The 46,706-nt window shown below is 70.5% G+C and carries 40 protein-coding genes, 1 tRNA gene and 1 riboswitch; of the genes, 26 read left to right on the top strand and 15 right to left on the bottom strand.

The genetic code is table 11. The features are described from left to right. The first annotated feature begins 109 nt into the window (after positions 1–109). The 14 genes from BIV24_RS24785 to BIV24_RS24725 all read left to right on the top strand — a co-directional run bounded on the left by BIV24_RS24785 (position 110) and on the right by BIV24_RS24725 (position 15,544). Positions 110–1,633, top strand: a complete 1,524-nt coding sequence (locus BIV24_RS24785) for a serine/threonine-protein kinase (protein WP_071368651.1) — start codon at positions 110–112, stop codon at positions 1,631–1,633. A gap of 185 nt (positions 1,634–1,818) precedes the next feature. Continuing rightward, the gene (locus BIV24_RS24780; RefSeq protein ID WP_071368650.1) at positions 1,819–2,646 is read left to right on the top strand and encodes a glycoside hydrolase domain-containing protein; all 828 of its coding nucleotides are present in this window, start codon (positions 1,819–1,821) and stop codon (positions 2,644–2,646) included. A 139-nt stretch (positions 2,647–2,785) separates the two neighbouring features. After that, on the top strand, positions 2,786–3,439 hold the full coding sequence (locus BIV24_RS24775; RefSeq protein WP_071368649.1) for a SurA N-terminal domain-containing protein: 654 nt from the start codon (positions 2,786–2,788) through the stop codon (positions 3,437–3,439). A 115-nt stretch (positions 3,440–3,554) separates the two neighbouring features. Next, a complete protein-coding gene (locus BIV24_RS24770) occupies positions 3,555–4,553 on the top strand; it encodes a nucleoside triphosphate pyrophosphohydrolase (RefSeq protein WP_071368654.1) in 999 nt (332 codons plus the stop codon). A 46-nt stretch (positions 4,554–4,599) separates the two neighbouring features. After that, positions 4,600–4,722, top strand: a complete 123-nt coding sequence (locus tag BIV24_RS36135) for a hypothetical protein (protein ID WP_281247769.1) — start codon at positions 4,600–4,602, stop codon at positions 4,720–4,722. After that, positions 4,719–6,008 carry a cytochrome P450 family protein gene (locus tag BIV24_RS24765; protein WP_071368648.1) on the top strand — a complete coding sequence of 430 codons (1,290 nt, stop codon included), beginning with the start codon at positions 4,719–4,721 and terminating at the stop codon, positions 6,006–6,008. The genes BIV24_RS36135 and BIV24_RS24765 overlap by 4 nt, the downstream gene beginning before the upstream one ends. 190 nt (positions 6,009–6,198) lie before the next feature. Further along, the gene (locus BIV24_RS24760; protein WP_071368647.1) at positions 6,199–7,194 is read left to right on the top strand and encodes a LysM peptidoglycan-binding domain-containing protein; all 996 of its coding nucleotides are present in this window, start codon (positions 6,199–6,201) and stop codon (positions 7,192–7,194) included. Positions 7,195–7,392: 198 nt separating this feature from the next. Further along, a riboswitch (cyclic di-AMP (ydaO/yuaA leader) is annotated at positions 7,393–7,559 on the top strand. A gap of 4 nt (positions 7,560–7,563) precedes the next feature. Next, the gene (locus tag BIV24_RS24755; RefSeq protein WP_071368646.1) at positions 7,564–8,298 is read left to right on the top strand and encodes a LysM peptidoglycan-binding domain-containing protein; all 735 of its coding nucleotides are present in this window, start codon (positions 7,564–7,566) and stop codon (positions 8,296–8,298) included. A 299-nt stretch (positions 8,299–8,597) separates the two neighbouring features. Beyond that, entirely contained in the window at positions 8,598–9,878 is a 1,281-nt protein-coding gene (eno, locus tag BIV24_RS24750; RefSeq protein WP_079168502.1) for a phosphopyruvate hydratase, read from the top strand. A 100-nt stretch (positions 9,879–9,978) separates the two neighbouring features. After that, positions 9,979–10,464, top strand: coding sequence for an FtsB family cell division protein (locus BIV24_RS24745; protein ID WP_071368644.1), 486 nt, complete (start codon positions 9,979–9,981; stop codon positions 10,462–10,464). A 67-nt stretch (positions 10,465–10,531) separates the two neighbouring features. Next, complete coding sequence (locus tag BIV24_RS24740; RefSeq protein WP_071368643.1) at positions 10,532–11,131, top strand: DUF501 domain-containing protein; 600 nt, start codon at positions 10,532–10,534, stop codon at positions 11,129–11,131. After that, positions 11,128–12,069, top strand: coding sequence for a Ppx/GppA phosphatase family protein (locus BIV24_RS24735; protein WP_071368642.1), 942 nt, complete (start codon positions 11,128–11,130; stop codon positions 12,067–12,069). The genes BIV24_RS24740 and BIV24_RS24735 overlap by 4 nt, the downstream gene beginning before the upstream one ends. A gap of 556 nt (positions 12,070–12,625) precedes the next feature. Further along, positions 12,626–14,008 carry an NAD(P)/FAD-dependent oxidoreductase gene (locus BIV24_RS24730; protein ID WP_079168499.1) on the top strand — a complete coding sequence of 461 codons (1,383 nt, stop codon included), beginning with the start codon at positions 12,626–12,628 and terminating at the stop codon, positions 14,006–14,008. Positions 14,009–14,248: 240 nt separating this feature from the next. Then, positions 14,249–15,544: a class I SAM-dependent methyltransferase gene (locus tag BIV24_RS24725; protein WP_071368640.1), complete on the top strand. Its 1,296-nt coding sequence runs from the start codon at positions 14,249–14,251 to the stop codon at positions 15,542–15,544. An 83-nt stretch (positions 15,545–15,627) separates the two neighbouring features. On the opposite strand, the gene BIV24_RS24720 is transcribed toward BIV24_RS24725, so the two are convergent. Then, positions 15,628–18,156, bottom strand: coding sequence for an ABC transporter permease (locus tag BIV24_RS24720; protein WP_071368639.1), 2,529 nt, complete (start codon positions 18,154–18,156; stop codon positions 15,628–15,630). Between the two features lie 169 nt (positions 18,157–18,325). Then, the gene (locus BIV24_RS24715; RefSeq protein ID WP_071368638.1) at positions 18,326–19,096 is read right to left on the bottom strand and encodes an ABC transporter ATP-binding protein; all 771 of its coding nucleotides are present in this window, start codon (positions 19,094–19,096) and stop codon (positions 18,326–18,328) included. 412 nt (positions 19,097–19,508) lie between these two features. Between BIV24_RS24715 and BIV24_RS24710 the strand changes: the two genes are divergently transcribed. Further along, positions 19,509–19,591, top strand: a tRNA-Leu gene (locus BIV24_RS24710). Positions 19,592–19,671: 80 nt separating this feature from the next. Here BIV24_RS24710 and BIV24_RS24705 read toward each other — a convergent pair. After that, positions 19,672–22,134: a SpoIIE family protein phosphatase gene (locus BIV24_RS24705; RefSeq protein ID WP_071368637.1), complete on the bottom strand. Its 2,463-nt coding sequence runs from the start codon at positions 22,132–22,134 to the stop codon at positions 19,672–19,674. Positions 22,135–22,672: 538 nt separating this feature from the next. Here BIV24_RS24705 and BIV24_RS24700 point away from each other — a divergent pair. After that, a complete protein-coding gene (locus BIV24_RS24700; RefSeq protein ID WP_071368636.1) occupies positions 22,673–23,560 on the top strand; it encodes a Bax inhibitor-1/YccA family protein in 888 nt (295 codons plus the stop codon). Positions 23,561–23,668: 108 nt separating this feature from the next. On the opposite strand, the gene BIV24_RS24695 is transcribed toward BIV24_RS24700, so the two are convergent. Then, entirely contained in the window at positions 23,669–23,896 is a 228-nt protein-coding gene (locus BIV24_RS24695) for a DUF4287 domain-containing protein (RefSeq protein WP_071368635.1), read from the bottom strand. A 100-nt stretch (positions 23,897–23,996) separates the two neighbouring features. On the opposite strand from BIV24_RS24695, the gene BIV24_RS24690 reads away from it, so the two are divergent. Next, entirely contained in the window at positions 23,997–24,308 is a 312-nt protein-coding gene (locus BIV24_RS24690) for a hypothetical protein (protein ID WP_071368634.1), read from the top strand. Positions 24,309–24,372: 64 nt separating this feature from the next. Here BIV24_RS24690 and BIV24_RS24685 read toward each other — a convergent pair whose 3' ends face one another. The 3 genes from BIV24_RS24685 to BIV24_RS24675 form a co-directional block, all read right to left on the bottom strand. Continuing rightward, positions 24,373–25,191 (bottom strand): hypothetical protein, encoded by an 819-nt coding sequence (locus tag BIV24_RS24685; RefSeq protein ID WP_071368633.1) that lies wholly within the window; start codon positions 25,189–25,191, stop codon positions 24,373–24,375. A 258-nt stretch (positions 25,192–25,449) separates the two neighbouring features. Beyond that, positions 25,450–26,670, bottom strand: coding sequence for an acetyl-CoA C-acetyltransferase (locus tag BIV24_RS24680; RefSeq protein WP_071368632.1), 1,221 nt, complete (start codon positions 26,668–26,670; stop codon positions 25,450–25,452). Between the two features lie 193 nt (positions 26,671–26,863). Beyond that, positions 26,864–27,934 carry an SGNH/GDSL hydrolase family protein gene (locus BIV24_RS24675; RefSeq protein WP_177198810.1) on the bottom strand — a complete coding sequence of 357 codons (1,071 nt, stop codon included), beginning with the start codon at positions 27,932–27,934 and terminating at the stop codon, positions 26,864–26,866. Between the two features lie 179 nt (positions 27,935–28,113). On the opposite strand from BIV24_RS24675, the gene BIV24_RS24670 reads away from it, so the two are divergent. Beyond that, on the top strand, positions 28,114–29,505 hold the full coding sequence (locus BIV24_RS24670) for a cystathionine beta-synthase (protein ID WP_071368631.1): 1,392 nt from the start codon (positions 28,114–28,116) through the stop codon (positions 29,503–29,505). 369 nt (positions 29,506–29,874) lie between these two features. Here the strand turns inward: BIV24_RS24670 and BIV24_RS24665 are convergent, their stop codons facing one another. Then, positions 29,875–30,300 carry a hypothetical protein gene (locus BIV24_RS24665; RefSeq protein ID WP_071368630.1) on the bottom strand — a complete coding sequence of 142 codons (426 nt, stop codon included), beginning with the start codon at positions 30,298–30,300 and terminating at the stop codon, positions 29,875–29,877. A 237-nt stretch (positions 30,301–30,537) separates the two neighbouring features. Between BIV24_RS24665 and BIV24_RS24660 the strand changes: the two genes are divergently transcribed. Continuing rightward, positions 30,538–31,380 carry a MurR/RpiR family transcriptional regulator gene (locus BIV24_RS24660; protein ID WP_071368629.1) on the top strand — a complete coding sequence of 281 codons (843 nt, stop codon included), beginning with the start codon at positions 30,538–30,540 and terminating at the stop codon, positions 31,378–31,380. Positions 31,381–31,582: 202 nt separating this feature from the next. Here BIV24_RS24660 and BIV24_RS24655 read toward each other — a convergent pair whose 3' ends face one another. From BIV24_RS24655 to BIV24_RS24635, 5 genes are all read right to left on the bottom strand, one after another. Beyond that, positions 31,583–31,957: a roadblock/LC7 domain-containing protein gene (locus tag BIV24_RS24655; protein WP_071368628.1), complete on the bottom strand. Its 375-nt coding sequence runs from the start codon at positions 31,955–31,957 to the stop codon at positions 31,583–31,585. A gap of 16 nt (positions 31,958–31,973) precedes the next feature. Next, positions 31,974–32,492, bottom strand: a complete 519-nt coding sequence (locus BIV24_RS24650; protein ID WP_071368627.1) for a roadblock/LC7 domain-containing protein — start codon at positions 32,490–32,492, stop codon at positions 31,974–31,976. A gap of 40 nt (positions 32,493–32,532) precedes the next feature. Then, complete coding sequence (locus BIV24_RS24645) at positions 32,533–33,363, bottom strand: hypothetical protein (protein WP_079168501.1); 831 nt, start codon at positions 33,361–33,363, stop codon at positions 32,533–32,535. 11 nt (positions 33,364–33,374) lie between these two features. Next, positions 33,375–33,773, bottom strand: a complete 399-nt coding sequence (locus BIV24_RS24640; protein ID WP_071368625.1) for a hypothetical protein — start codon at positions 33,771–33,773, stop codon at positions 33,375–33,377. A 210-nt stretch (positions 33,774–33,983) separates the two neighbouring features. Then, complete coding sequence (locus BIV24_RS24635) at positions 33,984–35,363, bottom strand: type III PLP-dependent enzyme domain-containing protein (protein ID WP_071368624.1); 1,380 nt, start codon at positions 35,361–35,363, stop codon at positions 33,984–33,986. Between the two features lie 185 nt (positions 35,364–35,548). Between BIV24_RS24635 and hutU the strand changes: the two genes are divergently transcribed. Genes hutU through hutI form a run of 4 tightly spaced genes read left to right on the top strand, consistent with a single transcriptional unit; the run spans position 35,549 to position 40,963 of the window. Beyond that, entirely contained in the window at positions 35,549–37,213 is a 1,665-nt protein-coding gene (gene hutU / locus BIV24_RS24630) for a urocanate hydratase (RefSeq protein ID WP_071368623.1), read from the top strand. Next, on the top strand, positions 37,210–38,427 hold the full coding sequence (locus tag BIV24_RS24625) for an allantoate amidohydrolase (RefSeq protein ID WP_071368622.1): 1,218 nt from the start codon (positions 37,210–37,212) through the stop codon (positions 38,425–38,427). The genes hutU and BIV24_RS24625 overlap by 4 nt, the downstream gene beginning before the upstream one ends. Further along, positions 38,424–39,758: a formimidoylglutamate deiminase gene (locus tag BIV24_RS24620; RefSeq protein ID WP_071368621.1), complete on the top strand. Its 1,335-nt coding sequence runs from the start codon at positions 38,424–38,426 to the stop codon at positions 39,756–39,758. The genes BIV24_RS24625 and BIV24_RS24620 overlap by 4 nt, the downstream gene beginning before the upstream one ends. A 35-nt stretch (positions 39,759–39,793) precedes the next feature. Next, positions 39,794–40,963 (top strand): imidazolonepropionase, encoded by a 1,170-nt coding sequence (gene hutI, locus BIV24_RS24615; protein ID WP_071368620.1) that lies wholly within the window; start codon positions 39,794–39,796, stop codon positions 40,961–40,963. An 83-nt stretch (positions 40,964–41,046) separates the two neighbouring features. Here hutI and BIV24_RS24610 read toward each other — a convergent pair whose 3' ends face one another. Then, complete coding sequence (locus tag BIV24_RS24610; protein WP_071368652.1) at positions 41,047–41,952, bottom strand: RNA polymerase sigma factor SigF; 906 nt, start codon at positions 41,950–41,952, stop codon at positions 41,047–41,049. Between the two features lie 247 nt (positions 41,953–42,199). Here BIV24_RS24610 and BIV24_RS24605 point away from each other — a divergent pair, with 247 nt between their 5' ends. Both BIV24_RS24605 and BIV24_RS24600 read left to right on the top strand, forming a co-directional pair. Continuing rightward, positions 42,200–42,568 (top strand): STAS domain-containing protein, encoded by a 369-nt coding sequence (locus tag BIV24_RS24605; protein ID WP_071368619.1) that lies wholly within the window; start codon positions 42,200–42,202, stop codon positions 42,566–42,568. A 253-nt stretch (positions 42,569–42,821) separates the two neighbouring features. Next, positions 42,822–43,364, top strand: a complete 543-nt coding sequence (locus tag BIV24_RS24600) for an ATP-binding protein (RefSeq protein WP_071368618.1) — start codon at positions 42,822–42,824, stop codon at positions 43,362–43,364. Positions 43,365–43,629: 265 nt separating this feature from the next. Here the strand turns inward: BIV24_RS24600 and BIV24_RS24595 are convergent, their stop codons facing one another. Beyond that, positions 43,630–45,135 carry an oligopeptide:H+ symporter gene (locus BIV24_RS24595; protein ID WP_071368617.1) on the bottom strand — a complete coding sequence of 502 codons (1,506 nt, stop codon included), beginning with the start codon at positions 45,133–45,135 and terminating at the stop codon, positions 43,630–43,632. A gap of 536 nt (positions 45,136–45,671) precedes the next feature. Here BIV24_RS24595 and BIV24_RS24590 point away from each other — a divergent pair. After that, positions 45,672–46,349, top strand: coding sequence for a response regulator transcription factor (locus BIV24_RS24590; protein ID WP_071368616.1), 678 nt, complete (start codon positions 45,672–45,674; stop codon positions 46,347–46,349). Positions 46,350–46,706 lie beyond the last annotated feature (357 nt).

Here is a 46,706-nt window from a genome sequence, read left to right as displayed (position 1 = left end):
AGCCCCAGCCCCAGCCCCAGCCCCAGCGTCCCGCTCCCGCGCGCATCGACCAGGTGCGGGCCGAACTCGACGAGCTCAGCGACTATCTGCGCAAGCACGAGGGCGGCAGGTGAGCATGGCGACCGGACGCGTCGTCGCGGGCCGCTACGAACTGTCCACGCTCATCGGCCAGGGCGGCATGGGACAGGTCTGGACGGGGTACGACCAGCGCCTGGACCGGCGGGTGGCCGTCAAGCTGCTGCGCCCGGACAAGGTGGCCGGCGAGGAGGCCGACGAGCTGCGCCGCCGTTTCGTGCGTGAGTGTCGGGTGACCGCGCGGGTCGATCACCCCGGTCTTGTCACCGTGCACGACGCGGGCAGTCAGGGCGAGGAGCTGTACCTCGTCATGCAGTACGTCGACGGGGCCGACCTCGCCGACCACCTCGCCGAGCACGATCCCTATCCCTGGCAGTGGGCGGTGGCCGTCGCCGCGCAGCTGTGCGCCGTGCTGTCCGCCGTGCACGCCGTGCCGATCGTGCACCGGGACCTCAAGCCCCGGAACGTGATGGTCAAGCAGGACGGCACGGTCACCGTCCTCGACCTCGGCGTGGCCTCGGTGATGGACACGGACACGACCCGCCTCACCCACACCGGCTCCCCTATCGGCTCGCCCGCCTATATGGCGCCCGAGCAGGCGATGGGCGGCGCGGTCGGCCCCTACACCGACCTGTATGCGCTCGGTGTGCTCCTGCACGAACTTCTCAGCGGGCAGGTGCCGTTCATCGCAACCACCGCCCTCGGTGTGCTGCACCGCCACCTCTACGACCCGCCTGTCCCGGTGCGCCGGCTGCGCCCCGAGGTGCCCGAGGCGCTCGAGACGCTCGTTCTGCGCCTGCTCGCCAAGGACCCGCAGCACCGCCCGGCCTCGGCCCAGGAGACGTACGAGCAGCTGCTCCCGCTCCTCCCGGAGCGCGGCATGCCCACGGGCGCCCCCCTCGACCCCACGCGCCCCTTCCTTCGCCCGCACGCCCCGTGGCCGCACCGGGCCCGCATCCCGGCGCCCCGGCCGCAGCCGGCCACGGCGGTCGAGAGACCCGATGTCGCCGGCGCCGTCGACGAGGTCAAGCGGTTGCTCGGAGAGGGCCGTGTCACCCAGGCGGTGGACATCCTCGGCGCGATCGTCCCGGCCGCCGCCGCCCAGCACGGCGAGCACTCGCCGGTCGTCCGCTCCCTGCGCAAGCAGTACGCGGCCACCCTCATGGACGACGGGCAGTACCGCCGGGCGCTGCCCGAACTGCGCCGACTCGCCGACGAACGCGCCACCGAGTCGGGCCAGGCCGACCCGCAGGCGCTGCGTTTCCGCTACGACGCCGCCCAGTGTCTGGAACAGCTCGGGGAACCGGCGGCGGCACTCGCGGAGTACCGGGCCCTGCTGCCGTACTACGAGAACCAGTACGTGGCGGGGGACCCGGAAACCGCCCTGGAGGTTCGCCGCCGCATCGGCCATCTGCTGCTCGCCCAGGGCGACCTGGCGGCCGCCCAGGACACCCTGGTGCGACTCCTGCACGACGTGGAACGCCTGCGCGGACCCGGTCATCCGCTGACCGCGGACATCCGCCGGACCCTGCAATGGCTGGGGCAGGTACATGCCTGAGGCGCAGGCCAACGGCCAGGGCAGGCGCATGCCCGACAGCGCGGACGGGCAACCGGGTTTGCGGTGACTTGAGGAAAATTTGTGCGATCCCAGGAGGTCTGTTTTCCGACCCCAGAGACGCCGTCCCATAGGTTGCCTGCGCTTGTGTCAAAAACAGAGATCGCACGATCAGGGGTGGGCCGTTCATGTCGAGCCATCGGCTGTCCAAGAAGCGCAGATACATCGTCTGGGGCGTGACCGGTGTCGCCGTCGTCGCGGGCGCCGGGATCGCGGCGCAGACGTCGATGGCGGCCACCACCTGGCCCGCCCAGAAGACGTTCACCGGCCGTGCCTTCGACACCTGTACCGCGCCCTCGCTCGCCGCGATGAAGGCCTGGAACACCGGTTACTACGGGGCGGCCGCCGTCTATGTCGGCGGGAAGAACCGCGGCTGCAACCAGCCCAACCTCACCGCGTCCTGGGTGAAGTCGGTCAGCTCGATCGGCTGGAAGCTCATCCCGATCTACGTGGGCGCCCAGCCGCCCTGCCAGACCAGCTCCAACCCGGAGAAGCTCACCGCCTCCACCGCCGCCTCCCTCGGCACGAGCGACGCGACGGACGCGGTGGCCAAGGCGTCGGCGCTCGGCATGAAGGCCGGCAGCCCGATCTACCTGGACATGGAGCCGTACGACATCACCAACAAGTCGTGCAACACCGCCGTGCTGACGTACGTCCGCGCCTTCGACAAGCAACTGCGCGCCAAGACGTACCGCGCCGGCTACTACGGCTTCAGCAGCTCCAGCGCCAAGGCCATCGCCACCGCGAGCGACAAGACCGACCTGCCGGGCAACCTCTGGTACGCGCTGTGGGACCAGAAGGACACCACGACCACGGACTGGCCGTGGGGCGCAACCCAGTTCACCGGCCACAGCCGTGGCCATCAGTACATGGTGAACAGCAAGGAGACGCGCGGCGGTTACACGATCACCGTGGACCGCGACACGTGGGACGCGCCCGTCGCCATCACCGGCTGACACGGCTTGCCGAAGTCCGGCGGTGCCCCAAGTCCCCGTGAATCGTTGGTCGAATGGGTTGGCCAGAGCCTGGCCACTGCCTACCATCGATCACCGCAAGACTTTGTGCACCGTCGCACAAGCTCCCAGGGAGGCCACCTTGCACCGCCGTCGCACCGCGATCGCCCTAAGTGCCGCTCTGGTCGCGGCCCCTCTCCTCACCGCCTGCGGCGGCACGGCGCATCCAGGCGCCGCGGCCGTCGTCGGGAAAGAGCGGATCACGGTCTCGCAACTGGAGGGCCGGGTGAACGAGGTACGCACCGCCCAGCGCGCCGCGGCCAGGGACGACACCCAGTACCAGCAGGCAGTCGCACGAACCGGCAGCCTCACCCGTGACACCCTGCACAGCCTCGTCCTCGACCGGGTCCTGGACCGCGCCGCCAAGAACGCGGGCGTGAGCGTCACCCGCAGGGACGTCCAGGACCTGCGGACGAACCTGGAGGGGCAGGCGGGCGGCGCGAAGGCGCTGGAGGGCGCCTGGCTGGAGCAGTACGGGGTGGCCCCCGGGCGCGTCGACGACAACCTCCGCACGAACATCGAGGCGCAGAAGCTGACCGTCGCGCTCGGCGTCGACATGAACACGACCGACGGCAAGGCCGCCTTCTGGGCGGCGATGGCCCAGGCGTCGAAGGAACTCCACGTCGACCTGAACCCGCGCTACGGCACCTGGGACGTGCGGAACAGCAGCCGGGTGGATGCGAAGACGCCCTGGGTCAAGGAGGTCACGGAGGCGACGACGCAGCGGCCCGCCTAGCTCGCGGCGGGGCGCCGGGCCCGATCGCGGCGGCCTGTGGACGGCCGAAGCCCGGCCGCCCCACCGGCCTGTGGACAACTACAGGGCGGTCGGTGGCGTGCGTTACGTTCGAGGGGTGAACGCAACCAGCTTCGAAGGTGCCCAGGGTCCTCAGGCGGCCGCCGCCCCCGGCCGGATCGTCCTGCTCACCACCAGCCACCGGGTCGCCCCTGGACTGCTGTCCTGGCCCGCCTGGCAGGCGCTGCGCGAGGCCGACCGGGTGCTGTGCGCGGACGGGGCGCATCCGCAGCTGCCGTATCTGCGCGAGGCGGGCATAGCGGTCGAGGAGACCGCGCCGACGGCGAAGGAGCTGGTCGACGCCTGCGCGGGCGGGCGCACGGTGGTCGTGGTGGCGTCCGGCGAGGGCGAGCCGCACCTCACCGACGGTCTGGCCCGCCTCGCAGGCTCCGGTCGGGTGAGCATGCCGGAGCTGGAGCTGCTGCCCGCCTCCTACGACCTGCCCGGAGCCCGCCTCCTCGACCTCGTGCAAGTCATGGACCGCATCCGCGCCGAGTGCCCCTGGTCGTCCCGGCAGACCCACAAGGGCCTGGCCAAGTACGGCATCGAGGAGGCGTACGAGCTGGTCGAGGCGATCGAGGAAGGCGACCGCGAGGAGCTGCGCGAGGAACTGGGCGACGTCCTGCTCCAGGTCGTCTTCCACGCCCGGATAGCCGAGGAGGACCCGGACGCACCCTTCTCCATCGACGACGTGGCCGGCGGCATCGTCGCCAAACTGATCCACCGCCACCCGCATGTCTTCGGCGACGAGACCGCGACGACACCGGAGGAGGTCAAGGAGCACTGGCTGCGCACGAAGGCGGTCGAGAAGCAGCGCACCTCGGTGACGGAAGGCGTCCCGCTGGGCCAGCCCGGCCTCGCCCTGGCGGCGAAGCTGTCGTCCCGTGTCCGCACGGCCGGCCTCGACGTCCCGCTTCCGAAGGGCGAGGGCGTCGGCTACGAACTACTGGCGGTGGCCGCACGCGCGGAAGCGGACGGAGTGGACCCGGAGGCGGCCCTGCGGGTGGCGGCGCGGGCGTACCGGGACGCGATCCGAGGGGTGGAGAGCGGCGGCTGAGCGCCCGTGCCCTTGGTGTCCGGTGGAGAGCGGCGGCTGAGCGCCCGTGCCCTTGGTGTCCGGTGACCAGGAGGCCGGACGCGCGCTCGCAGCGGCGGCAGTGGCGCTGAAGGCCCAGGCGGAGCGGGGCGCGGACCACCCCGCCCCGCCGGATACCGTCGAGGAGTGACCGACCAGCACCAGCCCGCCTCGCCCACCCCCGCTCCCGAACTCTTCACCTGGGAGTTCGCCGCCGACCCCTACCCCGCCTACGCCTGGCTCCGTGAGCACGCCCCCGTGCACTGGACGCGACTCCCCAGCGGTGTGGAGGCCTGGCTGGTCACCCGTTACGCCGACGCCAAGCAGGCCCTCGCCGACCAGCGGCTGAGCAAGAACCCGGCACATCACGACGAGCCCGCGCACGCCAGGGGCAAGACCGGCATCCCCGGCGAGCGCAAGGCCGAGCTGATGACGCACCTGCTCAACATCGACCCGCCGGACCACACCCGGCTGCGTCGGCTGGTCAGCAAGGCGTTCACACCCCGCCGGGTCGCCGAGTTCGCGCCCCGCGTGCAGGAGCTGGCCGACCATCTCATCGACCGGTTCGCGGACAAAGGCTCCGCCGACCTCATCCACGACTTCGCCTTCCCGCTCCCCATCTACGCCATCTGCGACCTGCTCGGCGTCCCCCGCGAGGACCAGGACGACTTCCGGGACTGGGCCGGAATGATGATCCGGCACGGAGGGGGGCCGAGGGGCGGGGTCGCGCGGTCCGTCAAGAAGATACGGGGGTACCTCTCCGAACTCATCCACCGCAAGCGCGCCGCCCTGTCCGACACGCCCGGCCCGGGCGAGGACCTCATCTCCGGCCTCATCCGCGCCTCCGACCACGGCGAGCACCTCACCGAGAACGAGGCCGCCGCCATGGCCTTCATCCTGCTCTTCGCCGGGTTCGAGACCACCGTCAACCTCATCGGCAACGGGACGTACGCCCTCCTCACCCACCCCGAGCAGCGCGCCCGGCTGCAGCAGGCCCTCGGCGCCGGTGAACGCGGCCTCCTCGAGACCGGCGTCGAGGAACTCCTGCGCTACGACGGCCCGGTCGAGCTGGCCACCTGGCGGTTCGCCACACAGCCGCTCACCATCGGCGGACAGGACATCGCACCCGGCGACCCGGTCCTCGTCGTCCTCGCGGCCGCGGACCGGGATCCGGAGCGGTTCGCCGACCCCGACGCCCTCGACCTCTCCCGCCGGGACAACCAGCACCTCGGATACGGGCACGGCATCCATTACTGCCTCGGCGCCCCGCTCGCCCGCCTGGAGGGGCAGACCGCGCTCGCCACGCTCCTCACCCGCCTCCCGGACCTGCGACTCGCAGGAGATCCCGCCGATGTGCGCTGGCGTGGCGGGCTCATCATGCGGGGACTGCGCACGCTCCCCGTGGAGTTCACACCGACTTCGGCACAAGATTGCTGAAGACCCCCGCCATGCGGCGAACACGTCGACGGACAGCGGAAGATGACACCCCGTCAGTGCTGTGATCTTCGCGTGATCTGTGCTGCATTGACTTGTGACGGGCAGGCGACTACCGATACGTTCGCGCACCAACGCGGTGGCGCGCTGCAGCCACCCCGTTGGTCACTGCTGTCGTGTGAAAGGTAACCGCATGCTCCCCGGGAACGGCCGTCACCGTCGCCCCCGTCAGGCCCCGGCACTCCTCGTCGCGGCAGGAGTGACCGGATCGGCGATCGCGATCCCCCTCCTCGGCGCCACCGGCGCGAGCGCGGCGGGCTCCAACGCCTGGGACCACGTCGCGGAATGCGAGAGCGGTGGCACCTGGAGTGCCGACACCGGCAACGGCCGCTACGGCGGCCTCCAGTTGACGCAGGCCGACTGGGACAGGTACGGCGGCCTCGACTACGCGTCCCGTGCCGACCAGGCCAGCCGCTCGCAGCAGATCGCCGTCGCCGAGAGGATCCTCGCCGACCGGGGCGTCTCCGCATGGTCCGGCTGCACTCACCACACCGGCCTGCGCAAGAACTCCGGCTCGATCCATGTCGACACGGGCGTCCCCCGCGACTCCTCCCGGTCCGCCTCCGGCTCTCACTCGAAGGTCGACCCCGGCCTGTCCGACTCGTCCGGATCATCCAAGTCGGCCATGTCATCACCCTCTTCATCACCTTCGCCCTCTTCCTCTCCCTCGTCCCCTTCCTCGAAGCCGACCGTCGGCTCGACCGAGGGTGATGCCGATGCGCAGGACGCGCGGGAGTCCGGGAAGTCGTCCAAGGGTGCGAAGAAGGGCGACAACTCGGACAGGTTGCGGCGAAGTGCCGCCCCTTCGGGCGCGGACGAGAGCCGGGCCTCCGGCGGCGGTCGCCATCGTGGCGGCAGTGCCGACGAGGGCGGCGCGGAGGGGCGTACGGGCGGCTCGGCCGGCCGGCATGCCTCGCGTAACTCCCACGCCGCGCACGGCGTCGCCGACGGCTCGTACACCGTCCGGAGCGGAGACAGTCTGTCGGCCATCGCCGACTCGCTTGACGTGAACGGCGGATGGGCTGCGCTGTACGACGCGAACAAGAAGACGGTGGGCGACGACCCCGACCTCATCCTCCCCGGTCAGAGCCTTGCGCTGAAGGACGGTCGGGCAGGGAAGAAGCACTGAACTGCCCCTCTTCTGACGATAGTTCACGCCCCACTTCGAGTTGAATGTCCGTTGTAATAAAGGTGAGATATAGGTCTCATAAGCCTTGATCGTCTTTGAAATCCGGCGGAGCGACTGCTTACGGTCGTGATCGCTCGCCACAGCGGGCCCCAGCGGTCGCAACGCCGAATCCTGCCAGCGGCCGCCCGGGAACAGTCGTCGCGTCAAGCGCCGTAGGCAGGAGCGGGGGACCCAAGGTAAGTGCCGCGCCCGGGAGTTGACCGGGGCGGCTTGGGGTGGAGCCGCGCGCCCGGTGGGCGCGCGGCCGGGCAACTCAACCGGCCCGAACCCGACAGCTCACCTCGCAGGCGTCGGTGAGGGGATCGAACCATGCTGTCTTCCGGCAAGGGCAAGCACCGTCGTCCGTCCAAGGCCGTCCGCGCCATCACGCTCGCCGGTGTCACCGGCGCCGCCGTCGCCGCCCCGCTGGTGGCGGCCGGCAGCGCCTCCGCCGCCACCGCCACCGAGTGGGACGCCGTCGCCCAGTGCGAGTCCGGCGGCAACTGGTCCATCAACACCGGAAACGGCTTCTACGGCGGCCTGCAGTTCACCAGCTCCACTTGGGCCGCGTACGGCGGTACCGCCTACGCCCCGCGCGCCGACCTGGCCACCAAGGCGCAGCAGATAGCCGTCGCCGAGAAGGTCCTCGCGGGCCAGGGCAAGGGCGCCTGGCCGGTCTGCGGCAAGGGCCTGTCCAGCACCCCCTACAACGGCGGCGCGGCCCCCTCCGCCGGCAACAGCGCCTCCAGCGGCTCCGCGAAGAGCAGCACGACCGCCTCCAGCGGCTCCGCGAAGAGCAGCACCACCGCCTCCCGCCCGGCCGAGCAGCAGGCGGCCTCCCGTTCGGCGGAGCGCCCGGCAGCGCAGAAGACCGTCACCACCCCGACCGGCGAGAAGGTCAAGAAGGGCGACGGCGAGTACAAGGTCGTCAAGGGTGACACCCTCAGCTCCATCGCGGCGGAGCACCACGTCCGGGGCGGCTGGCACGAGTTGTTCAAGCTGAACAAGGGCATCGTCGAGAACGCCGACCTCATCTACCCGGGCCAGCAGCTCCACCTGAAGTGACAGGCGTCCGGTAGCCGGGCCGCAACTGCCTTCCCCCCACGGTCTCCCGCAGAGAGGCCGCGCAGAGACCGCCCCGTCCCCATGGGCCCCCCGCTCCGGTCGTGTTCCCCCGCACGCACCGGAGCGGGGCTTTCTGTCTTCACCCCGAGCGACATCTCCCTTTTGTTTCGCGCGGGACCGATATATACGGACACCCTGTCCGCGGGGCGGTCGGTCGGCCTGCCGGGTCCCGCAGACGGTTAGGCTCTAGTCGCAAGGTGCCCCGCACTCTCAGCGTCACATCCCAGAAGGAGATGCTCGTGCCGTCCATCGACGTCGTCGTAGCCCGGGAAATCCTGGACTCCCGAGGCAACCCCACGGTCGAGGTCGAGGTCGGCCTCGACGACGGCAGCACCGGTCGTGCCGCCGTCCCGTCCGGCGCCTCCACCGGTGCCTTCGAGGCCATCGAGCTCCGCGACGGTGACCCGGGCCGCTACCAGGGCAAGGGTGTCGAGAAGGCCGTCCTCGCCGTCATCGAGCAGATCGGCCCGGAGCTGGTCGGGTACGACGCCACCGAGCAGCGCCTGATCGACCAGGCGATGTTCGACCTGGACGCCACCGACAACAAGGGCTCCCTCGGCGCCAACGCCATCCTCGGCGTCTCCCTCGCCGTCGCCCACGCCGCCTCCGAGGCCAGTGACCTCCCGCTCTTCCGCTACCTGGGCGGCCCGAACGCGCACCTGCTGCCGGTGCCGATGATGAACATCCTGAACGGCGGCTCGCACGCCGACTCCAACGTGGACATCCAGGAGTTCATGATCGCCCCGATCGGTGCGGAGTCCTTCTCCGAGGCCCTGCGCTGGGGCGCCGAGGTCTACCACACCCTCAAGAAGGTGCTGAAGAACAAGGGTCTGTCCACCGGCCTCGGCGACGAGGGCGGCTTCGCCCCGAACCTCGGCTCCAACCGCGAGGCCCTCGACCTCATCCTCGAGGCGATCAAGGAGGCCGGCTACGCCCCCGGCGAGCAGATCGCCCTCGCGCTCGACGTTGCCGCGTCCGAGTTCTACAAGGACGGCTCCTACGTCTTCGAGGGCAAGGCGCGCACGGCCACCGAGATGACCGACTACTACGCCGAGCTCGTCGAGGCGTACCCGCTGGTCTCCATCGAGGACCCGCTGTTCGAGGACGACTGGGAGGGCTGGAAGACCATCACCGCCAAGCTCGGCGACAAGGTCCAGCTCGTCGGCGACGACCTGTTCGTCACCAACCCGGAGCGCCTGGCCAAGGGCATCGAGGAGGGCGCCGCCAACGCGCTGCTGGTGAAGGTGAACCAGATCGGCTCGCTGACCGAGACCTTCGACGCCGTCGAGCTGGCCCAGCGCAACGGCTACAAGTGCATGATGTCCCACCGCTCCGGCGAGACCGAGGACGTCACCATCGCCGACCTGGCCGTCGCCACCAACTGCGGCCAGATCAAGACCGGCGCCCCGGCCCGTTCCGAGCGCGTCGCCAAGTACAACCAGCTGCTGCGCATCGAGGAGATCCTCGACGACGCCGCGGTGTACGCCGGCCGCAGCGCCTTCCCGCGGTTCAAGGGCTGACCATCCAGGGTCATGCCTTAGCCAGTCATCCGTACGTCCCCGTATCCGGTCCCGTACCGTGTGCGGGGACGTACGCACGTAGGAAGGGGAGGCGGGAGACATGGCGGTGAAGGACCGCGACCGGTTCTCCACAACGACCAGGCTGCGGCTGCTCGGCGAGCAGACGGCGGCCCGGGTCTACCGCTCCCAGACCAAACGGCAGGCCCGCCGCTCCCGGCTCACCGGCCGGGCCGCCCTCCTCGCGCTCGTCCTGTGCTCGCTGATCGTGGCGCTCGCGTACCCGATAAGGCAGTACTTCTCCCAGCGCACCCAGATCGCCGACATGGAGCGGCAGCAGGAGCAGGCCCGTCAGCGGGTCGAGCAACTGCGTGACCTCAAGGCGCGCTGGCAGGACGACGCGTACGCCAAGCAGCAGATCCGGCAGCGGCTGCACTATGTGATTCCGGGGGAGACCGGTTACATCGTGGTCGACCCGGACGCGGCCAAGCGGTCGCACACGGACCTGACGACGGCCGCGCGCCCGTGGTACACCGGCTTCTGGGACGGGATCGACAAGGCCGACAAGCCCGGCAGGTCCGACCACTGAACCGGTGAGCGGCGCCGAACCGGCGAGCCGCGCCGAACCGACACGAAAGACAGCCTGAAAGACAGCCATGGAAACGCCCCCGCCGCCCACCCCTCGCACCGACCCCACGGACGCGGACACCGAGGCCATCAAGCAGCAGCTCGGCCGCACGCCGCGCGGGCTGTGCGCGATCGCGCACCGGTGCCCCTGCGGGCAGCCGGACGTCGTGGAGACGGCGCCACGGCTCCCCGACGGTACGCCGTTCCCGACGACGTACTACCTGACGTGCCCGCGCGTCGCCTCCGCCATCGGCACACTGGAGGCCAACGGCGTCATGAAGGAGATGACGGAGCGCCTCGGCACCGACCCCGAGCTGGCCGCCGCCTACCGCGCCGCGCACGAGGACTACATCGCCCGCCGTGACGCCATCGAGGTCCTGGAGGGTTTCCCGAGCGCGGGCGGCATGCCCGACCGGGTCAAGTGCCTGCACGTGCTCGTGGCGCACTCGCTGGCCGCCGGCCCGGGCGTCAACCCGCTCGGCGACGAGGCGATCGCGATGCTGCCGGAGTGGTGGCGCAAGGGATCGTGCGTGACGGCCGCGGAGCCGCAGTCCGGTGACGAGGCGCAGACGCCGGACCCCGGCTCCTTCGCGATCGGGTCCATCGACTCCGAGGAGGCAGGCGCGTGACGCGCGTCGCCGCCGTCGACTGCGGTACGAACTCCATCCGGCTTCTGGTCGCGGACACCGAGCCGGCCACGGGCGAACTGACCGAACTGGACCGGAGGATGACCATCGTCCGGCTCGGCCAGGGCGTGGACCGGACCGGTCGACTCGCCCCGGAGGCGCTGGAGCGTACGTTCGCCGCCTGCCGCGAGTACGCGGGGATCATCAAGCAGCACGGCGCCGAGCGCGTCCGTTTCGTCGCCACCTCCGCGTCCCGGGACGCCGAGAACCGCGACGACTTCGTCCGCGGGGTCCTGGACATCCTCGGCGTCGAACCCGAGGTCATCTCCGGCGACCAGGAGGCGGAGTTCTCCTTCACGGGCGCGACCAGGGAACTGGCGGGCCGCACCGACCTCGCCAGGCCCTATCTGGTCGTGGACATCGGTGGCGGGTCCACGGAGTTCGTCGTCGGTGACGGCCACGTGCGCGGTGCACGGTCCGTCGACGTCGGCTGCGTCCGCATGACCGAGCGTCATCTCGTGCGCGACGGAGTCGTCACCGATCCGCCCACCGAGGAGCAGATCGCGGCCATACGGTCCGACATCGAGGCCGCACTGGACCTGGTGGAGCGGGAGGTGCCGCTGCGCGAGGCGCGGACGCTGGTCGGGCTCGCGGGCTCGGTCACCACGGTCTCGGCGATCGCCCAGAACCTCCCGGAGTACGACTCGACGGCGATCCATCACTCCCGGATCTCCCACGACCGCGTCCGGGAGATCACCGACCGGCTGCTGAGGTCCACGCACGCCGAGCGAGCGGCGATCCCCGCCATGCACCCGGGCCGTGTGGACGTCATCGGCGCGGGCGCCCTCGTCCTGCTCGCCATCATGGAGCGGATCGGAGCGGCCGAGGTCGTGGTGAGCGAGCACGACATCCTCGACGGCATCGCCTGGTCCCTCGCATAGGTCCTGTCATCGAACTCCCGCCGTCCGTCCGCAGAACAGGCGGGAGTCCGGCGACAGGACCCGGCGTCCGGCTCACCCCGTCGGACTGTGCGGGAGCCTGACGTGCGCTCAGGTGAGCCCCCGTCGGGCGTTTGCTACCCGTCAGTAGCTTCTATTAGGACAGGTCGGGTAGCGTATGAGCGAGCTCACGGAGTCTTCCGGAGCACTTCACAGGCGCACCGCCGGAAAGCTTCGTGAAATTCTTCACAAGGAAATCGCCCCTGTCGGGCGACGTTTGGGGCCTGTGGGGTCACCCAGGGGGCTCGAGGTGCCTTCGGGGGTGCTCGCGCAAGTGTTCCTGTGATGTCCCGCGGGTCGCAAAACGGGCCCGGTGTGGATCTTCGGGGCGACTGGAGGTGCAGCTCACGCGGCCTTGACAGCGGTCCGCGTCGCACGGCGGTTCCGAAACGGCACCATGACCTTCGTCACGTGAGTGGCGCAGTGTAGCAGACCCCTTGTGCAAGCTTGTGAAGGGGCGCACGAGCGACCCCTTAGGGGCAGGTGGATACTCGATGGCATGAGCACCACGGAGCGTCCCAGGATCCTCGTAGTAGGCGGTGGGTACGTAGGCCTGTACGCAGCTCGACGCATTCTCAAGAAGATGCGCTACGGAGAGGCGACCGTCACGGTCGTCGACCCGCGCTCGTACATGACCTACCAGCCCTTCCTGCCCGAAGCCGCCGCCGGCAGCATCTCCCCCCGGCACGTCGTCGTCCCGCTGCGACGCGTGCTCCCGAAGGCGGAGGTCCTCACCGGCCGGGTCACCACCATCGACCAGGACCGCAAGGTCGCCACGATCGCCCCGCTGGTCGGCGAGGCGTACGAGCTGCCTTTCGACTACCTCGTCATCGCGATGGGCGCGGTCTCCCGTACCTTCCCGATCCCCGGCCTCGCCGAGCAGGGCATCGGCATGAAGGGCATCGAGGAGGCCATCGGCCTGCGCAACCATGTCCTTGAGCAGCTCGACAAGGCCGACTCCACGACCGACGAGGAGATCCGCCGCAAGGCGCTCACCTTCGTCTTCATCGGCGGTGGCTTCGCCGGTGCGGAGACCATCGGTGAGGTCGAGGACATGGCCCGGGACGCGGCCAAGTACTACAAGAACGTGTCCCGTGAGGACATGCGCTTCGTCCTCGTCGACGCCGCCGACAAGATCCTCCCCGAGGTCGGTCCCAAGCTCGGCCAGTACGGCAAGTCGCATCTCGAGGGCCGAGGCGTCGAGGTCTACCTGTCCACCTCCATGGAGTCCTGCGTCGACGGCCACGTGGTGCTCAAGAACGGTCTCGAGGTCGACTCCAACACGATCGTGTGGACCGCGGGCGTCAAGCCGAACCCGGTGCTGTCCCGCTTCGGCCTGCCGCTCGGCCCGCGCGGTCACGTGGACACCGCGCCCACCCTCCAGGTGAAGGGCACGGACTACATCTGGGCCGCGGGCGACAACGCCCAGGTTCCCGACCTCGTCGGCCGCAAGGCGGGCAACGAGAACGCCTGGTGCCCGCCGAACGCGCAGCACGCGCTGCGTCAGGCCAAGGTGCTCGGTGACAACGTGGTGGCCGGCATGCGGGGCTTCCCGCAGAAGGAGTACAGCCACGCCAACAAGGGCGCGGTGGCGGGCCTCGGCCTCCACAAGGGCGTCGCGATGATCGTCGTCGGCAAGTCGAAGATCAAGCTGCGCGGTCGTCTGGCCTGGTACATGCACCGCGGCTACCACGGTCTGGCGATGCCGACGTGGAACCGGAAGATCCGGATCTTCGCCGACTGGACGCTGAGCATGTTCCTCAAGCGCGAGGTCGTCTCGCTCGGCGCCATCGAGTCTCCGCGCGAGGAGTTCTACGAGGCCGCGAAGCCGGCACCGGTCCCCGCCGCGAGCAAGACCGAGGAGAAGGCCAAGGCCTCCTGACCTCCCGGCACTGATCCGGTCGAAGGGCCTCCCGCCATCCGTGGTGCGGGAGGCCCTTCGGCACGACGACGGGAACCGGCCCCTACCCGCGGTCGACGAGCGGGTGTGGTGGGGCGGAGCCCCCGTGGCGCACACCAGCATTTTGCCCAGCCGTAACGCCAACGGGGGACTGTGGTACGGCCCCGCAGGTGTTTACGTGGTGTTGGACATTCCGGGATTCCTGTCACGGAGGTGTACGCCATGGCTGACGCCGCGCTGCGGCTGAAAACCCTCGTCGAGCAGTTGTTGCAAGCCCCGCTCCCGGTGCGAGTCCGCGCCTGGGACGGCTCGGAGGCCGGCCCGCCCGGTGCTCCCGTCCTGGTCGTACACAACCGCCGGGCGCTGCGCCGGCTGCTGTGGAAACCGGGCGAGTTGGGCCTCGCCCGCGCCTGGGTCGCCGGAGACCTGGGCGTCGACGGAGATCTCTACACGGTCCTCGACCTCCTCGCCGGCCTCATCTGGGAGCGTGGCGACGACGCCCGCACTCTCGCCCAGGCCCTGCGCGACCCGGACGTCCGCGCCGCCGTCCGCGGCCTGGCCAAACTGGCCGGCCCCTTCCCGCCGCCCCCGCCCCCGCGCGAGGAGGTCCGACAGGGGCTCCGCGGCCACCTCCACACCCGGCACAGTGACAAACGCGCCGTCAGCCACCACTACGACGTCGGGAACGACTTCTACGAGATCGTCCTGGGCCCGTCCATGGTGTACTCGTGCGCCTACTGGGACTCCCCGGAGGGCACCCTGGAGGACGCCCAGCGCGACAAGCTCGAACTCGTCTGCCGCAAGCTCGGCCTGAAGCCCGGACAGCGGCTGCTCGATGTCGGCTGCGGCTGGGGCTCCATGGCCCTGCACGCCGCCCGCGAGCACGACGTGAGCGTCGTGGGCATCACTCTCTCCGAGGAGCAGGCCACCTGCGCCCGCAAGCGGGTCGCCGACGAGGGGCTCGCCGATCGCGTCGAGATCCGGGTGCAGGACTACCGCGACGTGGCTGACGGGCCGTACGACGCCATCTCCTCCATCGGCATGGCCGAGCACGTCGGCGCCGAGCGGTACCTGGAGTACGCCCGCGACCTGTACTCCCTGCTGCGGCCCGGCGGGCGGCTGCTCAACCACCAGATCGCGCGCAGGCCCCAGCGGGACGAGTCCTCCTACGCGGTCGACGCGTTCATCGACGCCTACGTCTTCCCCGGCGGGGAACTCGCCCCCCTCGGCACCACGGTGACCCAGCTGGAGCGAGCCGGGTTCGAGGTCCGCGACGTCGAGTCGCTGCGCGAGCACTACGCCCTCACGCTGCGCCGCTGGGTCGCCAACCTGGAGGCCGGCTGGGCGCGGGCGCAGCACCTCACCGGCGTCGGCCGGGCCCGTGTCTGGCGCCTCTACATGGCCGCATCGGCCCTCGCCTTCGAAAGCAACCGCATCGGCGTCAACCAGGTCCTCGCGGTACGGACGCCGGACTCGGGCGCGTCCGGGATGCCGTCGCGGTCCCGCATCTGGAACTGACCCCGTTCGTGGAGATGATCCGCGTACGGCAAAGGGCCCCGTCCGGTGGAAAGTGACCGGACGGGGCCCCGACGCGACTGCTGCTACTGCGACTTGATCGCCGCCAGCATGTTCATCCGGGCCGCGCGCCGGGCCGGCCACAGGGCGGCCAGTATGCCGACCGCCGCCGCCATGAGCAGGAAGAGGGCCATCCGCCCCCACGGCAGGACCAGCTGGTACGTCGCCAGCTTCGTCCCGAGGAGTTCACCGGCCGCCCAGCCGAAGAACACGCCCAGACCGATGCCGAGGACGCCGCCGAAGAGCGAGATCACCAGGGACTCCAGGCGGACCATCCGCTTGATGCCCCGGCGGTCCAGGCCGATCGCGCGGAGCATCCCGATCTCCTGAGAGCGCTCGAAGACCGACATGGCGAGCGTGTTGATGACGCCGAGGACCGCGACGATCACCGCCATGGCCAGCAGACCGTAGAGCATGTTCAGCATCATCGTGAAGACCTGCCCGACGCTGTTGGAGATGTCCTTCTTGTCCTGGACCTGGATGGCCGGGTTGTCGCCGAGCGCCTTCTCCAGCGTGTTCTTGACCGAGGAGGTGGCGCCGCCGGACGTCTTGACCATGACCTGCATGTCGGACGGGTCGCTCTGGTGTGCGGAGAGCGTCGCGTTGTCCAGCATGATGCCGCGCATCATCTCGGTGCTGTCGTAGATCCCGGCGACCGTCAGTTGCTGCTTGCGGCCTTCCTCGAAGGAGGCCGTGAACCGCGAACCCACGCTCCAGTGGTGGGACTTGGCGGTGTCCTCGTCGACGACGACCCGCGTGCCGCCGATCGCGAACGAGCCGTCCTTGACCGTGAAGTCGGTCAGGCTGCCGATCGTGGCCCCATTGACACCGGTGAGGTACTCGGTCTCGCCGTCGATACGGGAGGGCGCGGAGCGCAGCGCGCTGGTCGCGGTGACGCCATCGGTCGACCGCAGCGTCTTCTCCACGTCGGGGGAGAGCATATTGCCGTTCGCCATGGACACCACGTAGTCCGCCTGGATGGCGGAGGACGCCATCTTGTCGATCGCGGCCTGCAGGCTGCCCGCCATCACCGTCAGACCGGTGATCAGGGTCAGACCGATCATCAGGGCCGAGGCGGTGGCCGCGGTGCGGCGCGGGTTGCGCACCGAGTTCTGCCGGGCGAGCTTCCCGGAGATCCCGAAGACCCGCAGGAGGGGCGCGGCGGCGGCGATCAGCGGGCGCGACAGCAGCGGGGTGAGGACGAAGACGCCGATGACCAGGAGCATCGCGCCGAGACCCATCGGGGCCTGGCCGTCCGTGCTGTCCAGCGTGGTGGCGTACAGGACGGTGGCGATGCCGGCACCGGCGAACAGGGAGCCGATCGTGTTCCGTACGACGAGGGACTTGGCGGTCGCCTTGGCGTGGATGCTGCTCATAGCGGCGACCGGCGGGATCTTCGCGGCGCGGCGGCCCGGCAGCCAGGCGGCCAGCATCGTGATCACAATGCCGACGACGAGGGCGGAGGCGACCGTGCCCGGGCTGATGACGAGCGGCCCGTCCGGGACGCTTCCGCCGAAGGAGCTCATCACCGACCGCAGCCCGGCGCCGATGCCGATCCCGGCCACCAGACCGGTGACGGCCGCGACCGCGCCGACCACGAACGCCTCGATGAGCACGGACCGGGTGACCTGGCGGCGGGAGGCGCCGACCGCGCGCAACAGGGCCAGTTCCTTGGTGCGCTGGGCCACCAGCATGGTGAAGGTGTTGGCGATGATGAACGTGCCGACGAACAGCGCGATGCCCGCGAAGACCAGCAGGGCGGTGCGCATGCTGCTGGTCGCGTCGGAGATCTGCTGCGCCTGGTCGTCGGCGAGCTGCTTGCCGGTGATGGTGGAGGCGACATCCTTTGGCAGGATCTCGTCGAGCGCGTTCCGCAGCGCGATCTGGCTGGTGCCGGAGGCGGCCTTCACATCGATCTCGTCGTACGCGCCCGTCTTGTGGAACAGCCGCTGGGCGGTGGCCGTGTCGAACAGGGCGAGGCTGCCGCCCGCGGCGACATTGCCGTCGTCGGTGGTGAAGATGCCTGTGATCTCGGGGGTGAGGACGGGCCCGTCGATGGAGATCCGCACGGTGTCGCCGACCTTGTACCCGGCGCGCTCGGCGGTCTTGGAGTCGATGAGGACCTGGTTGGCCCCCTGGGGCGCATGGCCGCTGACCAGCGGGTACCGGGAGTCCTTGGTTCCCCAGTAGTTCCCGCCCTGGGTCCGGAAGCCGCCGCCGATGAGCTTGCCGTCCTTGTCGGCGATGGCGGTGAAGTCGCCGACCACACCGACGGCGCTGTCGGCGCCCCGCACCGCGGCGGCCTTGTCGAGCAGGGACTGCGTCAGCTCGGGATTCTTGCCGAGCGTGTCGCCGGTGCTCTTGCGGCCCTCCGGCCGGATTGCCACGTCGACATGGTCGAAGCCCTTGGCGGAGCTCTTCTGGTAGGCGTCCGAGATGGTGTTGGTGAACACCAGGGTGCCCGACACGAAGGCCACGCCGAGCATTACGGCGAGCACGGTCATGAGCAGCCTGGCCTTGTGCGCGAGCACGGTGCGCAGGGCGGTACGGAACATTTCCTCTGTCCAGGGGGCTGGGATGGTGCGACGGATGGGTCGAAGGCGCGCGGGGGTGCCCGGCCTCCGGACCCTGCACCCGTCCGGAACGCCCCCGTCCTCAACTGCCGGACGGGCTGGTCGTTCCTCGGGCCGGGCCGGAGCGCCGGGGCGGTGCGGGCCGCTGGGCTCAGCTGGTGCGGCCCTTCGCGTCGAACCGCTTCATCCGGTCCAGCACCGCGTCAGCGGACGGCTCGTACACCTCGTCCACGATCCTGCCGTCCGCCAGGAAGATCACCCGGTCCGCGTACGCCGCCGCCACCGGGTCGTGGGTGACCATCACCACCGTCTGCCCCAACTCCCGTACGGAGTTGCGCAGAAAGCCCAGCACCTCCGCGCCCGAGCGCGAGTCCAGGTTGCCGGTGGGCTCATCGCCGAAGATGATCTCCGGCTTGGACGCCAGGGCCCGCGCCACCGCGACGCGCTGCTGCTGGCCGCCGGACAGCTGCGAGGGCCGGTGCCCGAGCCGCCCCGACAGGCCGAGCATCTCAATCACGGTGTCCAGCCACGTCTTGTCCGGCTTGCGGCCGGCGATGTCCATCGGCAGCGTGATGTTCTCCAGCGCGGTCAGCGTCGGCAGCAGGTTGAACGCCTGGAAGATGAAGCCGATCTTGTCCCGGCGCAACTTGGTGAGCTGCTTGTCCTTCAGGGAGCCGAGTTCGACGTCGCCGATGCGGACGGAGCCGGAGGAGAAGGAGTCGAGTCCGGCGACGCAGTGCATCAGCGTCGACTTGCCGGAGCCCGAGGGCCCCATGATCGCCGTGAACTGGGCCTGCTGGAAGTCGACGCTGACCCCGTCCAGGGCCACCACCTGGGTCTCGCCCTGGCCGTAGATCTTCGACAGATCCGTGGCGCGGGCGGCCACCGCGGTGGTCCGGTCGGCGAGGGGGGTGCTGGTCACGGGACGGTGCTCCTGTCGGGACGACGGTCAAGGGGACGTGTTCCATCATCGCTGCCGATCGGTACCGCGAAGTCACCCGCTGTTCCGGTTCCGGGGGCAGCCTCGAGGCGGACCATGCCCCGCAGTTGTCATACCTGGGGATGACACCGTCCGGGGGTCGCCCCGAGCGGAGAGCGCCCCCGCACGTCGTGCCGGACCGCTCCCGCCGCCCTCATCCCGCACGGTGAAATTCCGTCATTCCGCATACACGGTCCGTGGTGGCCAGAAAGGCTACTGGCAGGTGCGGATGGCCCGTACAGCGTGCTGATGCTCCCTCAGACATCAATAAAATAAGACAACATCGCATCGCCCGCCCGCTGTTCGGGGGAGGCGCCCCGATAGGCTCGGAGCCGAGATGCGGAGCCCAAGGCCTGCCCGGATGGTGGAATGCAGACACGGCGAGCTTAAACCTCGCTGCCCCTCGGGGGCGTACCGGTTCGAGTCCGGTTCCGGGCACCTCCGACCCGTACGGCGCCTGACCCGTCAGAACGAGGGGAAGGTGCCGTACCGCTTTCGGGGTGTGGGAGCCCGCCAGGTCACGGGATCTCCTGCTCAGTCCAGATGATCTTTCCCTTGGCCGTGTGGCGCGTGCCCCAGCGATGGGCGAGCTGAGCCACGAGGAAGAGGCCACGGCCGCCCTCGTCCGTGCTCCGGGCATGCCGCAGCCGGGGAGCCGTACTGCTGGCGTCCGCGACCTCGCAGGTCAGGCGGGAGTTGCGGAGCAGCCGCAGCCGCACGGGCCCCGAGGCGTAGCGGATCGCGTTGGTGACCAGCTCGCTGGCGATGAGTTCCGTCGTCATGGCCAGCTCCTCAAGACCCCAGGCCTGCAGCTGGCGGGTCACCAGGTCGCGGGCGTCACTGACGGCGGCCGGATCGACGGGCACATCCCACGAGGCGACATGGTCTGCGCTCAAGGCGTGCGTACGCGCCAGCAGAAGCGCGACGTCGTCGGGCTGCGGCACGGGGACGAGGTGCCCCACGGCGGACGCGCACAGTGCTTCGAGGCTGGGGGCGGACTGGGACAGCGCCTCGCCGAGACGGGTCAGGCCCAGCTCCATGTCGCGGTCGGTCCCCTCGACGAGGCCGTCGGTGTAGAGGCCGAACAGGCTGTCCTCGGCCAACTCGATCTCGGCGGCTTCGAACGCCAACCCGCCCAGCCCGAGCGGAGGCCCGGCGGGAAGCTCCGGGTAGTACGCGTGCCCGTCGGGCGTGACCACGACGGGGGGCGGATGCCCGGCCCGGGCCATCGCGCAGATCCGCGTCACCGGATCGTAGACGGCGTACAGGCAGGTCGCTCCGAGTACGGTCGTGCTGGTCCGGCCGGCCGTCTCGTCGTCGTCCTCCTCCTCGCTCAGCCGGAGCACCAGGTCGTCGAGGTGGGCGAGCAGTTCATCGGGCGGCAGGTCCATGTCGGCGAGGGTCTGCACCGCGGTGCGCAGCCGGCCCATGGTCGCGGCCGCGGTGATGCCGTGGCCGACCACGTCGCCGACGACGAGGCCCACCCGGGCGCCGGACAGGGGGATCACGTCGAACCAGTCGCCGCCGACCCCGCCGGCCGCGTTGGCCGGCAGATAGTACGAGACCACCTCCAGCGCCGTTCCGCCCGTCAGGGCGTGGGGCAGCAGACTGTGCTGAAGCGTGACCGCCGCCGTGTGCTCGCGGCTGTAACGGCGGGCGTTGTCCACGCACAGCGCCGCGCGCGCCACCAGTTCCCGGGCCAGCAGGACGTCGTCCGGATGAAAGGAGACCGGGTTTTGCGACCGGAGGAACGTGGCGAGGCCCAGGACGGTTTTCCGTGCCCGCATCGGCACGGAGATGAGGGAGTGGAGTCCGAACTCGCGGATACGCGCGTTCCTGTCGGCCTGATCGTCGGGCCACAGGGGGTTGGCCGGATCGATGATCGGTATGAAGACCGGTTCGCCATCGACGAGCAGGTTCACATGGCGGAGCGGGGCGGCGAAGTCCACCTCGTCCCCGATCCGCTTGACCGCCTCCGGGCAGCCCTCCCGCACCGAGCTCATGCCGGCCCGGCGCATCACCGGCCTGGCGGCCGCCGGCCCGGCATCGGGCAGCCATGCCCCGTGGCCCTCGGTGCTGAGGACGGTCTCCAGGAGATCGACGACGACGAGGTCCGCGAAGCGGGGAACGGCGAATTCGGCGAGTTCCTGAGCCGTCCGCATCACGTCCAGGGTCCTGCCCAAACTGGTCCCGGCCTCATTGACCAGCGACAGGAGGCGGCGGGCGTTCCACCGCTCGGTGACATCCAGGACCATGTAGCAGATGCCGGTGACGGAACGGTCGGCGTCCACCAGGGGGAAGAACGATCCGGAGTAGGCGCGCGGGCGATACGGATCGGCCCAGCTCCACCCCATGTACTCATGGTCGATGACCGGTATCCCGGTCACCAGCACCTTGCGCATCAGATCCTCGAGGGCGGTTGCCTCCAGGCCCGGCAGGATGTCGGTCATACGCTGACCCAGCCGCTGCTCACGGGGCACACCGCCGATGCGTTCCAGGGTGTCGTTCAGCCAGACGTAGCGCAGCTGGACGTCCATGACCGCCATACCGACCGGCGAGCGGGTGAGGAAGCCGTCGAGCACGGACTGGCCCACTGTCCACTGCTGCTTGCGCTCCCGTGCCGAGATCAGGAAGCAGTCGTCCGCGCCGATGCGAAAGGACGCGGACACCCGCAGGTCGACCTCGATACGGTCGTCGTCGCGGCGCCGAAGGAGGACCAGGCCGCTCCACCCCATCCCCCCGCGGCAACGCTCCGCGACACCGGCGACACGCACCGGATCCCCCGGCATCGCCAGCAGCCGTCCGGCGGAGCGGCCGACCACCTCCTCGGCGGAGTAGCCGAGAAGCGCTTCCGCGGCACGAGTCCAGCCGAGCACGACTCCGTCGGCGCGGACCACCGCCGTGGCGTCACTGGACGCGTCGAAGAGATCGCGTGGCCCTGCGGACAAGGGCACGTCGGATCCGTTTCGCCCGGGAGACATCGATCTCATCCTCTCCACGGTCAATGGTCCTGCTTGCCCGTCTGATGTGCACAGCCCACGCCGGGGGAGAGGCCGGCGCCCGGCGCCGGGGCCCGGTCGGTGCCGTTACGGCAGGGCGATGCGCGGTGGCGCCATCCGGCTTCGGAGTCTTATGTGCCGATGCCCGGCCCCGGGCAGGGGGGCGAGGTGGTGGAGTCGGTGAACTTCCCGGTGACGTCGCAGGGGGCGGACCGGAAGGCCCGGCCGCCGATACGGACCTGACCGGTTTTCACCGCCGGGGCCGGCCAGCGGGCTTCCCGCGGGAGTGACGTTGCTGTGGGCCGTCGGAGTGACGTGGACCACTGGTCCGTGAACGGACGGTCTCGACTGGGTTCCGAATTGGTCATGGATAGGAGGGTTTCGCGCCGGGAATCGCTCGCGAGCGTAGCGTGTTGCGCACAAGGACGAGGGAAAGATCCTTCCCAAGCAGTAGGGTCAATCCTTTGCCTACCTATTACTCTTGAGCCAAGGCCGCGCACGGTGGCCATGGAGGAGTGAAATGAGGAGCAGCAACCCGGTCTTCTCGCGACGGGGGTTCAGCCGCGACAACGGCTACGCGGGCTTCAACACCGCGCCGCAGGCCGGGGGAGCCGCTGCCGGTACGCAGGGCAACCCGTACGCGCAAGGCAACCCGTACGCGCAGAACCCCTACGCACAGAACCCCTACGCCCAGCAGACGCAGTACGGCGCTCCGCCGCAGGCCCCGGCCACCACCGGCCGGATGACGATGGACGACGTCGTCATGCGCTCGGCCATGACGCTCGGCACGGTCGCCGTCGGCGCGATCGTCGCCTGGGCGCTGCTGCCGGTCTCGAGCGGCAGCCTCGGCCTCGCGGGCGGCGCCGGAATCATCGCGTTCGTCCTGGCGATGGTGCAGTCCTTCAAGCGCACCCCCTCGCCCGCGCTGATCCTCGGGTACGCCGCCTTCGAAGGCGTCTTCCTGGGTGTCATCAGCGAGATGTACAACGCGCGGTGGTCCGGGGCACCCTTCCAGGCCGTGCTCGGCACCATGGCGGTCTCCGGTGCGACCCTGCTCGTCTACAAGGCGGGCTGGATCCGTGTCACCGCGCGGTACGCCCGGATCGGCATGACCATCGCCATCGCCTTCTGCGCGGTGATGCTGGTCAACCTGCTGCTGGTCGTCTTCGGCGCCGCCCCCGACGGCGGGCTGCGCAGCATGGGCCCGCTGGGCGCGATCGTCGGCATCATCGCGATCCTGCTCGGCGCGTTCTTCCTGACCCTCGACTTCAAGCAGATCGAGGACGGCATCGCCTACGGCGCCCCGCGCGAGGAGGCCTGGCTGGCCGCGTTCGGCCTGACCATGACCCTCGTGTGGATCTACGTCGAGATGCTGCGGCTGGTCGCCATCTTCAGCAGTAACGACTGACGCTCCGTGGAGGCCGTGCGCCCTCGGGCTCACGGCCTCCCGCATGGTGAAGGGCCCGCGAACCGCAGTTCGCGGGCCCTTCACCATGCGGTGAGGAGAGGTGCGCGCTCAGCCCAGCTTGCGCGCGGCCCTCCTCAGGGTGTGCTCGTGGATGATCGCCTTGGCGTGGCCGTACGCGAGATTGTGCTCGTGCCGGAGCCAACTGACCTTCTCTTCGAAGCAGAGGGCGGGGCCTTCGTCGACGGTGCGCAGCCAGTCGGACACTTCACGGCCGGTGCAGTGGGGGATGCGGGCGAGCAGATTGCGATGGGTCTCCTCGGAGAAGACTTGGGACATCGGCGCCTCCGGACGCTCTCGTGATGCCGGTCCTTCAGGCCACCGTGCCTGAGCGTCCGTCTGTTGGCAACAGTCCCGCCGGGGCGCGTAGTCTCGCGGGGTGCTTGATACGACGCCTTTGACCCGGGCCGTTGATCACTTCGCCGACCGGTTGCGGGCCGCTCCGCAGAGCAGGCTGCAGCGGTGCGCGGCGGCCGAGGCGCTGGGGCTGGCCAGGGAGCTGGCGCGGCGTGCCCAACTCCTCGAGGACCCCTCGGCCGAGCCTCGCGAGATGCCGGATGCGGGGATGTTCGCGGTTGCCGACCAGATCACGGTCGCCGCGCACGACCTGGCACTCGTCCTGCGCGACGAGAAAGAACTTGCCGAGGCCGTGGCACTCGCGGAGGAAGCGCTGAAACGCGCCGGGATCTGATCGGGGCACCCGGCACGGTGAAGTGGCCGGGGCGCCGCGTTGTGAGGGGCGGTCCGGCCGTCGCCTACAGCGACGCGACGACGCGGTCCGCGAGGACGAAGATGCTCTCGTCGCCGCACGCGAACGTGAGGGTGTACGCGCCCGAGACGCCCGAGCCGCCGAGCAGGACCGGGGTACGGCCGGTGCTCAGGGCCGCGGCCAGGCGCTCCGCGGTCTCGCGGTGGCCCGGGGTCATGCACAGCGTCGTGCCGTCCGCGAAGACATAGATGTCGAGGGTGCCCATCGGGCCCGGGCGGACGTCCGCGAGTTCGGTGCGGGCGGCGGCCAGTTCCTCCAGGCAGGCGACCGTACGCTCGTGGTCGTTCACGACGGGTGACGGGGACGGTACGAAGTCGGGATGCGAGGGGTGGCGGCGGCGGGCCGCGGCCAGTTCGGGGGAGTCTCCCCCAAGGGCTCCGTCCAGGGAGGTACCCCCGGCGAACTCGCTGTCGTCGGCGGTGGGCTCGGCCACCGGCTCCAGGCTGTCGTGCTCCAGGCCCGCGAAGTCCGGCTGGCGGGGCAGGAACAACTCGGTGTCGGGCAGGCCGAACAGGAGGGGGGCGTCGGTGATGTCATGGGCCTCCTGGGCGGCCCAGAAGGCGCGCGCCTCGGCCAGTTCGCGCTCCCGCTCCTCGGCGAGCGCCTCGGACAGGGCGGCGCGTATCTCCTCCGCGTGGGCGGCGAAGCGGGCGGCGGGCACCAGCCCGCGCGCGTGCGCGGCGCGATCGGCGGCGAGTTCACTGCGCAGGTCCATGACCTGTCGGCGCAGCGCCCGCACGGAGCACAGGACGGCGACGCCCACGCCCGCCGTGGCGGCCGTGGTGAGCAGCAGAGCAATCGGCATGGCGCTCACTGAACGTACTCCCGGTTCACAGACGACCCCGACTTCCTACCTCAGCTTGAAGGCCGGTCGCACCGACTGTCAGTGCGTAACGTCACGAAACGGACAGTGTCTTGGTCGCGAGGCATATCCGTGAAGGGGCTCTGACCTGCTTCGATCCTCTTCGGGAGGAGATAGATCACATCCTGAAGGAGATTGGATCACGAGACGGCCCGGAGCCCTGAATGCTCCGGGCCGGTACGCGCAGAGGACGGGCGCCCGTCAGCTGAGGCGCTCGATGACCATCGCCATGCCCTGGCCGCCGCCGACGCACATGGTCTCCAGACCGAACTGCTTGTCGTGCCACTGGAGCGAGTTGATCAGCGTGGTGGTGATACGGGCGCCGGTCATGCCGAAGGGGTGGCCGACGGCGATGGCGCCGCCGTTCACGTTCAGCTTCTCCAACGGGATGTTCAGGTCGCGGTAGGAGGGGATCACCTGGGCGGCGAACGCCTCGTTGATCTCGACGAGGTCGATGTCCTCGATGGTGAGGCCGGCCCGCTTCAGGGCCTGCTTGCTCGCCTCGACGGGACCGTAGCCCATGATCTCGGGGGAGAGCCCGGAGACACCGGTGGAGACGATCCGGGCGAGCGGCGTGAGCCCCAGCTCGCGGGCCTTGGTGTCGCTCATGATGACCAGGGCGGCGGCGCCGTCGTTGAGGGGGCAGCAGTTGCCGGCGGTGACACGGCCGTCGGGGCGGAAAACGGGCTTGAGGCCGGAGACGCCCTCCAGGGTGACGCCGGCGCGCGGGCCGTCGTCCTTGCTGACGACCGTTCCGTCCGGGAGGGTCACCGGGGTGATCTCGCGCTCCCAGAAGCCCTTGGCGATGGCCTGCTCGGCGAGGTTCTGCGAACGGACGCCGAACTCGTCCATCTCCTCGCGGGTGACGCCCTTCAGCCGGGCGAGGTTCTCGGCGGTCTGGCCCATCGCGATGTACGCGTCGGGGAGCAGGCCGTCCTCGCGCGGGTCGTGCCAGTCGGCACCCTCGGATCCGGCGACGGCGGCGGTACGGGCCTCGGCGGCGGCGAAGAGGGGGTTGTGGGTGTCCGGGAGGCCGTCGGAGGTGCCCTTGATGCTGCGGCTGACCGTTTCGACGCCGACGGAGATGAAGACGTCGCCCTCGCCGGCCTTGATGGCGTGCAGCGCCATGCGGGAGGTCTGCAGGGAGGAGGAGCAGTAACGGGTGATGGTGCACCCCGGGAGGTGGTCCATTCCCATCTGCACGGCGACGATCCGGCCGAGGTTGTGACCCTGCTCGCCGCCGGGCAGGCCGCAGCCGAGCATCAGGTCGTCGATGTCCCTCGGGTCCAGCGCGGGGATCTTGTCGAGGGCCGCCTGGATGATCGTGGCGGTGAGGTCGTCGGGGCGGAGGTCCTTCAGGGAGCCCTTGAAGGCGCGACCGATGGGGGAGCGGGCGGTCGAGACGATGACGGCTTCGGGCATCACGGCTCCATTGCACGAGGGAGGCAGGGCTGCGAGCGAAGTTACCCGTACGTACGGTGGAGGTCACGGCCGTGGCGGTGTGACTCGGGCCGCACTTTCCTAAGCGCTTGCTTGCCCTTTCGGTATCGCTGGTGATGGGGAACGCCGGCGGGGCGGGACCCTGCTTCCCGGCGGGTACCGCTCTGCTCGGTGGTCACACCGCCTGCTCCGGGGCTGGGGCCGGTGCGGCGTCCGGGGTCGGGAGGCGACGGCGGCGCCTGCGCTTGAGCAGGGCCCACGGGCCCCGCGGGCCCGTGGGCATGGCGGCCGTGACCTCCGTGCCCGCCTCCGAGGCCGCCTCGGCCGCGGCACGGGCCACCGGGAGGAAGCCCTCGCGGCGGGAGACGTCCGGGCGCTCCTCTTCCGCCGGCCACAGTCCCAGGGTCGCGCAGACCGTCGGCAGGACCGCCATCGCCGCCGTGGCGTAGCCCTCGGCCGAGGGGTGGTAGTTGTCGGGGCCGAACAGTTCACGTGGGTTCGCCTCGAACTCCGGGCCGAGCAGATCGCCCAGCGACACCGTGCGGCCGCCCTGCTCGACGACACCGATCGTCTGGGCCGCGGCCAGTTGCCGTGAGGCCCGTCGGGCCAGCCAGCGCAGCGGCTGCTGGACCGGTTCGATCGTGCCCAGGTCGGGGCAGGTGCCCACCACCACCTCCGCGCCCGCCGTGCGCAGCCGGCGGACCGCCGCCGACAGATGGCGCACCGAGCGCGTCGGCGGCATGCGGTGTGTCACGTCGTTCGCGCCGATCATGATGACGCAGACGTCGGGGAGCCGGTCGTGGTCCTTCAGCGCCAGTGTCACCTGGCGGTCCAGATCGTCGGACTGGGCTCCGGGGAGAGCCACGTTGCGCAGTTCCACCGGGCGCTCCGCCACCGCGGCCAGACCCGACGCCAGCAGTGCGCCGGGCGTCTGGCGGGAGCGGTGCACGCCCTGCCCGGAGGCCGTGGAGTCGCCGAGCATCGTCAGTCGCAGGTGCGGTTCGGCCAGGGAGGCGTACTCTTCCCCGCTTCCGGCCCCGCTCGGGCGGGGGATGCTCCAGCCGTACACACCGTCGGCGCTCGGCGGGTGAGGGCTGTGGCCGTTGCCCACGAGGCGCTTGGCCATCTGCACCTCCGCCAGCAGCAGTCCTATGGTGGCCGCGCCCACCAGACCGATCCCGCCACCGCCGTACGCCGCGCCCGCCGCGATGCGCCGGGCCACCCTCGCTCTGGACATGCTCGACATGCGTCGCCGCCACCTCCTCGTAGCCGTACATCCAGTGCTTGCCCCGTACACCCTGTCGCCCAATCTCGACAGGATGTGAACACCCAGGACGGCCCGCGGATACGGACCGCCCGGCCACGGGAGCGCTTACGCTGGCGGGACCATCACGACCACGTCCTTTGCAGCGACCGGAGACAACGGTGCATTTCCACGACTCGATGATCAGCCTCGTCGGCAACACCCCGCTGGTGAAGCTCAACAGCGTGACCGCCGGCATTCAGGCGACCGTCCTCGCCAAGGTCGAGTACTTCAACCCCGGCGGTTCCGTGAAGGACCGCATCGCCCTGCGCATGATCGAGGCGGCCGAGAAGAGCGGCGAGCTCAAGCCGGGGGGCACGATCGTCGAGCCGACCAGCGGGAACACCGGGGTGGGGCTGGCGATCGTGGCTCAGCAGAAGGGCTACAAGTGCATCTTCGTGTGCCCCGACAAGGTGTCCACCGACAAGATCAATGTGCTGCGCGCCTACGGGGCCGAAGTGGTCGTGTGCCCGACCGCCGTCGCGCCGGAGCACCCCGACTCCTACTACAACGTCTCCGACCGCCTCGTCCGTGAGACTCCCGACGCCTGGAAGCCCGACCAGTACTCCAACCCCAACAACCCCCTGTCGCACTACCACTCGACCGGCCCTGAGCTGTGGGAGCAGACGGACGGGAAGATCACCCACTTCGTCGCAGGCGTCGGCACCGGCGGGACCATCTCCGGTACCGGGCGCTACCTGAAGGACGTCAGCGACGGGCGCGTCAAGGTCATCGGCGCCGACCCCGAAGGGTCCGTGTACTCCGGCGGCAGCGGGCGCCCGTACCTCGTCGAGGGCGTCGGCGAGGATTTCTGGCCGACCGCGTACGACCGGACCGTCGCCGACGAGATCGTTGCCGTGTCCGACAAGGACTCCTTCCAGATGACCCGGCGGCTGGCGAAGGAGGAGGGGCTGCTGGTCGGCGGCTCCTGCGGTATGGCGGTCGTGGCGGCACTGCGGGTCGCCGAGCGGCTCGGCCCGGACGATGTCGTGGTCGTGCTGCTGCCGGACAGCGGCCGCGGCTACCTCAGCAAGATCTTCAACGACGAGTGGATGGCCGACTACGGCTTCCTGGAGGACACCGGCCCGAGCGCCCGCGTCAGTGACGTCCTCAACGACAAGGAGGGCGGCTCCATCCCCTCCCTCGTCCATATGCACCCCGAGGAGACGGTCGGCCAGGCCATCGAGGTGCTGCGCGAGTACGGCGTCTCGCAGATGCCGATCGTCAAGCCGGGCGCGGGCCACCCGGACGTGATGGCCGCCGAGGTCGTGGGGTCCGTGGTCGAGCGCGAACTGCTGGACGCCCTGTTCACCAAGCGGGCCACGCTCGAGGACCCGCTGGAGAAGCACATGTCCGCGCCGCTGCCGCAGGTCGGTTCCGGCGAGCCGGTGGCGGACCTGATGTCCGTGCTCGGTACGGCCGACGCGGCGATCGTGCTCGTCGAGGGCAAGCCCACCGGAGTGGTCAGCCGGCAGGACCTGCTGGCGTTCCTGGCCAAGGGGGGAAAGCACTAGCGAACGTCCGGTCGTAGGGGAACGTTTCCCGCAAGTGGTACGAGCGCGTCACGTCCGCGCAGCATCCGCTTAACACGAGTCCGGCACGGTGGTGGGTGTCGGCAGGGCGACGGGGTACCCCCGGACGTTGAGCACGGGGGACGTCCTCGCCCGGTCGGCGACCGAAACGGCGTCACGGACCTCCGGAGCGGCTCCCGGACCTCCATGGACGCCACGGACGCGCCCGTCAGGCCTTGCCCCGGCCCGCGTCCCTCGCGGGGACTGCCGTCGTCCCGCCCCCCGGAAACGGGGGTGCGGCGGTCCCCGCGCATGACTCTTCGGCCGGTATTTCCTCTGGACGGCAGTCGGTCGCGGAGCGGTCGGCGCCGGTCACCCCTCCCAGTCGCTGTCCTGCGAGGAGGCGCGGCGGCGACCGAAGAGGCCGGGAGTGGTCCGCGCGGCCTGTACGGCATTGACCCCGACGATGCCCGCCCAGGTGACCAGCAGGCCGGACAGGTGACCGGCGGCGGCACCGATCGCGGACAGCGGGATCGCCAGGACCAGCGACACGACGCCGAAGCCGAAGCGCTCGGCCCAGGAGTCCGTCGCCCGCGGGGACCGTGTGCCGCGCGCGACCACCATCTGCTGCTCGGCCAGCTGCCGTCGTACGCGGCGGTCGATCGTGCTGTCGATACGCTGGTCGACCTTTTCCAGGAAGGATTCGACCAGCGCCGAGTCGTATTCCTCGCCCAGTTCCCTGCGCGCCTGCAGGCTGGCGTCGAGTTCCTTCTTGAGGTCGCCGTCCCGCGCGTCCATTCCGGTCATGCGCACCACGTTAGGAGAGGCAGGGCGCCCGCCGCACTGGGGATAGCCCCCCTGTTCAGGCGGGGGCCTTCCGGGAGCACGCCGAGCGCTGTGAGCACGGCGCGGACGCTTGTGCCGCGGCCCGGCGGCAACGGCCGACGCCCGGCTTGCATATCGCCATGCAGGCGTCTTGGTGTTTGAATAGGTTGTTGATGGTTCGGTTCGCGGACTCTGGAGGGGGAGCGCGTCATGAGCGTGACCGACAGTCCTGCCGCACGGCTGCAGGCGCTCTTCGAGGGGCACCGGCTGACGCCGACCCAGCGGCGCATCGCCCACAGCATGGTGCGGCGCGCCGCCGACGTGCCGTTCCTGTCGAGCGTCGAACTCGCCGAACTCGCGGGGGTCAGTCAGCCGTCCGTGACCCGGTTCGCGGTCGCCCTCGGCTTCGACGGCTACCCGGCCCTGCGCAAGCACCTGCGTGAGGTCGCACCTGTCGAACAGGCGGTGGACCCGGGCTCCTGCAACGAGTACCAGCAGGCCGTCGAAGCCGAGATCGAGAACCTCAGACATCTGGCGGAGGCGCTGGCCGATCCGCGGCCCGTGCGCAAGGCGGGACGGATCCTCGCCGCCTCGCGCCCCCTGCCCGTGCTCGGCCTGCGGGCCGCGGCCTCCCAGGCGTACGGCTTCTCCTACTTCGCCGCGAAGGTCCACCCGGATGTGCGGCTGCTCCACGAGGGCGGCACGATGCTCCACGACCGTGTCGACGCGGCCGTACGGGCGGGCGCGAGCGCGCTGCTCTGCTTCGCGCTGCCCCGGCATCCGCGCGAGGTCGTGGACGCACTGGCGTACGCCCAGGAAGCGGGTCTGACGGTGGTCACGGTCGCCGACTCGGCGTTCGCGCCGGTGGCGAAGGTCTCGGACCTGCTGCTGCCGGCCGCGGTCGGTACCGGGCTCGCCTTCGACACGGCCTGTTCGCCGATGCTGCTCGGCCGGGTCCTGCTGGAGGCGATGTGCGACGACCTGCCGGACGCCCAGGCCAGGCTGGAGGAGTTCGACGCGCGCGCGGCGGCCAAGGGGCTGTTCGTGGAGTAGTCCTGCCGGGCGCCGGTTCTTCGGACTTGTCCGCGTCGTGGCGGTGACGGACCCGCCCCCGCCGTGGTGACGCGCCCGCGGGCAAGCCGCTCACGGGCTGCCGCGCCACCGGCGTCGCGGCCGGCGACGCGGCCCCGGGCGGGGCGCGCCGCCGTACCACAGCGCTCGTGCGGCCCATGCTGACAGCGGGCGGGCCGGGAGGTCAGACCTCCAGATCCTCCTCGATCTTCTTCAACTGGTGGCGGGCCATCGCCAGGTTGGCGCGCTTGGAGTCCAGGACGAGGTAGAGGAACAGACCGTTGCCGCCGCGGCCGGTGAGCAGCCGGATCAGGTGGTACTGGTCGTTCAGCGTGATCAGGATGTCCTCGATCTGCCCCTTGAGCCCCAGGTGCTCCATGGTGCGCAGCTTGGCCCGTACGACATCGGTGTTGCCGGCGGCCGCGACCGTCAGGTCGAAGCTCTTGCTGCCGCCCATCGTGCCCAGAGCCATGCCGCTGGTGTAGTCGACGAGGGCGACTCCGGTCGCGCCTTCGATCGAGGCGAGCGCCTCTTTCAGCGCGGTTTCGGTGTTGGCCATTTTCGGGTGTGTCCTTTCAACTTTCGGTGGTGGTGTGCGCGTTCGCGGCCGATCGGGGGCGCGTGGACGTGCGTGTGGTGCGGGTCGGCAGGGGGGTGGGCCCGGTGGTGGTCTTCGCAGTGCTCCTGGTGGCGCGGGGCTGCGGCGCGGGCTCGTCCCGGGCGGCGGCTTCGTCGACCAACTTGCCGATCCGGGTACTTGCCCGGCGGCCCTCCAGGTGCAGCCGGCCGACGTTGACGCGGTCCTCGGCCAGCAGCGTCAGGACGGCGCTGCGGCCTGCCGCGTACGTGGCCACATAGCCGTTGACGCCACGGACGAGCAGTTCGCGGAAGTCGCCCTGGCCGGTGGCGTCGGTCATCCGCTGGGCGACGCCGAGCGCCGCGGCCGTGAGCGCGGCGACGCCCTCCGCCTCGATTCCGGGGGTGTCCCGTGCGAGGACGAGTCCGTCGACGCTGGCGGCGAGGGCACCGGTCAGCTGGGGGATACGGGTTCTCAGCCGGTGGAGTTCGGCCAGGACCTCGGGCTCCGCGTCCATCAGGGGTCTCCTCTCGGCAGGGCGTTGCCGTTCGATCCGGTCAAAGGGCCTCCAGCGCATCCCTGAGCCTCTTCAGCAACGTGATGTGGGGATCGGCGTGAGGCAGCGTCGGTTCGGTGGGGGCGGGTGAGGTGCCGCCGCCCGCGGGCTCGGCCGAGGGCCGCCCACCGCCCACACCGCTGGGCGCTATGACGCCCGCCGCGGCCAGTCGCCGTACGTCCACCAGCGTGTGGAAGGCCGGGCGGCCGAGTGCCCGCGAGATGTCCGCCGCCGTGCGTACGCCGTCGATCCGGTCGAGCACCGCGCTCTGGCGGGGGGTGACCGTCAGCTTCGCGGGGCGGGCGGCACGGACGAGGGGGGCCTCGTCCGTCGCAGGGTCGGGCCAGATCCCGTGGAGCAGTTCGCGGCGGCGCACTGTCTCGCGTTCCAGCGCGGCCACCGGGACCGGATGCACGGGGCCCAGCCAATGCGCCTCGCCGTACCGGAAATGGACCGGGGCGCTGCTCGGGCCGAGGACGAAGTACGCCGCGTCGTACAGCGCCCCCAGATGGCACAGTTCCAGCGCGCCCTCGCCGATGCGGCCGCTGTCGACCAGGAACCGTCCGACCCGTTGCCGCGCCCCCGCCTGTGCGACCGCCTCCCGCCAGCCGTCGGCGTCGAGCGTGCCGCGCGTGATGAGCAGAGCGTCGAGGCCCGGGGTCGCGGGGCTCTCGGCGTACACCACCTGGCCCTCGGACAGGTAGAGCATGCCGCCTTCGCGCATCAGCACTCCGGTGGCCCGTTCACCGGCAAGCCGGTCGAGCATGGGAGAGAGGCCGGCGCTCGGGATCTGTGCCCGCTGCCGTAGGGGCAACGGGGGCGGTGAAGGCATCCTGACCGTCGTCATCCCAGCACCAGCCGTCCGGCCATCTCACCGAGCCGGATACGGGCGAGGGCCAGGTTGCCCTCCTCGCGGGCCAGCCACAGATGCAGGAAGACGCTGCTGTCGAAGGTGGTCGGGACGAACCGCAGCAGGTGGTAGCTGTCCCGGTTGGCGATGATCAGATCCTCGACCGGGCATGCGTTCTCGGACCAGTCGGCGTCTCCCTCCGGGGCGAACGCGCGGTGCTCGGCGGCCAGCCGGGCCAGTTCCGCCGCTTCCGCCGCGGTCCTCTCGTGGTCGCCGCCTGGTGAGTCCCCGACCGTGCCCAGGGCGAGCCCGCTGGTCCAGTCGACCACCGCGGCGCCCCGGGCACCGGGCAGTCGCATGGCTTCCAGCAGGCACTCGTCGATTCCGGGCACCGTCGCTCCCCTCCCACCTCGGGTACGGCTGAGTGACGCCGAGGCTACGCAACGTGTGCGCAAGGGGGTGAGGCTTCTGGCATTTTCCAGTGGGACATGCGCCGGGTTACTAAAGTGAGTCGATTGACCTTGATTACAAGGGTGTTGGGGATCACCGGGGCGTGCGCGGACCGACGTGCGGGTCCGCGGGCTGGGGCGTACGGGGCACGGTCACAGGGCCGTCAGCGCGCCCGTGTGCTCCCCGCCCGACTCCGCCACGATCTCCTCGACCGTCTGCGGCTTGCGTACGAGGGCGAACCGGATCCCGCCGTCCTCGCCCGGCGCGTAGCCGTACACTCCCGGCCGCGCCAGGGAGTTGTACGCGTAGTGGTGCGCGAAGTAGTACGCCCCGGTGTCCAGTGCCGCCGCGTAGTCGCCCTGCTCCAGGAGCGGCAGCCTGCGCCCCTCGGCCAGCAGGTCGCCCGCGAAGCACGCCGGTCCCGCCACGTCCTGCACCACCTCGGGCCCCTTCTTCGGGTGCCCTTTCGCGTCGTACGCCGCGATCCGCAGCGGCCAGGACGCCGGCGCGTACACCGTGCGGGTCGCCACCTGGACGCCCGCGTGTGTGACCGCGACGGCCCGGCCGCCCGCGCTCTTCGCGTACTCCACCCGCGCCACCACGGTCCCGTGCTTGGCCAGCAGCGACCGTCCGAACTCGGTGACCAGCCCGTACCGCCCGTCGAACAGCCCCGGCACCGCCTCCGCCAGCAGTCGCGCGTACTGCGCGTAGGTGGGTGTCGTGACGTCCGAATCGAAGTTCACGTGCAGCCCGCCGCCGATGTCGATCGTGTCGATCTGCCGGCGCCCCACATGCCGGTTGATCTCCTCGGCGAGCGTGTACGCCTCCGCGATGCCCCGTGCCATCAGCGACAGCGGCATGCCCTGCGAACCGGAGTGCGCGTGCAGCCGCGTCAGCCACGGCCGCTCGGCGTAGGCGCGCACCACCCACGCACGCGCCCCCTCGTCCCGCAGCGCCACTCCGAACTTGGACGTCGCCGTCGCCGTCGACAGCGCCTCGATCGAACCGGCCCCGATCTGCGGATTGACCCGGATTCCCAGGGGGGAGTCCGTCCGGGTCGTACGGACGAGGCCGTCGATCCGCTCCAGCTCCTGCGGGCTGTCCGCGTTCACGGCGATGCCCAGTGCCAGCGCCTCCCGCAACTCGGCCGGTGTCTTGGCGGGCGAGTCGAGGACGGTCCGCTCCGGCGCCACCCCGGCCGCCCGGGCAAGGGCCAGCTCCCCGGGGCTCGCCACCTCAGCGCCGATCCCGGCCTCGCTCAGCAGCCGCAGCACCGGTACGAGCGGGGTCGCCTTCACCGCGAAGGCGTGCAGCACTGGCGTGCCCGGTGCGACCACTGCGTCGAAGGCCGCCCGCAGCTCCGCCGCCGAGTCCCGGATGCCGACGACGTCCAGGAGGCCGACGATGGGAGCGCCCGGCCCCAGCAGGCCCTGTTCGACGGCGCTCCGTACGGCCTCGTCCCGGCGCGTCACCCGTCCGATGTCCCCCGGATGCCCGGTCCCGGCGGCCGGCCCCGCCCCGTTGTCCTTCATAGTCACCGCGTCCCCCGTTCCCGTGTCAGCTTCTGCGGACATGCATCCAGCCAAACATCCCTGTCGCCGTACCGCTGGCACACCGACGTATTGACTACTTCTATTCACGTCGCCAGGATGTGAATAACAACTTCACTAGTCCGCGCGCCGTCGGCCGCGTGCGGCCGTCCATCAGGAGGCAGACCATGTCAGGACCTCGCCCTGTCCGAGCGCCGCGCGGTACGGAACTGAGCGCCCTGGGATGGCAGCAGGAGGCCGCTCTGCGGATGCTGCAGAACAACCTCGACCCCGAGGTCGCCGAGCACCCCGACAAGCTCGTCGTCTACGGCGGTACCGGCAAGGCCGCGCGGGACTGGCGCTCCTTCGACGCGATGGTCCGCACGCTGCAGACCCTCAAGCAGGACGAGACGATGCTCGTCCAGTCCGGCCGTCCCGTCGGCGTGATGCAGACCCACGAGTGGGCGCCGCGCGTCCTGATCGCCAACTCCAACCTGGTCGGCGACTGGGCCACCTGGGAGGAGTTCCGCCGCCTGGAGGCCCTGGGCCTGACCATGTACGGGCAGATGACTGCCGGTTCGTGGATCTACATCGGCACCCAGGGCATCCTTCAGGGCACCTACGAGACGTTCGCCGCCGTCGCCGCGAAGAAGTTCGGCGGCTCGCTGGCGGGCACGATCACGTTGACCGCGGGGCTCGGCGGCATGGGCGGCGCCCAGCCGCTCGCCGTCACCATGAACGACGGTGTCGCGCTCTGCATCGACTGCGACCCGCGCGCCATCGAGCGCCGCATCGAGCACCGGTACCTCGATGTGAAGGCCGACTCCCTGGAGCACGCCCTCCAGCTCGCCGTCGAGGCACGCGACGCGCGCCGTCCGCTGTCCATCGGTGTCCTGGGCAACGCCGCCGACCTCGTCCCGCAGCTGCTGGCCATGAGCGCCCCCATCGACATCGTCACCGACCAGACCTCGGCCCACGACCCGCTGTCGTACCTGCCGACCGGTGTCGCCTTCGAGGACATGGCCGACTACGCCGCCAAGGACCCGGCCGGCTTCACCACCCGCGCCCGGGAGTCGATGGCCCGGCACGTGGAGGCGATGGTCGGCTTCCTGGACGCCGGCGCCGAGGTCTTCGACTACGGCAACTCCATCCGTGGTGAGGCGCAACTGGCCGGGTACGAGCGGGCGTTCGCCTTCCCCGGTTTCGTGCCCGCCTACATCCGGCCGCTGTTCTGCGAGGGCAAGGGCCCCTTCCGGTGGGCGGCGCTGTCCGGCGACCCGGCCGACATCGCCAGGACCGACCGGGCGATCCTCGACCTGTTCCCCGAGAACGAGTCCCTCGCCCGCTGGATCAAGTTGGCCGGCGAGCGCGTCCACTTCCAGGGCCTGCCCGCCCGTATCTGCTGGCTCGGCTACGGTGAGCGGGACCGGGCCGGCGAGCGGTTCAACGACATGGTGGCCAGTGGTGAACTGTCCGCGCCGGTCGTCATCGGCCGCGACCACCTCGACTGCGGGTCCGTCGCCTCGCCCTACCGCGAGACGGAGGCGATGCTCGACGGCTCCGACGCCATCGCCGACTGGCCGCTATTGAACGCCATGGTGAACGTGGCCTCGGGTGCGTCGTGGGTGTCCGTCCACCACGGCGGCGGGGTCGGCATGGGCCGTTCCCTCCACGCCGGGCAGGTGACGGTGGCCGACGGCACGAAGCTGGCCGGGGAGAAGATCCGGCGGGTCCTCACCAACGACCCGGGCATGGGCGTCATCCGGCATGTCGACGCCGGATACGACATCGCCGAGTCGGTGGCCCAGGAGCGGGGCGTCCGCGTCCCGATGCGCGAGGGTGACGACGCGTGACCTTCCACAGCATGTGGGCGGAGCTGCTGCCGATCGGCCGCAGCTCCGCCTCCGGCGGCTACCGCCGTTTCGCCTGGACCGGCGCCGACGTCGACTGCCGGGCCTGGTTCAAGGAGCAGGCCGAATCCCGCGGGCTCGCCTACGAGGTCGACCGGAACGGGAACCAGTGGGCCTGGCTCGGGGATCCCGCCGCGGGGGACGCCGTCGTCACCGGATCCCACCTGGACTCCGTCCCGGACGGCGGTGCCTTCGACGGACCCCTCGGGGTCGTGTCCTCCTTCGCGGCCCTCGACGAACTGCGGGCGCGGGGTGCCGTGTTCGACAGGCCCTTCGCCGTCGTCAATTTCGGCGACGAGGAGGGAGCCCGGTTCGGGCTCGCCTGTGTCGGATCCCGGCTGACCTCCGGGCAGCTCACCCTCGAGACGGCGCACCGGCTGACCGGCGCCGACGGCGTCACCCTGCCGCAGGCCATGGAGGCAGCCGGCTACGACCCCGACGCCATCGGAGCCGATCCCGAGCGACTCGGCCGTATCGGCGCGTTCGTCGAACTGCACGTCGAGCAGGGACGCGCCCTCGACCTGAGCGCTGACCCCGTGGGCGTGGCCAGTGCCATCTGGCCGCACGGCCGGTGGCGGTTCGACTTCCGGGGCGAGGCCAACCACGCGGGCACGACACGGCTCGTCGACCGCCGCGACCCCATGCTGTCCTACGCCGAGACCGTCCTGGCCGCCCGTCGCGAGGCCGAACGCGTCGGCGCCGTCGCCACCTTCGGCAAGCTCGCCGTCGAGCCCAACGGCGTCAACGCCATCCCCTCCCTGGTCCGCGGCTGGCTCGACTCCCGCGCCGCCGACCAGGAGCGCCTCGACACCGTCGTCGGCGGTATCGAGAAGGCGGCCCGCGCGTACGCGGACACCTACGGCGTCGAACTCGACGTCGTCCGCGAGTCGTTCACCCCCGTCGTGGAGTTCGACCACGCCCTGCGCGACGAACTGGCCCGCATCCTCGGCAAGGACACCGGCCTGACCGTGCCCGTCCTCGGCACCGGAGCGGGACACGATGCCGGAATCCTCTCCGCGAGCATCCCGACCGCCATGCTGTTCGTGCGCAACCCCACGGGCGTCTCGCACTCCCCGGCCGAGCAGGCCGCCGAGGACGACTGCCTGGCCGGGGTGACCGCACTCGCCGACGTACTGGAAGGACTGGTGGGCAGGTGACGCGGACGTACTGGCTGGAACACGCCTGGCTCGACCCCGCCGTCGAGCCGGGAGTCGTCCTCGAAGTGGCCGGCGGCCGCATCACCGCCGTCCGCACCGGCGTCGCCGCCCCGCCCCCCGGCGCCGAGATCCTGCGCGGACTCACCCTCCCCGGCCTCGCCAACGCCCACTCGCACGCCTTCCACCGCGCCCTGCGCGGCACGGTCCAGGTCGGCTCCGGCACCTTCTGGACCTGGCGCGAGGTCATGTACGCGGTAGCCGGCCGGCTGACCCCCGAGACGTACCACGCACTCGCCCGTGCCGTGTACGCGGAGATGGCGCTGGCCGGCGTCACCGCCGTCGGTGAGTTCCACTATGTGCACCACGCCCCCGGCGGCACCCCCTACACCGACCCCAACGCCATGGGCGAGGCCCTCATCGCCGCCGCGGCCGAGGCCGGTATCCGCATCACCCTCCTCGACACCGCCTACCTCTCCTCCGGCTTCGGGCAGCCGCCCACCACCCACCAACTCCGCTTCTCCGACGGCACGGCGGAGGCATGGGCCGAACGCTGTTCAGTTCTCAAGGAACGGGATCACGCACGGATCGGTGCGGCCGTCCACTCCGTACGGGCCGTGCCGGCAGGGCAGTTGGCGACGGTGGCGCGCTGGGCCGAGGAGCGGCGGGCCCCGCTCCACGTCCATCTCTCCGAGCAGACGGCGGAGAACGACGCCTGCCAGGAGGCCCACGGCTGCACCCCGACGCGGCTGCTGGCCGACCACGGTGTCCTCGGACGGCGCACCACCGGTGTCCACAACACGCACCTCACGGACGAGGACATCCGGCTGATCGGCTCCACCGGCACGGGCACCTGTATGTGCCCGACCACCGAGCGGGACCTCGCGGACGGCATCGGCCCGGCCGTGGCCCTTCAGTCGGCCGGTTCCCCGCTCTGCCTCGGCTCCGACAGCCACGCCGTCATCGACCTGCTCGAAGAGGCACGCGCGATGGAGCTCAACGAGCGGCTGCGCACCCGCACACGGGGCCACTGGACGGCGGCGGCTCTGCTGCGGGCGGCATCCGCCGACGGGCACGCCGCGCTCGGCTGGCAGGACGCGGGCGCCCTGCAGCCCGGGGCGCTCGCCGACTTCACGACGGTCGCGCTGGACTCGGTCAGGACCGCGGGGCCGCTGCCGCGGCTGGGCGCCGAGACGGCCGTATTCGCCGCGACGGCAGCGGATGTGCGGCATACGGTCGTGAGCGGCCGTCACGTCGTCCGTGACGCGGCGCACGCCCTCGTACCGGACGTGGCGCGGGCGCTGGCGGACGCCGTCGCTGCCCTGCGCGCCTGACATCCACCCCCACTCCGGCCACCCACGAGGAACACATGAGCAGCACGGTCATCACCAACATCGCCAGCCTGGTCACCAACGATCCCTCCCTCGGAGGCTCTGCTCTCGGACTGATCCAGGACGCGGCCGTCGTCATCGACGGCGACCGCGTCGTGTGGACCGGTGAATCCAGCAAAGCACCCGCCACTGACAACCGGGTCGACGCCGGCGGCCGGGCCGTGATCCCGGGCTTCGTGGACTCCCATTCCCACCTCGTCTTCGCAGGCGACCGCACGCAGGAGTTCAACGCCCGTATGTCGGGCCGCGGCTACTCGGCGGGAGGCATCCGCACGACCGTGGCGGCGACGCGGGCCGCGACGGACACGGAGCTGGAGGCGGGTCTCGTCCGCTACCTCGCCGAGGCCCTCCGCCAGGGCACCACCACCCTCGAGACGAAGTCCGGCTACGGCCTCACGGTCGAGGACGAGGCACGCGCTCTGCGCATCGCCGCCGCGCACACGGACGAGGTCACCTACCTCGGCGCGCACATCGTCTCCCCGGACTACGCCGACGACCCGGCCGCGTACGTGGCGCTGGTCACCGGCGAGATGCTCGACGCCTGCGCGCCGCACGCCCGGTGGGTCGACGTCTTCTGCGAGAAGGGCGCCTTCGACGGCGACCAGGCGCGCGCGATCCTCACCGCGGGCAGGGCGAAGGGCCTGCACCCGCGCATCCATGCGAACCAGCTGTCGTACGGTCCGGGCGTACAGCTCGCCGTCGAACTCGACGCGGCCAGCGCCGACCACTGCACGCACCTGACGGACGCCGACGTGGACGCGCTCGCGAACAGCCGCACGGTCGCCACGCTTCTGCCCGGCGCGGAGTTCTCCACCCGCGCCGAGTGGCCCGACGCCCGCCGTCTCCTCGACGCGGGCGTCACCGTCGCCCTGTCGACCGACTGCAACCCGGGTTCGTCCTTCACGTCCTCGGTGCCGTTCTGCATCGCGCTGGCCGTACGGGACATGCGTATGACCCCGGACGAGGCGCTCTGGTCGGCCACGGCGGGCGGAGCACAGGCCCTGCGCCGCACGGACATCGGACGCCTCACCCCGGGCGCGTACGCGGACCTGGCGATCCTCGACGCACCGAGCCACGTCCACCTGGCGTACCGGCCGGGCGTACCGCTCGTCAGCGAGGTGTGGCGGCGCGGCCGCAGGGTCGCCTGACGCGCCTGGTGCCCGGCCGAACCGACTCGGCCGGGCACCAGGCGGGCGGTGATCGTCGGCGACGGCCCGTCACCGCCGGGCCGTCATTCCTCGACCGTGAGCCCCCTCCGCAGCCGCACCAGTGTCCGGGACAGCAGCCGTGACACGTGCATCTGCGAGATGCCCAGCTCGTCGCCGATCTCCGACTGCGTCATGTTGGCCACGAAGCGCAGGGACAGGATCTTGCGGTCGCGCTGCGGGAGTTCGGCGATCAGCGGCTTCAACGACTCGACGTACTCGACGCCTTCGAGCTCGTGGTCCTCGTACCCGATGCGGTCCGCGAGCGCGCCCTCGGAGTCGTCCTCCTCGGGCTGCGCGTCGAGCGAACTCGCCGTGTAGGCATTCGACGCCGCCATGCCCTCGACGACCTCGTCGTTCGAGATGCCCAGGCGTTCCGCCAACTCCGCAACCGTCGGGGCGCGATCGAGCTGCTGGGCGAGTTCGTCGCCGGCCTTCGCGAGGTCGAGACGGAGTTCCTGCAGCCGGCGCGGAACGCGCACGGACCACGACGTGTCGCGGAAGAAACGCTTGATCTCGCCGACGATCGTCGGCATCGCAAAGGTGGGGAACTCGACGCCCCGGCTCAGTTCGAAGCGGTCGATCGCCTTGATCAGGCCGATCGTGCCGACCTGGACGATGTCTTCTATGGGCTCGCTGCGCGAACGGAAGCGGGAGGCCGCGAACTTCACCAGGGCCAGGTTCAGTTCGACGAGCGTGTTGCGGACGTACGAGTATTCGTGCGTGCCTTCTTCGAGCGACTCCAGCCGTTCGAAGAGCGTCTTGGACAGGGCCCGTGCGTCCACCGGCCCCACCTCGTCGTAGGGGGGAATCTCCGGAAGTCCGGCGAGTGCGTCTTCCGTCGAACCGTCCACGAGGTGGTGGTCCGGTCGTTCCGGAGGGGGAGCCGACGTCGCCCTCTGGGTCTGCGATGCGTCGAGCCGGGGTGACATGATGTCCTCCATCGTTCTCGGCATATGGCCGCCGATGCCAATACGTGCTGTGCGGTGTGCGGCGCCTCCGAAGCCGGCCGTGTCGAGTGGGTGTCCCTACTAGCCCTACCCGGTTTCACAGGCCTGCCGCAAGTGTGTTCTGCGGTGAAATGTCCAAATTCATAGGGTTGTTCGGGTGTCCGGGGGGTGGGGAAGGCGTAGTGTTCGGGGGCGTCCATCAACAGCCACGACGGTCGGGAGAGACGGCATGGACCGCGGGATGGTCGGCAGCGCACAGTCGGGCCGGCTTCTGGTCGAAGTGCGGCAGGAGGGCACGAGCGCCGTCGTGACCCCGGCGGGTGAGTTGGATCACCACACCGCCGATCTGCTGCGCGAACCGCTGGAAGACTGCCTTGTGAGAGGGCTCTCACGCCTGGTCGTGGACTGTTCACGGCTGGATTTCTGCGACTCCACCGGGCTGAACGTCCTGCTCGGCGCCCGGCTGAAGGCCGAGGCCGCAGGCGGCGGGGTCCATCTGGCGGGGATGCTGCCGGTGGTGGCCCGGGTCTTCGAGATCACCGGGGCGGAGGCCGTCTTCACCGTCCACGAGACGCTGGACGCGGCCCTGACCGAGTAGCGCGGGGCGGGGCGTGCGCCCAGCGTCCCTGTGTGACCGGCGCGTTACGCGTGTCACAGTCAGCCGACCCAATCCATGAGTGTTCCAGCGGTGCGGTCGGGCAGGAGACATGCTGAACCTGTCGGCAGTCACGGCGAAAGCCGCGACGAAAAGACCCCACGCGAACGGCACGAGCAACAACCGGCGGATACGCCGTCGATCTTCGTACTGAGTCTTGAATCGTGAACTGGTGAATCGGTGAGGTGAAGCGCTGATGAGCACCACCCGGCCCCACTCGCCGGGCGACCGCGGCCCCGAGCCCAGCGGCGCTTCCGGGACGCCCGCGGGGGATGCGTCCGACGAGGATGCTTCCTCCGGCGTGCCCGGTGAAGGAGAGCCCTCCTCCGGCCGGCAGGCCCGCAGACTGAGCTTCGACGGTAAGGGTGGAGTCGTCCCGCTCGCCCGGGACTTCACCCGCCAGGCGCTCTACGCGTGGGGCTGGTTGCCCGCCGCCGGCGCCGAACGGCGGGCCGCCGCCGAGGATGTGCTGCTCGTCGTGTCCGAACTCGTCACCAACGCCTGTCTGCACGCCGAGGGCCCGGACGAGCTGTGGATCGGGTGCGACGGCAAGGTGCTGCGCATCGAGGTGACCGACAAGGGCGCAGGCCAGCCCGCGCCGCGCAGCCCGCACCGCGTCGGACGCCCCGGCGGCCACGGCATGTTCATCGTCCAGCGCCTCTGCCTGGACTGGGGAGTCGTACGGACCCCCGGGATCGCCGGCAAGACGGTCTGGGCGGAACTCGGAGCGCCCGCGTAACGCGCGCCGCCCGCGTGGAGCGTGGCGCCGCCTGCCCGCTCGGGGCGCTGTTCGCACGCTCTGCCGCACGTACAGCACGACATGCGCGCCGGATCATCATGGATCCGGCGCGTACTGTGTCTTCCCTCCACACGACCCCGGGTCCGGTTCCGGGAAGCCCGCGCGGCACTGAGCCGGTCTCAGGAGAACACCGGGAAACGCCCGGAGGGCCACCGCATCCGAAGATGCGGTGGCCCTCCGTGGGCTCAGCCGGGCAGGTGAGGCCTCAGTTGATGTCGCCCATGAGCTTCTTGACCTTGTTGCGGTACATCCACACCGCGAATCCGGCGACCACGGCGAGCACGGCCTCCAGGGCGACGAAGCCCCTCTTGTCGAGGTTGACCCCGCCGACGGCCGGGTTCGACAGCAGGGCGGTGATCGAGTCACCCGCGGTGACCGCGAGGAACCAGACGCCCATCATCTGCGAGGCGTACTTCTTCGGCGCCATCTTCGTCGTCACGGACAGACCCACCGGCGACAGCGTCAGCTCACCGACGGTCTGCAGGAAGTAGATGGCGACCAGCCACAGCGCCGCGGCCTTGTGACCGCCGTCGGCGATCGCCAGCGGGGCGAGGAACACGAAGAACGACGCACCGACCAGGACCAGACCCGACGTGAACTTCACGATCGAGCTCGGCTCCTTGCCGCGCCGGTTCAGCGCCAGCCACAGCCAGGCGAAGACCGGGGCCAGCGCCATGATCAGGACCGGGTTGACGGACTGGTACCAGGAGACCGGGAAGTTCCAGCCGAAGATCGTGTTCTTGGCCGACGAGTCGGCGAAGAGCGACAGGGTCGAACCGCCCTGGTCGTAGATCATCCAGAAGACGGCGGCGGCGGCGAAGAACCAGACGTACGCCCGCACCTTCGACCGCTCTTCGCCGTCCAGGTCCTTGTCCCGCAGGATCCGGGCGATGACCAGGATCGGCACGATCAGGCCGATGACGGTCAGCGGGATCAGCGCCCAGTTCAGGGTGAAGTGGCCGGAGAAGCCGACGATGCCGTAGAAGACCGCGGCGACGGCGAGCCAGAGCAGGCCCTTGCGCAGCGTGGCGGACTTCTCCTGGGCCGACATCGGCGTGGGCACGACGTTGCTCTGCTCGCTCAGGTGGCGGCCGCCGAGCAGGTACTGGCCGAGGCCGAGCGCCATGCCGACCGCGGCGAGCGCGAAGCCCAGGTGCCAGTTGACGTTCTCACCGATGGTGCCGATGACCAGCGGTGCGACGAAGGCGCCCAGGTTGATGCCGATGTAGAAGATCGTGAAGCCACCGTCGCGGCGCGCGTCGTCCGGGCCGTCGTAGAGCTGGCCGACCATCGTCGAGATGTTGGCCTTCAGCAGACCCGAGCCGATGGCGACCAGGCCGAGACCGGCGAAGAAGGTGCCGGCGGGCGGCAGGGCCAGCGTGAGATGGCCCAGCATGATGATGACGCCCGCCACGGCGACCGTCTTGCGGGGGCCGAGGACACGGTCGGCGAACCAGCCACCCGGCAGCGCCAGCAGGTACACGAGGGACAGGTACACCGAGTAGATCGCGGTCGCGGTGGCCGCGTTCATGTGCAGGCCGCCCGGCGCCACCAGGTACAGCGGGAGCAGGGACCTCATGCCGTAGTAGGAGAACCGCTCCCACATCTCGGTCATGAAGAGGGTGGCCAGGCCGCGGGGGTGGCCGAAGAAGGTCTTCTCGGAACCGGGGGTGCCCGGTTTGACCGAGTCCTTCGTCAGGCTGGACGCCATGGTCGTTCCTTGCTGGTCGGGACGCGCTGCAGGAGCGGTGCGCGCCCGGTGGGGGAAGGCCGGCACCAGCGGTATCGGTCGTCCACCCCACGCCCAGGGGTGTCCGCCCCGGTTCACGGAGCGGTGGACGGCGACCACTGGGATCCACGCCCTGCGCGCGTCGTTGCGTGCGAGGCCCGGCTACAGGTCGTTCTTGTCAGGGCTGGAGATGGACCAGCCCGCACGCAAAAGAGACCTTCAGCGTCTTGTGCTCGCCAAAGGTCTCCAATGGTGCTACAGGCGTTCTGGTCACCATACGGCATGAGTGCAGCGGATATGGAAGAAGTTGAGACGTGAATCACAGGTGATTCCGGAACCGCGGACACCTATTCGAAGGTCCCAACCGGGATGGCACCTAACAGCCGCAGGTGCGACTCGGCACCCGTGGCAAACGGGGGCGCGACCGCTTCTTCGCAACCCAAGGTAAGAGCCGGTGTGCGCCGATCACACCTGCCTTCACACCCTTGCGCCCCGCGCAAGCGGACTACCATCACCCCATGACCCGTGTACTGCTCGCCGAGGACGACGCGTCCATCTCTGAGCCGCTGGCCCGTGCCCTTCGCCGGGAGGGTTATGAGGTCGAAGTGCGTGAGGACGGACCCAGCGCACTCGACGCCGGAATGCAGGGCGGCGTCGACCTGGTCGTGCTGGACCTGGGGCTGCCCGGCATGGACGGCCTGGAGGTGGCCCGCCGCCTGCGCGCCGAGGGCCACACCGTCCCGATCCTCATCCTGACCGCGCGCGCCGACGAGGTGGACACCGTCGTCGGCCTGGACGCGGGCGCCGACGACTACGTCACCAAGCCCTTCCGGCTCGCCGAGCTGCTCGCCCGGGTCCGGGCCCTGCTGCGGCGCGGCGCCACCGAGCCGGCGCAGCCGCCCGCCACGCACGGGGTGCGCATCGACGTCGAGTCGCACCGCGCGTGGATGGGCGACGAAGAGCTGCAGCTCACCGCCAAGGAGTTCGACCTGCTACGCGTCCTCGTCCGGGACGCGGGCCGGGTCGTCACACGTGACCAGCTGATGCGCGAGGTCTGGGACACGACGTGGTGGTCCTCCACCAAGACCCTGGACATGCACATCTCCTGGCTCCGCAAGAAGCTGGGCGACGACGCAGCGAACCCGCGCTACATCGCGACGGTACGGGGCGTGGGCTTCCGCTTCGAGAAGAGCTAGTGCCCCCACAGGCAACGTTCGCCCCGTCGTGACGCCCGGCACGCTCCCCCAAGCTCTTCGAGCAGGGGGTATCCCCGCTCGCCGCACCCGCCGAAAGCCCGAGTACGTCCAGTACGAGGGCTTCCGGTCGGCACGCCGGTGGGGCACCGCCCGCGCGAGCGAAGCCGAGCGTGGGGGAACGCACCGGACGCCGCTCCTTGACGGGCGAACATTGCCTGCCGGGGCACTAGTGCCGCAACAGGCAACGTTTGCCCCGTCGCGACGCCCGGCACGCCTCCCCCAAGCTCTTCGAGCAGGGGGTACCCCCACTCGCCGCGCCGACCGAAAGCCCAAGTACGTCCAGTACGAGGGCTTCCG

The sequence above is a fragment of the Streptomyces colonosanans genome, from assembly GCF_001866645.1.
In the GTDB taxonomy this organism is placed as follows: Bacteria; Actinomycetota; Actinomycetes; order Streptomycetales; family Streptomycetaceae; genus Streptomyces; species Streptomyces colonosanans.
Note: the sequence above shows the minus strand (reverse complement) of the source record. Positions and strands in the feature narration are given on the sequence as shown.

Bases quoted from the DNA above. Each gene is read 5' to 3' on its own strand.
- BIV24_RS24780 (WP_071368650.1), top strand. From the start codon at position 1,819: ATGTCGAGCCATCGGCTGTCCAAGAAGCGCAGATACATCGTCTGGGGC.
- BIV24_RS24760 (WP_071368647.1), top strand. From the start codon at position 6,199: ATGCTCCCCGGGAACGGCCGTCACCGTCGCCCCCGTCAGGCCCCGGCA.
- BIV24_RS24755 (WP_071368646.1), top strand. From the start codon at position 7,564: ATGCTGTCTTCCGGCAAGGGCAAGCACCGTCGTCCGTCCAAGGCCGTC.
- BIV24_RS24745 (WP_071368644.1), top strand. From the start codon at position 9,979: ATGGCGGTGAAGGACCGCGACCGGTTCTCCACAACGACCAGGCTGCGG.
- BIV24_RS24740 (WP_071368643.1), top strand. From the start codon at position 10,532: ATGGAAACGCCCCCGCCGCCCACCCCTCGCACCGACCCCACGGACGCG.
- BIV24_RS24730 (WP_079168499.1), top strand. From the start codon at position 12,626: ATGAGCACCACGGAGCGTCCCAGGATCCTCGTAGTAGGCGGTGGGTAC.
- BIV24_RS24725 (WP_071368640.1), top strand. From the start codon at position 14,249: ATGGCTGACGCCGCGCTGCGGCTGAAAACCCTCGTCGAGCAGTTGTTG.
- BIV24_RS24720 (WP_071368639.1), bottom strand. From the start codon at position 18,156: ATGTTCCGTACCGCCCTGCGCACCGTGCTCGCGCACAAGGCCAGGCTG.
- BIV24_RS24705 (WP_071368637.1), bottom strand. From the start codon at position 22,134: ATGTCTCCCGGGCGAAACGGATCCGACGTGCCCTTGTCCGCAGGGCCA.
- BIV24_RS24700 (WP_071368636.1), top strand. From the start codon at position 22,673: ATGAGGAGCAGCAACCCGGTCTTCTCGCGACGGGGGTTCAGCCGCGAC.
- BIV24_RS24695 (WP_071368635.1), bottom strand. From the start codon at position 23,896: ATGTCCCAAGTCTTCTCCGAGGAGACCCATCGCAATCTGCTCGCCCGC.
- BIV24_RS24685 (WP_071368633.1), bottom strand. From the start codon at position 25,191: ATGCCGATTGCTCTGCTGCTCACCACGGCCGCCACGGCGGGCGTGGGC.
- BIV24_RS24680 (WP_071368632.1), bottom strand. From the start codon at position 26,670: ATGCCCGAAGCCGTCATCGTCTCGACCGCCCGCTCCCCCATCGGTCGC.
- BIV24_RS24675 (WP_177198810.1), bottom strand. From the start codon at position 27,934: ATGTCGAGCATGTCCAGAGCGAGGGTGGCCCGGCGCATCGCGGCGGGC.
- BIV24_RS24665 (WP_071368630.1), bottom strand. From the start codon at position 30,300: ATGGACGCGCGGGACGGCGACCTCAAGAAGGAACTCGACGCCAGCCTG.
- BIV24_RS24660 (WP_071368629.1), top strand. From the start codon at position 30,538: ATGAGCGTGACCGACAGTCCTGCCGCACGGCTGCAGGCGCTCTTCGAG.
- BIV24_RS24655 (WP_071368628.1), bottom strand. From the start codon at position 31,957: ATGGCCAACACCGAAACCGCGCTGAAAGAGGCGCTCGCCTCGATCGAA.
- BIV24_RS24650 (WP_071368627.1), bottom strand. From the start codon at position 32,492: ATGGACGCGGAGCCCGAGGTCCTGGCCGAACTCCACCGGCTGAGAACC.
- BIV24_RS24645 (WP_079168501.1), bottom strand. From the start codon at position 33,363: ATGCCTTCACCGCCCCCGTTGCCCCTACGGCAGCGGGCACAGATCCCG.
- BIV24_RS24635 (WP_071368624.1), bottom strand. From the start codon at position 35,363: ATGAAGGACAACGGGGCGGGGCCGGCCGCCGGGACCGGGCATCCGGGG.
- hutU (WP_071368623.1), top strand. From the start codon at position 35,549: ATGTCAGGACCTCGCCCTGTCCGAGCGCCGCGCGGTACGGAACTGAGC.
- hutI (WP_071368620.1), top strand. From the start codon at position 39,794: ATGAGCAGCACGGTCATCACCAACATCGCCAGCCTGGTCACCAACGAT.
- BIV24_RS24610 (WP_071368652.1), bottom strand. From the start codon at position 41,952: ATGTCACCCCGGCTCGACGCATCGCAGACCCAGAGGGCGACGTCGGCT.
- BIV24_RS24605 (WP_071368619.1), top strand. From the start codon at position 42,200: ATGGACCGCGGGATGGTCGGCAGCGCACAGTCGGGCCGGCTTCTGGTC.
- BIV24_RS24600 (WP_071368618.1), top strand. From the start codon at position 42,822: ATGAGCACCACCCGGCCCCACTCGCCGGGCGACCGCGGCCCCGAGCCC.
- BIV24_RS24595 (WP_071368617.1), bottom strand. From the start codon at position 45,135: ATGGCGTCCAGCCTGACGAAGGACTCGGTCAAACCGGGCACCCCCGGT.
- BIV24_RS24590 (WP_071368616.1), top strand. From the start codon at position 45,672: ATGACCCGTGTACTGCTCGCCGAGGACGACGCGTCCATCTCTGAGCCG.